Source organism: Pseudonocardia ailaonensis, assembly GCF_039531635.1.
GTDB classification, from domain to species: Bacteria; Actinomycetota; Actinomycetes; order Mycobacteriales; family Pseudonocardiaceae; genus Pseudonocardia; species Pseudonocardia ailaonensis.
Genome location: NZ_BAAAQK010000028.1, coordinates 507086 through 562110, shown reverse-complemented (window position 1 = coordinate 562110; position 55025 = coordinate 507086). Strand labels below are relative to the sequence as shown.

Annotated in this window: 61 protein-coding genes and 3 tRNA genes (1 of these 64 cut by a window edge); 43 read left to right on the top strand and 21 right to left on the bottom strand. The window is 73.0% G+C overall.

Annotated features, from left to right (window positions below):
- Positions 1 to 919, bottom strand: partial view of a peptide MFS transporter gene (locus ABD324_RS35135; RefSeq protein WP_344427476.1) — the 5' portion only. Its footprint begins 551 nt before the window's first position; the window shows 919 of its 1470 coding nt (coding positions 1–919); its start codon is at positions 917 to 919; the stop codon falls past the left edge of the window.
- A 159-nt stretch (positions 920 to 1078) separates the two neighbouring features.
- Here ABD324_RS35135 and atpF point away from each other — a divergent pair, with 159 nt between their 5' ends.
- The 3 genes from atpF (at position 1079) to katG (ending at position 4395) form a co-directional block, all read left to right on the top strand.
- Positions 1079 to 1678, top strand: a complete 600-nt coding sequence (gene atpF / locus ABD324_RS35130; protein WP_344427473.1) for a F0F1 ATP synthase subunit B — start codon at positions 1079 to 1081, stop codon at positions 1676 to 1678.
- A gap of 73 nt (positions 1679 to 1751) precedes the next feature.
- A complete protein-coding gene (locus ABD324_RS35125; protein WP_344427470.1) occupies positions 1752 to 2216 on the top strand; it encodes a Fur family transcriptional regulator in 465 nt (154 codons plus the stop codon).
- Positions 2217 to 2241: 25 nt separating this feature from the next.
- Positions 2242 to 4395: a catalase/peroxidase HPI gene (katG, locus tag ABD324_RS35120; RefSeq protein ID WP_344427586.1), complete on the top strand. Its 2154-nt coding sequence runs from the start codon at positions 2242 to 2244 to the stop codon at positions 4393 to 4395.
- Positions 4396 to 4453: 58 nt separating this feature from the next.
- On the opposite strand, the gene ABD324_RS35115 is transcribed toward katG, so the two are convergent.
- Positions 4454 to 5065, bottom strand: coding sequence for a TetR/AcrR family transcriptional regulator (locus tag ABD324_RS35115; protein WP_344427468.1), 612 nt, complete (start codon positions 5063 to 5065; stop codon positions 4454 to 4456).
- Between the two features lie 112 nt (positions 5066 to 5177).
- Here ABD324_RS35115 and ABD324_RS35110 point away from each other — a divergent pair, with 112 nt between their 5' ends.
- Positions 5178 to 6161, top strand: a complete 984-nt coding sequence (locus ABD324_RS35110) for a hypothetical protein (RefSeq protein WP_344427465.1) — start codon at positions 5178 to 5180, stop codon at positions 6159 to 6161.
- A 119-nt stretch (positions 6162 to 6280) separates the two neighbouring features.
- Here the strand turns inward: ABD324_RS35110 and ABD324_RS35105 are convergent, their stop codons facing one another.
- The gene (locus ABD324_RS35105; RefSeq protein WP_344427463.1) at positions 6281 to 7093 is read right to left on the bottom strand and encodes an alpha/beta fold hydrolase; all 813 of its coding nucleotides are present in this window, start codon (positions 7091 to 7093) and stop codon (positions 6281 to 6283) included.
- Entirely contained in the window at positions 7093 to 7779 is a 687-nt protein-coding gene (locus ABD324_RS35100) for a DUF899 domain-containing protein (RefSeq protein WP_344427461.1), read from the bottom strand. Before ABD324_RS35100 ends, ABD324_RS35105 begins: the two co-directional genes overlap by 1 nt.
- A 231-nt stretch (positions 7780 to 8010) precedes the next feature.
- Between ABD324_RS35100 and ABD324_RS35095 the strand changes: the two genes are divergently transcribed.
- Both ABD324_RS35095 and ABD324_RS35090 read left to right on the top strand, forming a co-directional pair.
- Positions 8011 to 8793: a 2-phosphosulfolactate phosphatase gene (locus ABD324_RS35095; protein WP_344427458.1), complete on the top strand. Its 783-nt coding sequence runs from the start codon at positions 8011 to 8013 to the stop codon at positions 8791 to 8793.
- Between the two features lie 43 nt (positions 8794 to 8836).
- A complete protein-coding gene (locus tag ABD324_RS35090; RefSeq protein ID WP_344427455.1) occupies positions 8837 to 9235 on the top strand; it encodes a TOBE domain-containing protein in 399 nt (132 codons plus the stop codon).
- Positions 9236 to 9272: 37 nt separating this feature from the next.
- Here the strand turns inward: ABD324_RS35090 and ABD324_RS35085 are convergent, their stop codons facing one another.
- Positions 9273 to 10010, bottom strand: coding sequence for a putative protein N(5)-glutamine methyltransferase (locus ABD324_RS35085; RefSeq protein ID WP_344427453.1), 738 nt, complete (start codon positions 10008 to 10010; stop codon positions 9273 to 9275).
- Between the two features lie 94 nt (positions 10011 to 10104).
- Between ABD324_RS35085 and ABD324_RS35080 the strand changes: the two genes are divergently transcribed.
- A complete protein-coding gene (locus ABD324_RS35080) occupies positions 10105 to 10617 on the top strand; it encodes a protein-tyrosine phosphatase family protein (protein WP_344427450.1) in 513 nt (170 codons plus the stop codon).
- A gap of 9 nt (positions 10618 to 10626) precedes the next feature.
- Positions 10627 to 11091 (top strand): ATP-binding protein, encoded by a 465-nt coding sequence (locus ABD324_RS35075; protein ID WP_344427447.1) that lies wholly within the window; start codon positions 10627 to 10629, stop codon positions 11089 to 11091.
- 34 nt (positions 11092 to 11125) lie between these two features.
- Here ABD324_RS35075 and ABD324_RS35070 read toward each other — a convergent pair whose 3' ends face one another.
- The 3 genes from ABD324_RS35070 to ABD324_RS35060 are packed head-to-tail and all read right to left on the bottom strand — an operon-like array spanning position 11126 to position 12689.
- Positions 11126 to 11347, bottom strand: coding sequence for a hypothetical protein (locus tag ABD324_RS35070; RefSeq protein ID WP_344427444.1), 222 nt, complete (start codon positions 11345 to 11347; stop codon positions 11126 to 11128).
- Between the two features lie 45 nt (positions 11348 to 11392).
- Positions 11393 to 11647 carry a hypothetical protein gene (locus ABD324_RS35065; RefSeq protein WP_344427441.1) on the bottom strand — a complete coding sequence of 85 codons (255 nt, stop codon included), beginning with the start codon at positions 11645 to 11647 and terminating at the stop codon, positions 11393 to 11395.
- 28 nt (positions 11648 to 11675) lie between these two features.
- Positions 11676 to 12689: a patatin-like phospholipase family protein gene (locus ABD324_RS35060; protein WP_344427438.1), complete on the bottom strand. Its 1014-nt coding sequence runs from the start codon at positions 12687 to 12689 to the stop codon at positions 11676 to 11678.
- 174 nt (positions 12690 to 12863) lie between these two features.
- Here ABD324_RS35060 and ABD324_RS35055 point away from each other — a divergent pair, with 174 nt between their 5' ends.
- The 3 genes from ABD324_RS35055 to ABD324_RS35045 are packed head-to-tail and all read left to right on the top strand — an operon-like array spanning position 12864 to position 15030.
- Positions 12864 to 13382, top strand: a complete 519-nt coding sequence (locus ABD324_RS35055) for a putative collagen-binding domain-containing protein (protein ID WP_344427435.1) — start codon at positions 12864 to 12866, stop codon at positions 13380 to 13382.
- 20 nt (positions 13383 to 13402) lie between these two features.
- Entirely contained in the window at positions 13403 to 14617 is a 1215-nt protein-coding gene (locus ABD324_RS35050) for a serine hydrolase domain-containing protein (RefSeq protein ID WP_344427432.1), read from the top strand.
- The gene (locus ABD324_RS35045) at positions 14614 to 15030 is read left to right on the top strand and encodes a phage holin family protein (RefSeq protein WP_344427429.1); all 417 of its coding nucleotides are present in this window, start codon (positions 14614 to 14616) and stop codon (positions 15028 to 15030) included. Before ABD324_RS35050 ends, ABD324_RS35045 begins: the two co-directional genes overlap by 4 nt.
- A 51-nt stretch (positions 15031 to 15081) precedes the next feature.
- Here the strand turns inward: ABD324_RS35045 and tenA are convergent, their stop codons facing one another.
- Positions 15082 to 15738 carry a thiaminase II gene (gene tenA, locus ABD324_RS35040; RefSeq protein WP_344427427.1) on the bottom strand — a complete coding sequence of 219 codons (657 nt, stop codon included), beginning with the start codon at positions 15736 to 15738 and terminating at the stop codon, positions 15082 to 15084.
- 207 nt (positions 15739 to 15945) lie between these two features.
- Between tenA and ABD324_RS35035 the strand changes: the two genes are divergently transcribed.
- Positions 15946 to 16167, top strand: coding sequence for a hypothetical protein (locus ABD324_RS35035; protein ID WP_344427426.1), 222 nt, complete (start codon positions 15946 to 15948; stop codon positions 16165 to 16167).
- Between the two features lie 3 nt (positions 16168 to 16170).
- Here ABD324_RS35035 and ABD324_RS35030 read toward each other — a convergent pair whose 3' ends face one another.
- From ABD324_RS35030 to mrf, 6 genes are all read right to left on the bottom strand, one after another.
- Positions 16171 to 16533, bottom strand: coding sequence for a hypothetical protein (locus ABD324_RS35030; protein WP_344427423.1), 363 nt, complete (start codon positions 16531 to 16533; stop codon positions 16171 to 16173).
- Between the two features lie 106 nt (positions 16534 to 16639).
- Complete coding sequence (locus ABD324_RS35025; protein WP_344427420.1) at positions 16640 to 18280, bottom strand: class I adenylate-forming enzyme family protein; 1641 nt, start codon at positions 18278 to 18280, stop codon at positions 16640 to 16642.
- The gene (locus ABD324_RS35020) at positions 18277 to 19542 is read right to left on the bottom strand and encodes a cytochrome P450 (protein ID WP_344427418.1); all 1266 of its coding nucleotides are present in this window, start codon (positions 19540 to 19542) and stop codon (positions 18277 to 18279) included. Before ABD324_RS35020 ends, ABD324_RS35025 begins: the two co-directional genes overlap by 4 nt.
- Before the next feature lie 49 nt (positions 19543 to 19591).
- Positions 19592 to 22858, bottom strand: coding sequence for an AAA family ATPase (locus ABD324_RS35015; protein WP_344427415.1), 3267 nt, complete (start codon positions 22856 to 22858; stop codon positions 19592 to 19594).
- A gap of 73 nt (positions 22859 to 22931) precedes the next feature.
- A complete protein-coding gene (locus tag ABD324_RS35010; protein WP_344427412.1) occupies positions 22932 to 23093 on the bottom strand; it encodes a hypothetical protein in 162 nt (53 codons plus the stop codon).
- Between the two features lie 230 nt (positions 23094 to 23323).
- Entirely contained in the window at positions 23324 to 24568 is a 1245-nt protein-coding gene (mrf, locus tag ABD324_RS35005; protein WP_344427409.1) for a ribosome hibernation factor-recruiting GTPase MRF, read from the bottom strand.
- A 46-nt stretch (positions 24569 to 24614) separates the two neighbouring features.
- Here mrf and rpmG (ABD324_RS35000) point away from each other — a divergent pair, with 46 nt between their 5' ends.
- From rpmG (ABD324_RS35000) to ABD324_RS34965, 8 genes are all read left to right on the top strand, one after another.
- Complete coding sequence (gene rpmG / locus ABD324_RS35000) at positions 24615 to 24785, top strand: 50S ribosomal protein L33 (protein ID WP_344427407.1); 171 nt, start codon at positions 24615 to 24617, stop codon at positions 24783 to 24785.
- Positions 24782 to 25015 carry a 50S ribosomal protein L28 gene (rpmB, locus tag ABD324_RS34995; RefSeq protein ID WP_344427404.1) on the top strand — a complete coding sequence of 78 codons (234 nt, stop codon included), beginning with the start codon at positions 24782 to 24784 and terminating at the stop codon, positions 25013 to 25015. Before rpmG (ABD324_RS35000) ends, rpmB begins: the two co-directional genes overlap by 4 nt.
- A gap of 120 nt (positions 25016 to 25135) precedes the next feature.
- A tRNA-Thr gene (locus ABD324_RS34990) sits at positions 25136 to 25211 on the top strand.
- Positions 25212 to 25242: 31 nt separating this feature from the next.
- A tRNA-Met gene (locus ABD324_RS34985) sits at positions 25243 to 25315 on the top strand.
- Positions 25316 to 25371: 56 nt separating this feature from the next.
- Entirely contained in the window at positions 25372 to 25539 is a 168-nt protein-coding gene (gene rpmG / locus ABD324_RS34980) for a 50S ribosomal protein L33 (RefSeq protein WP_344427401.1), read from the top strand.
- A 5-nt stretch (positions 25540 to 25544) separates the two neighbouring features.
- Positions 25545 to 25982 (top strand): FAS1-like dehydratase domain-containing protein, encoded by a 438-nt coding sequence (locus ABD324_RS34975; RefSeq protein WP_344427398.1) that lies wholly within the window; start codon positions 25545 to 25547, stop codon positions 25980 to 25982.
- The gene (locus tag ABD324_RS34970; RefSeq protein WP_344427395.1) at positions 25979 to 26386 is read left to right on the top strand and encodes a MaoC/PaaZ C-terminal domain-containing protein; all 408 of its coding nucleotides are present in this window, start codon (positions 25979 to 25981) and stop codon (positions 26384 to 26386) included. Before ABD324_RS34975 ends, ABD324_RS34970 begins: the two co-directional genes overlap by 4 nt.
- A gap of 76 nt (positions 26387 to 26462) precedes the next feature.
- Positions 26463 to 26672, top strand: coding sequence for a hypothetical protein (locus ABD324_RS34965; RefSeq protein WP_344427392.1), 210 nt, complete (start codon positions 26463 to 26465; stop codon positions 26670 to 26672).
- A 116-nt stretch (positions 26673 to 26788) separates the two neighbouring features.
- Here the strand turns inward: ABD324_RS34965 and ABD324_RS34960 are convergent, their stop codons facing one another.
- The gene (locus ABD324_RS34960) at positions 26789 to 28021 is read right to left on the bottom strand and encodes a pyridoxal phosphate-dependent aminotransferase (RefSeq protein WP_344427389.1); all 1233 of its coding nucleotides are present in this window, start codon (positions 28019 to 28021) and stop codon (positions 26789 to 26791) included.
- 199 nt (positions 28022 to 28220) lie between these two features.
- On the opposite strand from ABD324_RS34960, the gene ABD324_RS34955 reads away from it, so the two are divergent.
- From ABD324_RS34955 to rplA, 5 genes are all read left to right on the top strand, one after another.
- Positions 28221 to 28296, top strand: a tRNA-Trp gene (locus tag ABD324_RS34955).
- A gap of 74 nt (positions 28297 to 28370) precedes the next feature.
- The gene (gene secE / locus ABD324_RS34950) at positions 28371 to 28727 is read left to right on the top strand and encodes a preprotein translocase subunit SecE (protein ID WP_344427386.1); all 357 of its coding nucleotides are present in this window, start codon (positions 28371 to 28373) and stop codon (positions 28725 to 28727) included.
- 59 nt (positions 28728 to 28786) lie between these two features.
- Positions 28787 to 29737 (top strand): transcription termination/antitermination protein NusG, encoded by a 951-nt coding sequence (gene nusG, locus ABD324_RS34945; RefSeq protein WP_344427383.1) that lies wholly within the window; start codon positions 28787 to 28789, stop codon positions 29735 to 29737.
- 62 nt (positions 29738 to 29799) lie between these two features.
- Positions 29800 to 30231: a 50S ribosomal protein L11 gene (gene rplK / locus ABD324_RS34940; RefSeq protein ID WP_344427381.1), complete on the top strand. Its 432-nt coding sequence runs from the start codon at positions 29800 to 29802 to the stop codon at positions 30229 to 30231.
- A 64-nt stretch (positions 30232 to 30295) separates the two neighbouring features.
- Complete coding sequence (rplA, locus tag ABD324_RS34935) at positions 30296 to 31015, top strand: 50S ribosomal protein L1 (protein WP_344427378.1); 720 nt, start codon at positions 30296 to 30298, stop codon at positions 31013 to 31015.
- 159 nt (positions 31016 to 31174) lie between these two features.
- Here rplA and ABD324_RS34930 read toward each other — a convergent pair whose 3' ends face one another.
- Together ABD324_RS34930 and yczR are read right to left on the bottom strand one after the other, a co-directional pair.
- The gene (locus ABD324_RS34930) at positions 31175 to 32272 is read right to left on the bottom strand and encodes a CaiB/BaiF CoA transferase family protein (protein WP_344427375.1); all 1098 of its coding nucleotides are present in this window, start codon (positions 32270 to 32272) and stop codon (positions 31175 to 31177) included.
- A 54-nt stretch (positions 32273 to 32326) separates the two neighbouring features.
- Positions 32327 to 33796, bottom strand: a complete 1470-nt coding sequence (gene yczR, locus ABD324_RS34925; protein WP_344427372.1) for a MocR-like transcription factor YczR — start codon at positions 33794 to 33796, stop codon at positions 32327 to 32329.
- Positions 33797 to 33855: 59 nt separating this feature from the next.
- Here yczR and ABD324_RS34920 point away from each other — a divergent pair, with 59 nt between their 5' ends.
- Positions 33856 to 34023 (top strand): hypothetical protein, encoded by a 168-nt coding sequence (locus ABD324_RS34920; protein ID WP_344427370.1) that lies wholly within the window; start codon positions 33856 to 33858, stop codon positions 34021 to 34023.
- A gap of 68 nt (positions 34024 to 34091) precedes the next feature.
- Here ABD324_RS34920 and ABD324_RS34915 read toward each other — a convergent pair whose 3' ends face one another.
- The 3 genes from ABD324_RS34915 to ABD324_RS34905 all read right to left on the bottom strand — a co-directional run bounded on the left by ABD324_RS34915 (position 34092) and on the right by ABD324_RS34905 (position 35595).
- Positions 34092 to 34367, bottom strand: coding sequence for a hypothetical protein (locus ABD324_RS34915; RefSeq protein ID WP_344427367.1), 276 nt, complete (start codon positions 34365 to 34367; stop codon positions 34092 to 34094).
- Between the two features lie 86 nt (positions 34368 to 34453).
- Entirely contained in the window at positions 34454 to 34861 is a 408-nt protein-coding gene (locus tag ABD324_RS34910; RefSeq protein WP_344427365.1) for a sterol carrier protein, read from the bottom strand.
- A gap of 92 nt (positions 34862 to 34953) precedes the next feature.
- Positions 34954 to 35595, bottom strand: coding sequence for a response regulator (locus ABD324_RS34905; protein WP_344427362.1), 642 nt, complete (start codon positions 35593 to 35595; stop codon positions 34954 to 34956).
- A gap of 127 nt (positions 35596 to 35722) precedes the next feature.
- On the opposite strand from ABD324_RS34905, the gene ABD324_RS34900 reads away from it, so the two are divergent.
- The 17 genes from ABD324_RS34900 (at position 35723) to rplL (ending at position 54994) form a co-directional block, all read left to right on the top strand.
- On the top strand, positions 35723 to 37012 hold the full coding sequence (locus tag ABD324_RS34900) for a sensor histidine kinase (protein ID WP_344427359.1): 1290 nt from the start codon (positions 35723 to 35725) through the stop codon (positions 37010 to 37012).
- Positions 37013 to 37231: 219 nt separating this feature from the next.
- Positions 37232 to 38338 (top strand): NDMA-dependent alcohol dehydrogenase, encoded by a 1107-nt coding sequence (locus ABD324_RS34895; RefSeq protein WP_344427356.1) that lies wholly within the window; start codon positions 37232 to 37234, stop codon positions 38336 to 38338.
- An 18-nt stretch (positions 38339 to 38356) separates the two neighbouring features.
- Positions 38357 to 39310 carry a R2-like ligand-binding oxidase gene (locus ABD324_RS34890; protein WP_344427354.1) on the top strand — a complete coding sequence of 318 codons (954 nt, stop codon included), beginning with the start codon at positions 38357 to 38359 and terminating at the stop codon, positions 39308 to 39310.
- Positions 39307 to 40221: an oxygenase MpaB family protein gene (locus ABD324_RS34885; protein ID WP_344427352.1), complete on the top strand. Its 915-nt coding sequence runs from the start codon at positions 39307 to 39309 to the stop codon at positions 40219 to 40221. The genes ABD324_RS34890 and ABD324_RS34885 overlap by 4 nt, the downstream gene beginning before the upstream one ends.
- A gap of 260 nt (positions 40222 to 40481) precedes the next feature.
- Positions 40482 to 41711: an ABC transporter ATP-binding protein gene (locus tag ABD324_RS34880; RefSeq protein WP_344427351.1), complete on the top strand. Its 1230-nt coding sequence runs from the start codon at positions 40482 to 40484 to the stop codon at positions 41709 to 41711.
- Positions 41712 to 41854: 143 nt separating this feature from the next.
- On the top strand, positions 41855 to 42646 hold the full coding sequence (locus ABD324_RS34875) for an MlaE family ABC transporter permease (protein WP_344427349.1): 792 nt from the start codon (positions 41855 to 41857) through the stop codon (positions 42644 to 42646).
- Position 42647: 1 nt separating this feature from the next.
- On the top strand, positions 42648 to 43472 hold the full coding sequence (locus ABD324_RS34870) for an MlaE family ABC transporter permease (protein ID WP_344427347.1): 825 nt from the start codon (positions 42648 to 42650) through the stop codon (positions 43470 to 43472).
- Complete coding sequence (locus ABD324_RS34865; RefSeq protein ID WP_344427344.1) at positions 43469 to 44830, top strand: MCE family protein; 1362 nt, start codon at positions 43469 to 43471, stop codon at positions 44828 to 44830. The genes ABD324_RS34870 and ABD324_RS34865 overlap by 4 nt, the downstream gene beginning before the upstream one ends.
- Entirely contained in the window at positions 44827 to 45987 is a 1161-nt protein-coding gene (locus ABD324_RS34860) for an MCE family protein (RefSeq protein WP_344427341.1), read from the top strand. The genes ABD324_RS34865 and ABD324_RS34860 overlap by 4 nt, the downstream gene beginning before the upstream one ends.
- Positions 45987 to 46946 carry an MCE family protein gene (locus tag ABD324_RS34855; protein ID WP_344427339.1) on the top strand — a complete coding sequence of 320 codons (960 nt, stop codon included), beginning with the start codon at positions 45987 to 45989 and terminating at the stop codon, positions 46944 to 46946. Before ABD324_RS34860 ends, ABD324_RS34855 begins: the two co-directional genes overlap by 1 nt.
- Complete coding sequence (locus ABD324_RS34850) at positions 46946 to 48274, top strand: MCE family protein (protein WP_344427336.1); 1329 nt, start codon at positions 46946 to 46948, stop codon at positions 48272 to 48274. The genes ABD324_RS34855 and ABD324_RS34850 overlap by 1 nt, the downstream gene beginning before the upstream one ends.
- The gene (locus tag ABD324_RS34845) at positions 48271 to 49572 is read left to right on the top strand and encodes an MCE family protein (protein WP_344427334.1); all 1302 of its coding nucleotides are present in this window, start codon (positions 48271 to 48273) and stop codon (positions 49570 to 49572) included. The genes ABD324_RS34850 and ABD324_RS34845 overlap by 4 nt, the downstream gene beginning before the upstream one ends.
- A complete protein-coding gene (locus tag ABD324_RS34840; protein WP_344427331.1) occupies positions 49569 to 50816 on the top strand; it encodes an MCE family protein in 1248 nt (415 codons plus the stop codon). Before ABD324_RS34845 ends, ABD324_RS34840 begins: the two co-directional genes overlap by 4 nt.
- 289 nt (positions 50817 to 51105) lie before the next feature.
- Complete coding sequence (locus ABD324_RS34835) at positions 51106 to 51684, top strand: hypothetical protein (RefSeq protein ID WP_344427328.1); 579 nt, start codon at positions 51106 to 51108, stop codon at positions 51682 to 51684.
- Between the two features lie 338 nt (positions 51685 to 52022).
- The gene (locus ABD324_RS34830; RefSeq protein ID WP_344427325.1) at positions 52023 to 53162 is read left to right on the top strand and encodes a hypothetical protein; all 1140 of its coding nucleotides are present in this window, start codon (positions 52023 to 52025) and stop codon (positions 53160 to 53162) included.
- 830 nt (positions 53163 to 53992) lie between these two features.
- Positions 53993 to 54556, top strand: coding sequence for a 50S ribosomal protein L10 (gene rplJ, locus ABD324_RS34825; RefSeq protein WP_344427322.1), 564 nt, complete (start codon positions 53993 to 53995; stop codon positions 54554 to 54556).
- Positions 54557 to 54601: 45 nt separating this feature from the next.
- The gene (rplL, locus tag ABD324_RS34820; RefSeq protein ID WP_344427319.1) at positions 54602 to 54994 is read left to right on the top strand and encodes a 50S ribosomal protein L7/L12; all 393 of its coding nucleotides are present in this window, start codon (positions 54602 to 54604) and stop codon (positions 54992 to 54994) included.
- Positions 54995 to 55025 lie beyond the last annotated feature (31 nt).

The following is a 55025-nucleotide window of genomic DNA, read 5'->3' as shown; positions in this document are numbered from 1 at the left end:
ACTGCTGCTGGTAGAGCGACCAGAAGGCCACGCTGGCGATCCAGAGCGGGATGAAGGCGAGCACCCGGCGGCGCTCCACGGCGTCGACCCCGTCGCTGCTGAGCATGAGGGCGAACACGGCCACCGCGGCGGCCGCGGACACGACGATCACCGCGAGGCTCAGCCGGTCCGCGCTGAGCACGCCGGTCAGCGCCAGCACCACGATCACGACGACGCCGACCGCCGCCAGGACGATCGCCCGGGTCCGGGCGGCGGGGCTCAGCGGGGACGGGACCTCGCTCGCCGCCGCGGGCAGCTTGCGCCGCTGGACCGAGTACTGCACCAGCCCGAGCGCCATGCCGACCGCGGCGAGCCCGAACCCGACGTGGAAGCCGGCCACGTCCGCGAGGATGCCGGTGAGCAGCGGCCCGACCAGCGCACCGAGGTTGATGCCCAGGTAGAACAGGGAGAACCCGGCGTCGCGGCGCTCGTCGTCCGGCGCGTAGAGGCTGCCGACGAGGGTGGTCGCGTTGCCCTTGACCCCGCCGCTGCCCAGCGCGATGAGCACCAGCCCGACACCCACCCCGGTCAGGCCCGGGAGCACGGCGAGGGCGATGTGCCCGGCCATCACGACGATCGCGCTGAAGAACAGGGTCCGCTCGGCGCCCAGCGCCCGGTCCGCGATCCAGGTGGCGACGATCGTCGACAGGTAGACCAGGCCGCCGTACGCGCCGACGATGCCGGCCGCCGTGCCCTGCGGGACGCCCAGCCCGCCCTGCTCGGCGGAGTAGTACAGGTAGATGAGCACGATGCCCTGCATGCCGTAGAAGGAGAAGCGCTCCCACATCTCCACGCCGAACAGCGAGGTGAGCAGGAACGGCTGGCCGAAGAAGCCCTTGTCGGGATCTCGCTGCGTGGCCACGGGAGGTGCATCGGACATGATGGACACTCTGGCACCGCAGGTCGGGCCCCGAACAGGCGACGCGCGGCGGCCCGGCCGGGACCGGCCGACCCGGCCGGAGCAGGACACCGACGAGTGGCCCGCGCGACGTGCGATGATGGCTCCGCAGGTCGGGGTCAGCGGTGACAGGGGAGAGCGATGTCCGGGAACGACGGCAAGAACGCCACGGGTGCGGCCTGGGTGGCAGGTGTCGTCGGTGTCGTGCTCATGGGCTTCGTCCTGTACCTGGCGACCACCTTCAAGATCCCGCTGGGCGGCAGCCTGGTCGAGATGATCGTCGGGCTCGTCTGCTTCGGGCTGCTGTTCTACGTCCTGGCCCGCACCGTCTTCCCCGTCTTCGAGAAGCTCTACGCCGAGCGCGCCGACAAGATCGACGGTGGGCTCGCCCGCGCCGAGGCGCTGCGGGAGCAGGCGGAGGACCTCAAGGCGCAGTACGAGAAGGGCCTGGCCGAGGCCAGGGCCGACGCCGCCACGATCCGCGACGAGGCCCGCGCCGAGGGCGCCGAGGTCCGCGCCGAGCTCCGCGCCGCCGCCGAGGCGGACTCCGCGCAGGTCCGCGCCGCGGCCGCCGAGGAGATCGCCGCGCAGCGCGCCGCCGCGGGCCGGAGCCTGCGCGCCGACCTGGGCGGGCTCTCCGCCGGGATGGCCGAGAAGATCCTGGGCGCCCCGCTCTCGCCGGGTGCCGCGCGCTCCGTCGAGGGCTTCGTCGCCGAGCTGGACGGCTCGCGCGTCAACTGATCACCGGCCGTTCATCGTCTCGAACTGAGACGGATTCTTGACTCGTTCCAGAAAGTAGGCCAGGGTCGGTGCCGTGCCGACCACCACGGACTACGAGCGCATGCTGCGCGGGGCCGCCCTGCGGGTGACGCGTCCCCGGGTCGCCGTGCTGTCCGCGGTCTACGACCACCCGCACGCGGACACCGCGTCGATCATCGGGGCCGTGCGGGAGGGCCTCGGCGAGGTGTCCCATCAGGCCGTCTACGACGTGCTGGGCGCGTTGACGACGGCCGGTCTGGTGCGCCGCATCGAGCCCTCGGGCTCGGTCGCGCGCTACGAGTCCCGCGTGGGCGACAACCACCATCACGTGGTCTGCCGCTCGTGCGGCGCCATCGCCGACGTCGACTGCGCCGTCGGCTCCGCTCCCTGTCTGACCGCCGCGGACGATCACGGCTACGAGATCCACGAGGCCGAGGTCGTCTACTGGGGGGTCTGTCCCGCCTGTGCGGTCTCCTCCACCACCACCGTTGCTGATTCGGAAGGAAGTCCCCGTGTCTGACGACCACACCACCGTCGAAAAGGGAATGAACGAGGCGGAGGCCGGGGGCTGCCCCGTCCACGCCGGACGTCTCGCGCACCCCACCGAGAACGGTGGCAACACCGACTGGTGGCCGAACCAGCTCAACCTGAAGATCCTGCGCAAGCACCCGGCCGAGGCCAACCCGCTCCCGGGCTTCGACTACGCGGCCGCGTTCGCGACCGTCGACCTCGACGAGCTGGCCGCGGACGTCGACGCGGTGCTGACGGACTCCAAGGACTGGTGGCCCGCGGACTTCGGGCACTACGGCCCCTTCATGATCCGGCTCGCCTGGCACAGCGCGGGCACCTACCGCGTGGAGGACGGCCGCGGTGGCGCGGGCGCCGGCATGCAGCGGTTCGCGCCGCTGAACAGCTGGCCGGACAACGGCAACCTGGACAAGGGCCGCCGGCTGCTGTGGCCGGTCAAGAAGAAGTGGGGCCAGAAGGTCTCCTGGGCGGACCTGTTCGTCTTCGTGGGCAACCGCGCGCTGGAGACCATGGGCTTCACCACCTTCGGCTTCGCCGGCGGCCGCGCGGACGTCTACGAGCCGGACGAGGACGTCTACTGGGGCCCGGAGCGCACCTGGCTGGGCGACGAGCGCTACACGGGCGACCGCGAGCTGGAGAAGCCGCTCGGCGCCGTTCAGATGGGCCTGATCTACGTCAACCCGGAGGGCCCCAACGCCAACCCGGACCCGATCGCGTCGGCGCGGGACATCCGCGAGACCTTCGGCCGGATGGCGATGAACGACGAGGAGACCGTCGCCCTCATCGCCGGCGGGCACACCTTCGGCAAGACCCACGGTGCGGCCAACCCGGACATCGACAACAACGTCGGCCCGGAGCCCGAGGGCGCCCCGATCGAGCAGCAGGGTCTCGGCTGGAAGCAGGGCTTCGGCTCGGGCAAGGGCCGCGACACCATCACGTCGGGCCTGGAGGTCACCTGGACCACCACGCCCACGCAGTGGAGCAACAACTTCTTCGAGAACCTGTTCGGCTACGAGTGGGAGCTCACCCAGAGCCCCGCGGGTGCCAACCAGTGGGTCGCGAAGGACGCCGAGGCCGTCATCCCCGGCCCGGAGGCCGGTGACCCGAAGCGTCTGCCGACCATGCTCACCACGGACCTCGCGCTGCGCTTCGACCCGATCTACGAGCGGATCTCGCGCCGCTTCTTCGAGAACCCGGACCAGTTCGCGGACGCGTTCGCCCGCGCCTGGTACAAGCTCACCCACCGCGACATGGGCCCGATCCAGCGCTACATCGGCGCCCAGGTCCCGTCGGAGGAGCTGCTCTGGCAGGACCCGGTGCCGGCCCGCGGGGACTACACCCTCACGGACGCGCAGGTCGCCGAGCTGAAGAAGGCGATCCTCGACTCGGGGCTCACCGTCTCGCAGCTGGTGTCGACGGCGTGGGCCGCGGCCTCGTCGTTCCGGATCAGCGACAAGCGGGGTGGCGCCAACGGCGGCCGCATCCGCCTCGAGCCGCAGCGCGGCTGGGAGGCCAACGACCCCGACGAGCTCGCCCAGGTCGTCCGGGTCCTCGAGGGCGTCCAGTCCTCGTTCTCCGGCACCGTCTCGTTCGCCGACCTCGTCGTCCTCGGCGGCGTCGCGGCGGTCGAGAAGGCGTCCGGCGTCTCCGTCCCGTTCACCCCGGGCCGCACGGACGCCACCCAGGAGAAGACGGACGTCGAGTCCTTCTCCTACCTGGAGCCCACGGTCGACGGCTTCCGCAACTACCGCGGCAAGGGCCACCGCCTGCCCGGCGAGTACCTGCTCGTCGACAAGGCGAACCTGCTCGGCCTGTCGGCGCCGGAGATGACCGTGCTGGTCGGCGGCCTGCGCGTGCTGGGCGCCAACTCGGGCGGCTCGAAGCACGGCGTGCTCACGGACAACGTCGGAACCCTGACGAACGACTTCTTCGTCAACCTGCTCGACCTGGACCTGACCTGGGCCTCCACCGGCGACGAGGACCTCTTCGAGGGTTCGGTCGGCGGCGAGGTCAAGTACACGGGTACCCGTGCGGACCTGGTGTTCGGCTCGAACTCGGAGCTGCGCGCCCTCGCCGAGGTCTACGCCTCGGACGACGCGAAGGACAAGTTCGTCGCGGACTTCGTCGCCGCCTTCGCGAAGGTGATGGACGCGGACCGCTACGACGTCTGACCCTCGTCGGCGGACGGGCCCCGGGAGCGCTGCTCCCGGGGCCCGTCCGTGTTCCGGGTCAGGGAGCACCCAGTGGCTCGGTGAGGTAGCGCCCGATCGCCGGCGCGCAGTACGAGACCAGGGTGTCGAGATCCAGCTCCGCCACGGGCGGTAGCCGCACCACGTGCCGGGCCAGGGCGACGCCGACCAGGTGCGCCCCGATCAGGGCCGCCCGCACCTCGCCGTCGGATCGGCCGAGCAGGGCGGGGACCTCGGCGAACAGGCGCCTGCCGAGCATCGCGCGGAGCCGTTCGGCCGCGGGCTCCGAGGTGACGGCCGAGCGCATCAGGGCGAGGAGCGGGCCCGAGGTGGCCGGGTCCTCCCAGAGTCCGAGATAGGTGCGCGTCAGGCGTTCGCCCAGGCCCTCGGGCTCACCGGCGAGCTCGGCCTTGATCCGCTCGACGAGCTGGTGGGGGACCTCCAGGGTCGCGTCGAACAGGTCGTCCTTGCTGCCGAAGAAGTGCCGGATCAGCGCCGGGTCCACGCCGGCCTCCCCGGCGATGGTCCGCAGCGAGGCCCCCCGGAAGCCGTGGGCGGCGAACTGCCCCCGGGCCGCGGTGAGGATCGCCTCGCGGGTCCCGCTGTCACCGCTCCGGCGACCCGGCCGCCGTGCCTCTCGTGGTGCGCTCACGGGCCGACCGTAGCTTATTTCCACAGTCGTTGACTTCCACAGGTGTGGAGTTTACTGTGGCCGCCATATTCAACACTCGTTGAAAACAGCGTTGAAGACAGCGGAGGTAGTGATGTCCCTGCACCCGTCCCCCACCCCGGTCGAGCTTCCCGAAGCGTCCCCCGCGCACCGCCCGCCCCTCGCGGCGGTCGTGGCGCTGCTGACCGTCGTCATCGGGGCCCTGCTGATCGCGTTCGGCTGGCCCGCGGTCCGCACCTCGCTGCACGACGTCCCGCTCGCCGTGGCCGGTCCGTCCGCGGCCACCGGGCGGGTCGCCGCGGAGCTGGAGCAGCGCCGACCGGGGGCGTTCACGGTCGTCGCGGTGCCGGACACCGCCGCCGCCGAGGCGCTGATCCGGGATCGCGAGGTCTACGGCGCGATCGACCTGAGCGCCGGCGCCCCGCAGGTGATCACCGCGAGTGCGGCGAGCCCGCTGGTGGCCCAGGCCCTGCAGGCGCTCGCGGCCGGCCTCGGCCAGGCCTCGCCGGTCCCGGTCCGCGACCTGGTGCCCCTTCCTCCCGACGACCCCCGGGGCGCGGGCCTCGCCGCGGGTTCCCTCCCGCTGGTGCTGGGCGGTCTGCTCGGTGCGGTGCTGCTCACCCGGCTGGTCCGGGGCACCGGGCGGCGCGTCGCCGGGGCCCTCGCGTTCGCGGTCGTCGGGGGTCTCGCGCTGGTGGCGATCCTCCAGTTCTGGTTCGGCTCGCTCGCCGGCGGCTACTGGGTGAACTCGGCGGCCGTGGCGTTGGCCGTGGCGGCCACCGCGCTCACCCTGCTCGGGCTGGAGGCGCTGCTCGGCGCGGCCGGGCTGGGGATCGGTGCGGTGCTGATCCTGCTGGTCGGCAACCCGCTGGCGGGCACGGCGAGCGCGCCCGAGATGCTGCCCGGCTGGTCCGGCGAGCTCGGCCGCTACCTCCCGCCCGGCGCGTCGACCTCGCTGCTGCGCTCCACGGCGTTCTTCGACGGCGGCGGGGCGCTCGCGCCGCTGCTGGTCCTGCTGGGCTGGCTCCTGCTCGGCCTGGTGCTCTGCCTCGCCGGCCGGGCCCGACGACCTTCCTGAGCAGGGCGATCACGGGCCTCGGCGCGCTCCGCGAGGACATCGTGGAGCGCGCCGAGGCCCGCGGCGAAGGCGATCGACCGGATCAGCGCCGAGAGGCCACGGTTCGTTCGTGCGAGCCGCTACCGGGCATGCCGCTCGACCAGCTCCGCCAGCTCGTCGGGGAACTCGTCCGGCAGGTAGTGCCGGCCGTCGGGGACGATCGCCGAGCGCACGTCCGACCAGCCGTGCCGCTCGCGCAGCAGCGGGGCGAGCGCGGCCATGTACGGGCCGAACACCTGCTCGCCGCCCACGAGCAGCAGCGGGACGTCCACCGGCTCCGTCGCCGAGGCGACGAACCCGGCGAAGGCCGGGATGGCGCGGTACATCTCGAAGGCCGCGTGGAGGCTCGCCGGATCGGCGTAGGCGGCCGCGTACCGCGCGAGCTCCTCCGGCCCGATCGTCGCGTGGTCCACGGTCCCGGTGTCGAAGAAGTACCGGAAGTACTCCTCCTGATGGCCCGCGACCAGCGTCTCGGGCAGTCCCGGGACCATGTGGAACTCGCCGTGCCACAGGGGGACCGTGATCTCCGGTGGGTCCGGCGGCTCCAGGCCGGGCAGGGGCACCTCGACGATCGTCACCGTGCGGACCGGATGGAGCCGGGCCAGCGCGTAGGCCACCATGCCGCCGATGTCGTGGCCGACGACGTGGGCGGGGGCGAGGCCCAGCGCGTCGAGCAGGCCGGCGACGTCGGCGGCCAGGGTGCGCATGTCGTAGCCGTCGGGTGGGGCGTCCGAGCCGCCGACGCCGCGCAGGTCCACCGCGACCACGGTGTACCGCTCGGCGAGGCGCGGCGTCATCCGCCGCCACTGCGAGCAGTCCTGCGGGAAGCCGTGGAGCAGCACGAGCGGCGGGCCGTCGCCCTCCCGGACGTGGTGCAGCCGGGGGCCGTCCATCAGTACTCGTCGTGCAGGCGCCACCAGTGGTACGGCGGGGTCCGTGGCCGTCCGGCAGGCGTGTCCTCCCACTCCTCCTGCCGGCCGAGCGGGGTGAGGTCCAGGATGGACCAGGTCGGCGTGAACGCCTCCGAGCCCCGCGCCGTCACGAAGTAGGTCCGGTAGATCCGGTCGGCGTCGTCGCGCAGGAAGACGTTGAGCCCGAAGTACTCCAGGACGTCGAACTCGGTCCCGAAGCCCTCCGGGTCGACCAGGGTGTACCAGGGCGTGTCCCAGCCCATCCGCGTCCTGACGGCCGCGATCTCCTCCTGGCCCGCCGGCGAGACCAGGGCGAACGTCGTGTCGCGGGCGTTGACGTGCGCGAGGTTCGGCACGTGGTCGGTGAAGAACGAGCAGCCGGGGCAGCCGGAGTGCGGCCAGTTCCCCACGCCGGGCTCGAAGAAGTGCCGGTAGAGCACGAGCTGGCGGCGGCCGTCGAAGAGGTCGAGGAGACCGACCTCCCCGTCCGGCCCGACGAACCGGTGGTCGCCCTCCACGGCGACCATCGGCATCCTCCGGCGTTCCGCGGCCAGCGCGTCGCGGGCGCGGGTCAGCTCCTTCTCCTTGACGAGCAGGGCCTCGCGGGCGGCCTGCCACCGCGCCGCGTCCACCACCTGCGGGAGCGCGCTGTCGGGCAGGGTCTGCATGGCATGTCCCTTCGTCGACGTCGGGTCGCCAGGGTGGACCCGGGTGCCGCCGGAAACTCATCGGTGTGCCGCGCGTCGGCCGGTGACGGTGGCGGTCGTGAGCGCCGCCGTCGACCGCCACCGCCCGCGGCGGGGCTGCCGGCCCTCGCCGACACGGTGGTCCTGCTCGACCACGCCGCCCGTGTTCCGGAACCCGCGGGAGGTCGGGCGCCGGCTGGCTACGCTGCCCGGATGATCTCCGACGTCCACCGCCAGCTCGACGCGGCGATCCGTGTGGACTGGGGACCGGTGGGCGCCGGGGCGATCGTGCCCGGCTGCGCGGTCGCCGCGGTGGTAGACGTCCTGAGCTTCAGCACGGCCCTGTCCGTCGCCGTGGACCGCGGGATCGAGGTGTTCCCGTACCGCTGGCGGGACGGGTCGGCGGCGGCGTTCGCCGCGGAGCGCGACGCCGTGCTGGCCGTCGGTCGCGCACGGAGCCGCAGGTCAACGGCGGGCGGGGTCTCCGGAGATCAGGAGCACCCGCCGGTGTCGCTGTCCCCGGCCAGCATCCGGGGGGCGGCGGGGGTGGAGCGGGTCGTGCTGCCCTCGCCGAACGGGTCGACCATCAGCGCGCAGCTGGCGGAGGCGGGGTGCACGGTGATCGGGGTGGGGCTGCGGAACCGGGCGGCCGCGGTGCGGTGGCTCGGGGCGCAGCGGGGGCGGCGGATCGCGGTGGTCGCGGCGGGGGAGCGGTGGCCGGACGGGTCGTTGCGACCCGCCGTCGAGGATCTCTGGGGCGCCGGGGCGCTGGTGTCGGGGCTGCTCGCGGCCGGATGGACGGGGGTCTCGCCGGAGGCGTCGGCCGCCGCGGCGGCGTTCGACGCGATCACGGATGTCGCTGCGGCACTTCGGGAGTGCGCGAGCGGGCGGGAGCTCGCGGAGATCGACTTCGCGGACGACGTCCGCACCGCGGGGGAGCTCGACGACGGGCGCCTCGTGCCCGTGCTCGAGGGGGAGAGCTTCCGCGGCCGGTGAGCCGTGGTGGCCCGGGTCACCGCCACCCGTAGGATCTCCCGCGATGGCGGAGTACAGGATCTCGGAGGTCGCCGGCCTGCTCGGGGTCAGCGACGACACCGTGCGGCGCTGGATCGACGCGGGCACCCTCCCCGTGCACCTCGACGCGTCGCGGCGCAAGGTGGTCGACGGGGCGTCCCTGGCCGCCTTCACCCGGGAGCACGCCAACGCGGCCCCGGATCCGTCCGATGTGCACACCTCGGCCCGCAACCGGATGGTCGGGCTCGTGACCTCGGTCGTGATGGACACGGTGATGGCGCAGGTCGAGATGCAGTGCGGGCCGCACCGGATCGTCTCGCTCATGAGCTCCGAGGCCGCCAAGGAGCTGAACCTGCAGCCCGGGTCGCTCGCCGTCGCCGTCATCAAGTCGACGAACGTCGTGGTGGAGACCCCTCAGCGCTGAGGGACGACCGACGGATCCCCAGCCGGCAGGAGATCCATCAGACGTCCCTGGTCCCGACGACGGCGGTGCCGTCGAGGTCCTCGTCGCGGACGATCCGGGTGACCAGCCCGTGTGCGGCCATCGCGGCGGCCGTGCCCGCGGCCTGCCGCCGGCTCGTCTCGATCAGCAGGTGCCCGCCCGGGCGCAGCCATCCCGGTGCCAGGGCGGCGATCCGGCGGTGCAGGTCCAGGCCGTCGGCGCCCCCGTCGAGCGCGAGGGCGGGCTCGAACAGCCGGGCCTCCGGCGGCATCAGCGGGATCTCCGTGCTCGGCACGTACGGGGCGTTGGCGATCAGGAGGTCCACGCGTCCGCGCAGGTCGGGAGGTAGGGCGGCGTCGAGATCACCCTCGTGGACGTACCCGCCGCGGGGCTCGAGATTGCGACGGGCGCAGCGCACGGCGGCCGGATCGAGATCCGTGGCGTGGACCTCGGCGTCCGGCAGCGCATCGGCGAGCACCGCGGCGACGGCGGCGGCTCCGCAGCAGAGCTCCACGACCACCGGGCCGGCCCGCAGCAGGGCCTGGTCCACGAGCACACCGGTGCGCACCCGGGGGACGAACACCGGCTCGTCGACGAGGATCCGCGTGCCGTGGAACTCCGCCCAGCCGACCACGTGCTCGAGCGGCGTGCCGGCGACCCGGCGGGCCAGCATCGCGGCCAGCTCCGGCTCCGACCCGGCCGCACCGGCGAGGATCTCGGCCTCCTCCTCGGCGAAGACACACCCGGCGGTGCGCAACGCCGAGACGAGATCGGCTCGTGGACCAGCGGAAACGGGACCCACCCCTTTCGTCCGTGGCCCGGGAAGGCTACTGCCCGTGCAGGATGGGCTGATGACGCAGCTCCACGGTGCCGTCGTGCTGCCGGACGGGACCTCCGTCCGTGGGCGCGGCCGGCGCGATCCGCTCCCAGACGGCCCGCTCCCCGAGTACACGCTCTGCCTGGGCCAGCCCGCCCGCGACGCCGCGCCGGAGTGGTCCGCGGGCTGGATCGTCTGGCCGGACTTCCGGGTGCCGCGGGACCGGGCGCAGGCCGTGGCCGCGATCGTCGACGCCTACGAACGGGCGCGGTCGGGCGTCCGCGTGGAGGTGAGCTGCACGGGTGGGACCGGGCGCACCGGCACCGTGATCGCCTGCATGGCCGTGCTGGCGGGGCACCCCGCCGACGACGCGGTGGCCTGGACCCGTGCGCACTACCGGCCCCGGGCCGTCGAGACGCCCTGGCAGCGGCGCTGGGTGCAGGCGTTCCCGCCGTCCGGGGTGCTCCCGGGGCGCAACGGGCGGCCGCTGGGCGCGGACGGACGGCCGGACGGCGCGGACCCGACCGGACGGGACCGCTCCCGGTAACCACCCGCCGTGTCCGGACGAGGACAGAGTGGCGGGTTCACGAGCGAGGGGGTCGTCACGGACACACGGACCGGAGGGGACGTCGCGGATCCGGAGGGGGAGCGCCGGGCCGCGGCCCGGTACGTCACCGCGTTCGAGGACGCCGCGCTGCTGCCCGGGCTACGGGGCTGGATCCGGGCTCAGCTCGCGGGCCGCGCGGAGACGAGCGTGGTGGACGCCGAGCTGGTGTGCACCGAGCTGGTGACGAACGCGGTGGAACACGCCTCGGGCCCGCGGGCGGTGCGCATCGTGGTCGAGGCCGAGCGGCTCCGCATCGAGGTGGACGACACCACGGCGGGCGGGCCGACCCCGGGGCGTTCCCGGTTCGGCGGGTTCCGCGGGCGCGGGCTCGTCATGGTGGGGCGGCTGGCCCGCTGGGGCGTCCGCGCCCGCGAGGACGGCAAGACCGTGTGGGCGGACCTCGCCCTCGGGTGAGGGCTCGTGAGGCTCAGCGCCACCCCGAGCAGGCTCAGCGCCGCCCGAGCCGGGTGGTGAGCCGGGAGCGCGCGGCGAACAGGTGCCGCGCCACCTCGGCGGTGATCCGGTCCGCGTCCGCCGAGCAGCGCCCCGCCCGCTCGTGGTCGGGCAGCCCGCTGTAGGTGGCGGTGAGGCTCTCCAGGGCGTCGAGCAGGTCACCGATGGCGGTCGCACGGGCGTCGGCGGCCTGTGCGGTCGTCATGTCGATCGTCATGTGTTCATGATGGCCGCCGCAGATGTCGCCCAGGGTGCCCGGACGCTACGAACCCGTGTCCGGGCGGGAGATCCCGACGATGACGGCCGGGCCCGAGCCCGGGTTGTGCACGGCGCGCAGGTTCAGCCCGGTGAACCACAGCACCGTGCCCTCCGCGAAGCGGCGGTTGCCGCCGGCGTGGCAGCGCAGCTCGATCTCGCCCTCCTCGACGATCACGAGCACGCCGCGCCACTCGTCCTCGACGTGCGGGCGCGACTCGCCCGGCCCGATCTCGATCCGGCGACGGCCGAAGCGGGACATGCCGCCACCCCCAGCCGTCTCGTGTCGTTCAGGCGTCCGTCCTCCTGTACGACCCGGGGGGCGCCCGGAACTCATCGCCGGGGTCGAAACCGGGATCGATCCGGCGGACGGTGGCCACCGCGGCGTCGTGACCCAGGCGGGAGGCCTGCTCGACGCGCGGGACGTCCGTGGTGAGGCCGCGGATCCCCGCCGAGCGCTGCGGGGTGATCGCGAGCAGGTGCCGGCCGCCGCGGTCGGGATGGGCGGCGTCGGAGAGCAGGGCGAGGCTGGCCGCGTGCCGGCGCACGTCCTGGGTCATCGTGCCCAGCCCCGGCGCGACCAGGTCGATCCCGCGGGCCCACCAGGGAGCGCGGTCCGTCGGGTCCGAGCGGCTCAGCTCCTCGACGGTGCGGGTGAGCAGCACCAGGACGTGGGTGGCGCCCTCGCGCAGCGCCCGCGCGACGGGCAGCGGGTCGCCGATCGAGCCGTCGATCCAGCGCCGCCCGCCGAGGCGCACCGGGGGGCCGGTGAGCAGCGGGATCGCCGCCGTCGCGCGCATGGCCGCGCGCCAGCCCGCCGCGTCCGGGAGGCCGGTGAGCACGTGCGGGGTGAGGTCGTCCGGGTCCGTCACCAGCACGCGCAGCGGGGCGGGGGAGTCGCGCAGCGCGTCCCAGTCCGTGGGTTTGGTGTGCACGAGGATCTCGTCGATCAGATGGTCCAGGGACACCATGGGGCGGCGGGTGCGCAGCCGCCGCGGGTCGATGAACTCGGGGCGGGCCATGTCGTCCGGGAAGATCCGGGAGGCGTCGTAGCCGTGCCCGAGCAGGAGCGCGGTGGCGACGAAGGCCCCGGCCGAGGAGCCGTAGGCGAGATCGAAGCCCTTCGCCAGGCCCGCCTGCTCCAGCGCCCAGACCATCCCGCCCGCGTACGCGCCGCGCATCCCGCCGCCGCCCACGACCAGGGCGATCCGGTGGTCGTCCGCGCGCCTGCCGGGGACGGATCCCTCGTCGCGGCGGCGGACGAGGGCGCGCAGGACCTCGTCGTCACCCTGCAGGTCCGGCATGGATCCATGATGAGCCTCGAACGCGGGCCGCGGACGTGGCGCGTGCCACCCTCGGTTGGCCCTCCCGCCCGGCCGGGTGACATCGCCCGACCCCAACCGGTGAATCCCCCGCCCCACGTTTGACCTGCGGTGATCACCGTTCGTAGCGTTCGGGACGAACGTGAGGAGGCGATCGTGCGCGGACGAGTGGTGGCCTGGCGGGTGACCGTCGCGGCGGTTCTCGGGCTCCCGGTGCTCGCCGGCCCGGCGCAGGCGGCCCCGGCGGTGGTGGCCCAGGCGTCGTTCGCCCAGGCGTCGTTCGCCCGCGATGGAGTGCCCGATCCCGCGGCGGTGATCCGCAACCTGGCGGCGCTGCTGGCGTCCCGCCCCACCCCGCGACTGGAGACGCTGGCCGTGGTGGGGGAGGGAGCATCGGCCGTCCGGGCCGTCGACGGGGCGTTCCTGCTGGTCTACAGCAGCGGCGGGCACCCGTTCGCGCTGGACACGACCACCGTGCGCGGCGCGCGTGCCCACGGCTGGTGGTTCGACCCGGTCGGCGGCACCGCACTGGACCTCGGCACCGTCGAGAAGGCCCCGGCGGCCCGGTTCTTCCCGCCGGACACCGGCGGCGCACCGCGCGACCGGATCCTGGTCGTCGACGACGCGGACGCGGGATTCCCCGTCCCGGGCACGTCCACCCCGCCGCGGCCCTGATCGGCGATAGGGTCGCGAACGTGAGCGCACTGAAGATCGAGGCGGACCCCGCCGAGGTCGGGCTGGACGCCGAGCGGCTGGGCCGGATCGACCGGCACTTCGCCCGGTACGTCGACGAGGGCAAGCTCGCCGGCTGGTCGGTGGCGGTCGCGCGCCGCGGCAGGGTCGCCCATCTCGCGCACCACGGGCTGCGCGACATCGAGGCCGCGCTGCCGGTCGAGGACGACACGATCTGGCGCATCTACTCGATGACCAAGCCGGTCACCTCCGTGGCCGCACTGATGCTGTGGGAGGAGGGCGCGCTCGAGCTCACGGACCCGGTGGCGAAGTACATCCCGGCGTTCGCGGACACGCGCGTCTACCGGAGCGGCTCCGCGGTCAACCCCGGCACGGTCGCCGCGGTCGAGCCGATGCGCGTCTGGCACCTGCTCACCCACACCTCCGGGCTCACCTACGGCTTCCACCACGCCCACTCGGTCGACGAGATGTACCGCGGCAAGGGCCACGAGTTCGGCCCGCCCCGCGGGCAGGACCTCGCCACCGCCTGCGACACGTGGGCGGGCCTGCCGCTGCTGTTCCAGCCCGGCACCGAGTGGAACTACGGCGTGTCGACGGACGTCCTGGGCCGGGTCGTCGAGGTCGCCTCCGGGATGTCGCTCGCGGAGTTCTTCGCGGCGCGGATCCTCGGGCCGCTCGGCATGACCGACACCGGCTTCCACGTCACGGACACGGACCGGCTGGCCACGCTCTACGGACCCGGCCTGCGCCGCAACCGGGCGCTCGGCGACGCGATCACCGAGGAACCGACCTACCTGTCCGGTGGCGGCGGGCTCGCGTCGACCCTGCACGACTACCACCGCTTCGCCCAGATGCTCGCCCGCGGCGGCGAGCTCGACGGGGTCCGCCTGCTCGGCCCCCGCACGCTGGCCTACGCCACCCGCAACCACCTGCCCGCGGGCGCCGATCTCGAGACGTTCGGCCGCCCGCTGTTCTCCGAGTCGGTGTTCGCCGGCGTCGGGTTCGGGCTGGGCTTCTCCGTGGCCGTCGACCCGGTCCCCGGCAGGCAGCTGCACGGCCAGGGCGAGTACGGCTGGGGCGGTCTCGCCAGCACCACCTTCCACGTCGATCCCGTCGAGGAGCTCACCGTCGTGTTCATGACCCAGCTCGTGCCGTCGAGCACGTACCCGATCCGATCCCAGCTGCGCGTGCTCGTCTCGAGCGCGGTGACCGCGTGAGCGCCCCGGGCCGCGAGGGCAACTGGGTGGTCGCCTTCCTGATCCGGGTCGTGGTGGTGGCGGTCGCGCTCGCCGTCGCCTCCTGGATCGTGAGCGGCATCCACCTCACCGGCGCCACCACCGGCTCCAAGGTGGGCACGCTCATCGTGGTCGCGGTGATCTTCGGCGTGGTCAACGCCGTGATCAAGCCGGTGATCAAGGTACTGAGCTGCCCGCTCTACATCCTGACCCTGGGCCTGTTCGGCCTGGTGGTCAACGCGCTGCTGTTCTGGCTGGTCGGCACCTTCTCCAGCCGGGTCGGCCTGCCCTTCGAGGTCGACGGCTTCTGGGCGGGCTTCTGGGGCGCCATCGTCGTCGCGGTCGTGGGCTTCGTCCTGCACCTGATCATCCCGGACCGCCTCGACCGCCGCTGACCCCGTGAGTGGCGATAGTCGCCGGGGCGACCATCGCCACTCACGACGGGGTCAGACGGGCCAGGTCTCCTCGCGGTGGCCGGCGTCCCAGAACATCCACTCGTAGCGGGACGACGTGGTGAAGTGCGCCCGCATCCGCGCGAGCTCGTGGTCGGAGACGGGGAGGCGGTTCACCGCGGCGAGGACGGCGTCGACCGTCTCGCGGAACTCGTCGCCACCGTAGGTACCGATCCAGCGGGCGTAGAGCGGGTCGGGGGAGCCGGCGGCGAGCAGGTGCTCGCCCACCCGCGCGTAGATCCAGTAGCAGGGCAGCACGGCGGCGACGGCCTCGGCGTAGGACCCGCCGTAGGCCGTGGCCAGCAGGTACGAGACGTACTGCTGCGTCGCGGGCGCGATCGGCAGGGCGGCGGCCTCGTCGGCGCCGAGGTCGAGCGACCCCAGCAGCTCCGCGTGCAGCTCCTGCTCGGCGGCGATCGCCTGGCCCGCGTGGGCTGCGAACATCGCGAGCGCGTGCTCGTCCGGGGCCTTCGCGGCGCAGAGGGCGAGCGCGCGGGCGTATCCGCGCAGGTAGTGGGCGTCCTGCACGACGTAGTGGCGGAACTTCTCCCGCGCGAGGGTCCCGTCCGTCAGGCCGGTGACGAAGGGGTGGTCGAGGATCGCCGCGTAGATCGGCTCGATGTCGGACCAGAGCGTCTCGGTCGTACTCACGGACCCGATCGTGCCCTGCGGGGCCCGGACGAGTGCGCCCGGTAGTGGATCTACGACGGGTTGTGCGCGTTGCGTGAGAGCCTCGTCACTCTTCGGGTACAGTGTGACGACCTGGCAAATCGGCTAGGTCACCATGAAGGACCACGGATGGCGACTCAGCGCTGAGGGCGCGCCGGCCATGCACGTTTCCTCACGGAGGTGAGTGGAATGAGTCCCGTTCCCATGGACCATCACGAGAAGATGCGGCTGCGCGCGGCCGCCTTCCGGGCCACCCGGCTCTACCCCGGGCCCGTCGGTGAGGTGCTCTCCCGTGAGCTGCTCACCTGGGAGGAGTTCGGGTACCGGCTCGGCGGCGGCCAGCTCGTCATGCGGCTGGTCGACCACGTGCTGAAGACACCCCTGAACCACCAGGGCGAAGCCGCGGCCTGAGGGCTACGGCCCCTGCAGCGTGTGGACGGTGGCATCCGCCGGCGGCGGCGTGCCGTCCGTCGCGGCGATCGCGGCGCCCCCGAGAACGAGCATCGCCGCGAGCGTCGTCAGGCTGCCGGCGCGCGCGACGATCGTGAACGCGGCCGAGGCGGCGCCGTGCACCGCCGGAGGCACCTGTCGGCGTGGTGCCGCAGGCACCTGTCCGCGCTGTGCCGTCCGGCGCTCGCGGGTCGTCTCCGGGCGCAGCGCGTGCGCCGGGGCCGCTCGGTGGGCACCCTCGCGCGGACGCGGGATCGCGACCGGCGGGGTCTCCCGCCGGGGGGCCGGCAGGGACCGCTGGGCGGGGATCGCGTGCAGCACCGTCACGTCTCGGTGATCGGGTCGTCACGGTGCGCCGTTAGCGGTTGCGAGCGCCCTCACCCGATCGGTGTCGTCAACAGTGACGACGTCCGCAGGTAGGGCACTCGACCGTTCAGCGCAGCAGTTCCCTCAGACTCCGCTTCAACACCTTGCCCGCGGCGGACACCGGGATCTCCTCGACGAGCCGGATCTCCCGGATCCGCTTGTAGGGCAGGACCTGCTCGTTCACGGCCGCGCGGATGACCTCCGCGTCGTCGGCCGAGCGGCCGGGGGCGACCACGAAGGCCACCGCCAGCTCCCCGACCTCCGGGTCCGGCCGGCCCACCACGGCGGCGCCGACGACCCCCGGCTGACGGAAGAGCAGCTCCTCCAGCTCCCGGGGGTACACGTTGTAGCCCTTGTAGAGCAGCATGTCCTTCTGCCGGTCCACGATCCGCAGATAGCCGTCCTCGTCGAGGACACCGACGTCGCCGGTGTGCAGCCAGCCGCCCCGCAGGGTCGCGGCCGTCTCGTCCGGGCGGTCCTTGTAGCCGACCATCACCTGCGGGCCCCGGATCACCACCTCGCCCGCGGAGCCCTGCGGCACCGGGATCCCCTCGCCGTCGACCACCCGGACCTCGGTGTCCGCGACGGGCAGCCCGACCGTGCCGGGCTTGCGCACCGCGGAGGCCGCTGCGGGGTTCTGCGTGGCGCCCATGGTGACCTCGGTGAGGCCGTAGCCCTCGATGATCACGATCTCCGGGCCGAACCGGCGGCGCAGCGCCTCGATCAGCTCGACGGCCAGTGGCGCGGCCCCCGAGGTCAGCGTGCGCACGGAGCTCAGGTCGCGCGTCGCGAGGTCCGGATGGCGCAGCAGCGCGGCGTAGAGCGGCGGCGCACCACCCATCGTCGTGACCCGGAAGCGTTCGGCGTCGGCGAGGTAGGCCGCCGGGTCGAAGCGTTCGTGCAGGACGCTCGTGGTCCCCGACAGCAGCGGCACGTTCAGCCCGCCGACCGTGCCCATGGCGTGGAACCAGGGCGTCACGTTCACCGCAGCGCCCGTGCCGTAGCGCACCGGGAACTCCTCCGGCGGGCCCTGCTCGCCGAGGACCAGCCCGCCCTCGGCGTCGAGCTCCGGTCGGGCGCCGGCGCTGTTGCACGCGTACTGCAGCACGTTGACCACGACGTTGCGGTGCGGCAGCTGCACGCCCTTCGACCGGCCCGTCGTGCCGCCGGTGTAGGCGAGGTGGGCGAGGTCCCGGTGCAGGTCGATCTCGACGACGGGAGCGGCGGTCGGGGAGCCGGCGTGGAACTCCTCGAAGTCCCCGGCGCCCGCGACGTCGAGCCGGGCGGCGGGATCGAGGGCCTGCTCCTTGTTGGTGACGAGCGCGAGCCGGACCCCGGTCTGCGCGCGGACCGCGGCGAAGGCCGGGAACGCGGCCTCCCAGCTGACGACGGCCACGGCGCCGGAGTCGGCGAGCTGCGCGGCCAGGTCCGCCGGCGGCAGCAGCGGGTTCGCCGGCGTGAAGGTGGCCCCGGCCAGCAGGATGCCGTAGTAGGCGATCGCGTACTGCGGGCAGTTCGGCAGGTGGATCGCGACGACGTCGCCGCGGCCGATCCCGTTCTCGCGCAGGGCGTTCGCGAAGGCTCCGGCCCGCTCGTACAACCGCGTGTAGCTGAGCTCGCGGCCGTAGAAGTGCAGCGCGGTGCGCTCCCCGTAGCGGCGGGCGGATCCGGCGAGGACGGCGCCGACCGGGACCTCGGGATAGATCACCGGGAACCTCCGGGGGTGAAGGAGACGGGCAGGTGCTTGATCCCGTTGATGAACATCGACCGCAGGCGCTCCGGCTCGCCGTCCACGTGGACGTCCGGGATCCGCGTGAGCAGCTCGCGGAACATCACCGAGATCTCCCGGCGGGCGAGGTGCGCGCCGAGGCAGAAGTGCGGGCCGGGCCCGCCGAACCCGACGTGCGGGTTGGGGGAGCGGCGGACGTCGAAGGCATCCGGATCGGCGAAGTGGGCGGGATCGCGGTTGGCGGCCCAGTAGAAGAGCAGCACCTTGGCGCCCGCGGCCAGCTCCGTGCCGCCGAGCACCGCGTCCCGGGCGAGGGTGCGGCGCATGAAGATCACCGGGCTCGCGAGCCGGACGATCTCGTCCACCGCGGTCGGGGTCACGCCGTCGAGGTCCGCGAGCCACGCCGCCCGCTGCTCCGGGAAGTCCGTCAGGTAGGTCAGGCCCCAGCTGATCGCGTTGCGCGTGGTCTCGTTGCCGGCGACGACCAGCAGGATGAAGAAGCTCGCGAGCTCGTCGGGGGTGAGGCGCTCGCCGTCGACCTCGGCGTTGACCAGCGCGGACGTCACGTCGTCCGTCGGGTCGGCCGCCCGCGCGGCGCCGAGCTCCTTCATCAGGCCGGCCAGCTCGCCCCCCGCCGTGAGCAGCGCGGTGAGGACGTCCGTGCCCTCGGGGACGTACTCCGGGTCCTGCGCCCCGAGCACCACGTTGGTGCGGTCGAAGACGAACCCGTGCTGGCTCTCCGGGATCCCCATCAGGTCGCAGACGACCTTCAGCGGCAGCCGCGCCGCGATCTCGGTGACGGCGTCGCAGCCCCCGCGCTCGACCACGTCGTCGACGATCCGGGTGGCGGCCGCCTGCACACCCTCGACCAGCCCCGCGAGCCGGCGCGGGGTGAACCCGCGGGAGACGATCCGGCGCATCCGGGCGTGCCGCGGATCATCCATGTTGATCATCGAGCCGAAGAACTCGCGGAGCGCCTCGGGCTGATCGGCGATCGAGGTCGAGCCGCTGCCGGAGGTGAACAGCTGCGGGTTCCGGCTGGCCTCGACGACGTCGTCCAGCCGGGTCAGAGCATGGAAACCGGGGCCCGGTGGGGCCCAGGGGACCGTGGGCTCGGGGAAGAACGGGATCGGGTCCTCGCGGCGCAGCCGGGCGAAACCCGCGGTGCGCTCGGCGATCGGAGCGCCCCAGAAGCCGCTGAGATCGGCCAGGTCCGGGGGCGAAACGGATGACTCGGACACGGGCACCGTCCCTCCTGCCGATCGGCGGTGACCGGCAGTCCCACCATAGTTACCTGGCGGTAGATCGGTACGGGACGAGCCCGCGCTCGTAGCCGACGGCGACGGCCTCGGTGCGGCTGCCGGCGGCCAGCTTCGCCATGACCCGGGTGAGGTGCACGCTCACCGTCTTCTCACTGATGAACAGCTCCTCGCCGACCTGGCGGTTCGTGCGGCCCTCGGCGACCAGGCCCAGGACCGCGTGCTCGCGCGGGGTGAGCGGACCGTGGCCGGCCTCCTCGCCCTGGACGGGCGCGGCGCGGGCGCGGACCTCGGCGGCCAGGGCGGCCAGCGGCGCTGCACCGAGCCGCTCGGCGATCTCCAGGGCACGGTCGAGCTCGGCGACCGCCTCGTCCCGGGTGTGGGCGGCCCGGGCGCGGGTGGGACCGGTGGCCGCCGCACCGTCGCGCCGCTCGGCCGCCCCGGTCTCGGTGCGGTCGGGGTCGGGGTCGGGCCGGTCGCGTCGACCGGTCTCGGTGCGGCGCTGCAGGCCGGCGAGCAGCGCCTCGGCCCGCCGGACCCGGCCCTCTGCCTCGCGGTAGGGCTCGAAGTCGCCGAAGGCCTCGACCACGCCGGCCCACGCGCCGGGATCGTCCGCGCCGCGGACCCGGTTCGCCTCCGCCCGGGCTCGCGCGAGCCAGGCCAGGCCCTCCACCCCGAGGGTGCCGGAGCGGGGGATGCCCTGGCGCGCCGCGTCCTCCGCGATCTCCAGCAACGGTTCCGGATCGGCGCCGGCGGGCAGCGCGCCGAGGCCCAGCGCCGCGATCATGATCGACGCGATGTGGTGGGGCAGCATCCGGCGCAGCCGGGCCAGGGCCTCCTCTGCGCGCCGCAGCGCCTCCGCCGGATCGCCGCGGCGCAGCGCGGACTCGGTGCCGGAGGCGCCCAGCAGCAGGACCACCTGGTCGTCGTCCGGGTCGGCGGCCGACAGCTCCGCCCACCGCCGCTCCGCCTCCGCGAGACCGCCGCGGGCCACGGTGACCAGCAGCCCGGCCGCCGCCAGCCGCCCGGCCACGACGGGCGCGACCATGGCGCCGCCGAGCCGCGCGGTGCGCTCGGCCGCCTCCCAGTCCCCGGCGACGAACTCGGCGATGAGCTGCGCGACCCGCAGGTTCATCCCGTAGTTGCTCCAGGTCGTCCCGGTCTCGGTGGCGCGCCGCCCGCCCAGGGCGAACTCCGCGACCGCGGCGGCGGGGGCGCCCTCCTCCAGGTGCGACATGCCCCGGTTGAAGAAGATCCGCAGCTCCACACCGATGTTGCCGGAGCGCCGGGCCAGCGGCAGCGCCTCGGACAGCAGCGCGCGACTGTGCGCCCCGCGGCCGGCGAACTCCTCCTCGACGGCGAGGGTGATCAGGGCGTCCGCCTCGGCGGCGGCCGCGTCCAGCAGCACGTCGGCCGGCTCCTCCGGGATGCCGGGATGGGCGCGGGGCGGTGGGTGGCCGGCCCCGATCGCCGCGGCCGCCGCCCGGCTGATCCGCAGGGCGGCCACGCCGTGCCGGTGCATCGCGCGGACCTCGTCCGTGCGCCACAGGGCGCGGGCCAGGATGGAATGGGCCCAGGCGAGCTCGACGGTGCCGGGAGCGCTCCCGTCCGGGGCCCGTCCGTCCGGCCCGGGTCCGCCCGCCGGGTCGTCGGCGCTCCGCCCGGTCCCCGCCCTGGCGCCGCCGCCCGGGCCGTCGTCCGGGCCGTCGCCCGAGCCGTCGCCCGAGCCGGAGTCCGCGTCTGAGTCCCCGCCGTCGTCCGCGCCGTCGGGTGAGCCGCCGAGCAGCCGGACCGCCTCGCGGGCCACGACGGCGGCCTCCCCGCCGGTGTCCGCCCGGTCGAGCAGCCGGATCGCGTGCCGGATCCGGACCTCGCCCGCCCGCAGCGGGTCCCCGGCGCGGTCCGCGAGCTCCAGGGCGCGCTCGCTCAGCGCGATGCCGCGCTCCGGATCGCCGGTCGCGCTCGCCGGCCAGGAGGCCAGCAGGGTCAGGGTGATCTCGTCCGTCCCCGTGAGCTCCTCCGCGCCGGGCACGGCGGGCCACAGCTCCAGCGCCCGCTCCGCGTGCCGCAGCACCTCCGCCGGCGCGCCGTAGCGGTCGGCCTCGAACGCCGCCCGCACCGAGGCGTCGAGCCCTCGGGGCAGGTCGTGAGCGGCGAGGGCGTGGTGGGCGAGCGCGGCGGCGCGGGACCGCCCGCCGCGCGTGGCGCCCTGCGCGACCTCGGAGAGGAGGTCCGCGTAGCGCAGGTGGAGCCGGCTGCGCTCGCCCGGCAGCAGGTCCTGGTAGACGGCCTCGCGCAGCAGCGCGTGCCGGAACGCCAGGTCGCCGGTGGGCTCGATGACCAGCACCTGATGGGCCACGGCCTCGTGCACGGCGGCCTCGTACTCCGCGGTCCCGAGCCCGCTCACCGCGGCGAGGGTGCCGTCCGGGACGGTGCTGCCGGCCACCGACGCCACCCGCAGCACCTGCCGGGCCGGCTCGGGCAGCCGCTCGAACCGGGCCAGCAGCACGTCCGCCAGCGCCTCGGGCAGCCCGCCGCCGCCGCGCGCAGCGGACACCAGCTCCTCGGCGAAGAACGCGTTGCCCTCGCTGCGCGCGGCGAGCCGCCGGACCTCGCCCTCGCCCAGCGCCAGCTCGGCGGCCAGCGCGGACACCAGCTCGCGGGCCTCGGCGGGCGGGAGCGGCGCGAGGTCGATCCGCTCGACCGCGGGCAACCGGACCAGCTCGGCGAGCACCGGGCGCAGCGGATGCCGCCGGTGCAGGTCGTCGCTCCGGTACGTGGCGAGCACCAGCAGCCGCTGCGCGCCGAGCCGGGACAGGAGGAACACCAGCAGGTCCCGCGTCGAGCGGTCCGCCCAGTGCAGGTCCTCCAGCACGAGCAGCACCGGCCGCTCGGCGGCGACCGCACCCAGCGCGGACAGCAGCGCCTCGAAGACCTGCAGCTGCCCGAGCTCCCGTTCGCGGCGCTCGGGCTCGGGCGCCGCGGTGGTGAGCCGCACGAGCCCCGGGAAGCGCTCGGCGAGCTCCGGGCGGGCGCCGAGCAGCCCGCTCACCACCTCGGTGAACGGGAGGTACGGCAGCGCCGAGTCGGCCGTGTCGATGCACCGCCCGACGAGGACGAGCACCTCCTCACCGGCCTGTGCGGTGAGCTCGCGGACCAGCCGCGACTTGCCGACGCCCGCGTCCCCGGCGAGCAGGACGCCGCCGGCCCGACCGCCCCCGGCCCGCTCCAGGGCACGGTCGAGCGCGGCCCGCTCGGCCCCCCGGCCGACGAGCGCGATCCGCCCCCCAGGTCTCACGGGCGTCATGCTCGCACGCACCCCCGACAGTTCCGCGGCTTTTCCCGGAACCGCAGGTCACCGACCGGACACCCTAGGGCGCGTACGCACCCACCGGCCGAGGGTGGCGTGGGGCGCGTACGCGGCGGGCGGGCCGGGTGGCGCGGGCGAGGCGCGCGAGGCGGGCGTTCGCGGCCTCGGCCTCCAGGGTGTGGCGGCGTTCGGTGACCATGAGCTGCACGAAGTCGGTGTCCATGACGCTGACGGTCCGCCTGAGGCCCGGCCCCTCACATCGGAGGTTCACGCACCCTCGGCCCACCACCGGGGTGGGTGCCTGAGGCATCGGCAGGCCGCTCTCGTACGCCGGGACGAGACGCCGGGGGACCAGGCGCTACTTCCCGTCGAGGATGACCGGCACCAGGCTTCCACCGCGCCCGCCGCGACCGGGTGTTGCTGCGCGACATCCGCCTCGTCGGGACGGCCGGCTCAGGACTCCTCCGCCCGGGTGCGCCCGGACTCGGGCACGGCGGGTTCGCCGCACGGGTCGGTGTGCCGGAGCCCGAACGGGTCCGGCAGCGCCCGCCAGGTCGCCTCGCCCGCGGCGAGCTCGGCGTCGGTCAGCAGGGCGGCGCGCAGGCCCGCGTCGACCGCGTCGAGGCCGTCGGCGTCGAGCGCGTGGGTGAGCACGACGACGTCCTGCGCCCGGTCGCCGAACCGGGGGTGCCAGCCCAGGGCGGCCAGCGCGCGCCGCTCGGCGGGCACCCGCTCCCAGGCCTCGGCGTCGCGGCCCGCCAGCCACTCGCCGGCCCCGCCGATCCGGAGGGCCTGCCCCGCGGACTCCAGCCACAGGACGTCGTCCGGCCTGGTGGCGAGCCACACCCGCCCGCGGACCCGCACCACGCCGTCGAGCAGCAGGTCGAACGCCTCGTGCAGCCGGTCGGGATGGAAGGGACGCCGCGCCGAGAACACCAGCAGCCGGGCGCCGCACTCGGGCGCGAGCGGCGGCGCGCCCCGCAGCAGGGGGCCGTGCACCTGGTCGGGGGTGCCCCGGCGGGCCTGCGGATGGGCGCGGCGGAGCAGGACCAGGTCGTCGTCGACCTCGGCGAGCCGGGTGCGGACGGCGGTGGGTGCGAGCCGGGCGAGGACGGCGTCGGTCCGGGCGTGGGCCCACGCGTCGGCGGTCCCCGTGTGCATCAGCAGGTCCGCGAACTCCGCGTGGGCGACCGCGACCTGGGCCAGCGTCCGCTCGTCGTCGGGGAGCCCGGCCAGTCCTCGCCCGGCGAGGTCCGCGTCGCCGGTGGCGTCGTCGAGCCAGGTCCCGGCGTCGACCGCCGTGACGACCCCGCGCAGGTCGACGAGCTCGGCGAGCACCATCCCGGCCACCGGCACGTGCCGCAGGGCCCAGCAGACCTGCTCGGGCTCGAGCGCGGGATCGAGGTGCAGCACCACCCGGCGGGTCCGGCCGGCGAGCGAGAGCAGCGTGGGCAGCAGGTCCTCGCGCAGCGTGCAGGACACGCAGCCGTGCGCGAGCCCGATCTCGGTCCACGTGTCGGTGTCCCGGTCGCGGACCCGGCGGCGGACCAGGCCGCGGGCGACGTCGGTCAGGTCGTGGTGGACGACCACGGCGTCCGGGTCGGCGGCGCGGATCCGCGCGATCACCCGCTCGACGCCGGGGCGGTCCAGCCCGGTCACCAGCAGGAGCTCGGTCGTGGGAAGAGGTGGGGGCGGCATGCTGTTACTGTAAACGAAAATCATTGTCGTTAGAAGGAGGGGTGGCATGGCCACCAAGTCCGCCGCCGTCCGGCCCGTGGTGAGGCTGCGCTCCACCGCGGGGACGGGCACGACCTACGTGACCCGCAAGAACCGCCGCAACGACCCCGACCGGCTGGTGCTGCGCAAGTACGACCCGGCCGTCCGCCGGCACGTCGAGTTCCGGGAAGAGCGGTGAGATGTCAGCTGACCGGGCGTGAGCCCTCGTTCGGGAAGCGGGTGTCGCACTCGCACGTCCGCACCTCGCGGCGCTGGGACCCGAACGTGCAGGTCCGCCGCTACTGGCTGCCGTCGGAGGGGCGGCACGTGCGGCTGCGGCTCTCGGCGAAGGGGATCCGGACCGTCGACCGGATCGGGGTCGAGGCCGCGGTGGCCAGGGTCCGCACGCAGGGAGGGACGGTCGGGTGAGGCTTCGCGGGCGGTGGGACCTGCGGGGATGCGACAAGCACCCCCCGGTTTCACCGCCCGCTGCGACCGTTGTGTAGAGTTCTCCACGGCTCGCAGGGAGGTCGACTGCTGGCCCGTGCCGCCCCCTTAGCTCAGTCGGCAGAGCGTCTCCATGGTAAGGAGAAGGTCTACGGTTCGATTCCGTAAGGGGGCTCCAGCGAGGTGGGACGAGTAACTCGCCTCGTCGGGGCGGTGTAGCTCAGTCGGTAGAGCAAACGACTCATAATCGTTGTGTCGCCGGTTCAAGTCCGGCCATCGCTACCCTTCACCCGTAGTAGCGCCACACCCAGTAGTAGGAACAGCAGGAGGCACCCGCGATGGGCAAGGCCACGGACGTCCGTCCGAAGATCACGCTCGCCTGCGAGGAGTGCAAGCACCGGAACTACATCACCAAGAAGAACCGGCGCAACGACCCCGACCGGCTGGACCTCAAGAAGTTCTGCCCGAACTGCGGCACCCACCGGGCCCACCGCGAGACCCGCTGACCCAGGTGCCCGACGAGTCCTTCGTCGGTCGTGCTCTCCCGGTCGCCGGCCCGTACGTGGTCGGCAGGGAGAAGATCCGCGAGTTCGCCACCGCACTCGGTGACACCTCGCCGCTGAGTCACGATCTCGACGCCGCGCGCGCCGCCGGTCATCCCGACCTGGTGGCGCCGCCGTCTTTCACGACCACGTTCACCATGCCGCTGATCGAGGCCTTCCTGAAGGACCCGGCGTTCGGCTGGGACTACACGCGGATGGTCCACGGCGACCAGCGCATCGTGTTCGTGCGCCCGATCCGCGGTGGGGACGAGCTGTTCACCACGCTGCACGTCGACGAGCTCACCACCCGCGCCGGGAGCCACATGCTCACGATCCGCTGCGAGGTCGCCGACGGTGCGGGCGCGCCCGTCGCCACCACGCGGTCGCTGCTGGTGTCGCCCGCGTGACCGCCGCGAAGGGTGACGCCCTGCCGTCCTTCACCGTGCACCTGACCAGGGCGGACCTGGTCCGCTACGCCGGTGCCTCCGGCGACCTCAACCCGATCCACTGGAGCGACCGGATCGCCACCGGCGCCGGGCTGCCCGGGGTGATCGCCCACGGGATGCTGACCCTGGGCGTCGCCGGCCGGATCGTCACGGACTGGGTGGGCGACGCCTCCCGGATCCGCAGCTTCGGGGCCCGCTTCACCCGCCCCGTCCCCGTCCCGGACGACGACGAGGGCGCCGAGGTGGAGATCACCGCCGTCGTCTCGGACGTCACGGACGGGATCGCCAAGGTGGACTTCAAGGCCGTGTTCGACGGGAAGTCCGTCCTCGGACGGGCCGTCGCCGAGGTCGTTCTCCCCGACTAGGTGTGTCGTGTTGCCGTGATCGACCCGATGGGTCGATGCTGCACCCCGATCAGTCACCCACCGAGGGGAGCACGACGTGAAGTTCGGCAAGCTCGTGGACAAGGCCTGGGAAGACAAGACGGCCGCGGAGATCCTGGCGGCGCCGCCGTCGGCGCTCGAGGGCCTCACCGAGAAGCACGACGAGCAGCTGGCCGCGTTCGGCATCAAGTCCGTCGGCGACCTGGCCAAGTGGAAGTACGCCAAGCGTGCCGCGGCCCTCGCGGACCTGGCCGACACCGACAAGTAGTCCCACGCGAAAGGGCGGGCGACCAGCAGGTCGCCCGCCCTTCGTGCGTTCCGGGGCTACTTCGCCTCGGCTCCGATGGTCGGCTACGCGGGCTTCGCCTCCGCTCCGAGGGTCGGCTACGCGGGCTTCGCCTCCGCCAGCAGCTCGCCCATGCGCGTGACGCCGGTCTTCAGGTCGTCGTCGCTCAGGGCGTAGGAGAGCCGGAAGTAGCCGGGGGTGCCGAAGGCCTCACCGGGCACGACCGCGACCTCGGCCTCCTCGAGCACGACCGCGGCCAGGTCGAGGCTGCTCTCGATCTTCCGGCCGCGGATCTCCTTGCCCAGCAGCCCGCGCACGTCCGGGTACGCGTAGAACGCGCCCTTCGGCGTGGGGCACTCGACGCCCGGGATCGCCGACAGCAGCTCGACGATCGTGCGCCGGCGCCGGTCGAAGGCCAGCTTCATCTCGTCCACGGCGTCGAGCGAACCGCTCAGGGCCTCGACGGCCGCGCGCTGGGACACGTTCGCCACGTTCGACGACAGGTGGCTCTGCAGGTTCGTGGCCGCCTTGATGACGTCCGCGGGCCCGACCATCCAGCCCACCCGCCAGCCGGTCATCGCGTAGGTCTTGGCCACGCCGTTGAGCACCACGCAGGTGTCCGCCAGGGCGGGGACCGCGACCGGCATCGACACGGCCTCGGCGCCGTCGTAGGTCAGGTGCTCGTAGATCTCGTCCGTGACGACCCAGACGCCGTTCTCCAGCGCCCAGGTGCCGACGGCCTCGGTGAGCTCACGGGAGGCGACCGCTCCGGTCGGGTTCGACGGCGAGCACCACAGCAGCACCTTGGTCTTCTCGGTGCGCGCGGCCTCGAGCTGCTCCACGGTCGGCATGTAGTCCTGCTCGGGGCCGGTCACCACGACCTTCGAGACCCCGCCCGCGAGGGCGATGGCCTCGGGGTAGGTGGTCCAGTACGGCGCCGGGAGGATGACCTCGTCGCCCGGGTCCAGCAGGGTGGCGAAGGTCTGGTAGACGGCCTGCTTGCCGCCGTTGGTCACCAGGACCTGGTTGGCGGCGATCTCGTACCCGCTGTCGCGCTTCGTCTTCGCCACGATCGCGGCCTTGAGCTCGGGGAGCCCGCCCGCGGGGGAGTAGCGGTGGTTCTTCGCGTCCGATGCCGCGGCCCGGGCGGCCTCGACGATCGCCGGGGGCGTGGGGAAGTCCGGCTCGCCGGCGCCGAAGCCGATCACCGGGCGGCCCTCGGCCTTGAGCGCCTTCGCCTTGGCATCGACGGCCAGCGTGGCGGACTCGGCGATCCCGCCGATCCGGGCGGAGATCCTGGGCTTCTGCTTCGGCGATCCAGATGCGGACATGGCCCCATCCTCGCGCACGTCACGTACCCTCGCGCGAGCGGGTTTCCACCCCTCGTCGCGGTGGTGGCACCGGGCCCGGAGGGTCCCGAGGGGCGCGCGTGCAGGCCCGGTCCGGGGGTGCCGTACACTCGATCCGCCGGGCGCACCGGATCTTCCGGTGTGCCAGCTCCGTGGTCGTGCGAACGGCGCGGAGCAGCGTAGGGGTGTAGCTCAACTGGCAGAGCAGCGGTCTCCAAAACCGCAGGTTGCAGGTTCAAGTCCTGTCACCCCTGCCATCTGGACCGACAGCGGGAAACCGACAGCGGGAAGCGGACGAGGCGGGCGGTTGCCCGCCGCGGGAGGACGTGGCGTGAGCGAGGATCGCGAGGCCGAGGGGAGCGGGCAGGAACGCCCGCGCACCGCCGCGGACCGTCGTGGCCGGCGTACGTCGCCGTCGTCCACCGGAGCCGGGGCGGTGACGACCGGCAAGGGTCGGGCCACCCCGTCGCGGGGTGACGCAGCGCCGCACAAGGCGTCGGTGTTCAGCCGGCTCCTGCGGTTCCTCCGCGAGGTCGTGGCCGAGCTGCGCAAGGTCATCTGGCCCACGCGCAAGCAGCTCGTCACGTACACGATCGTCGTGCTGGTCTTCGTGACCTTCATGGTCGCGTTCGTCTCGCTCCTGGACTGGGTGTTCGGGCTCGGCATCAACGCCGTGTTCGGCTCGTGACCGGGCCCGACGACACCCGACCGGACGCGCACGACGCAGACGAAGGAAGCGAGAAGCAGGTGACCTCCCCAGAAAGCCGGCCGGCCGAGGACGAGACGACGGTGCAGGACGCCGACGTCGAGGCGGCGTACGGCGCGGAGGTGGCGTCCGACACGTACACCGACGACGCCGACACCGAGACGCCCGGCGCGGCCGCCGAGACCCTCTCGTCCGCGGAGTCCACGGACGACGAGGACGACCAGGACGCCGAGGCGGGCGACGAGATCGCCGCCGAGGCGGACGAGGACGCGACCGACGAGGCGCTCGCCGCCGACGGGTCCGGCTCCGCGGACGAGGACCCCGCCGACGACTCCGACGACGAGGCCGCCGAGCCCGTCGCGGAGGAGGACGTCGACCCGATCGCCGAGATGACCGAGGCGCTGCGCCGCGCCCCCGGCGACTGGTACGTCGTGCACTCGTACGCCGGCTACGAGAACAAGGTCAAGACCAACCTCGAGACCCGCGTGCAGACCCTCGACGTGGAGGACTTCATCTTCCAGGTCGAGGTGCCCACCGAAGAGGTCACCGAGATCAAGAACGGCCAGCGCAAGCAGGTGCAGCGCAAGGTGCTGCCCGGCTACATCCTGGTCCGCATGGAGCTCAACGACCAGTCGTGGGGCGCCGTCCGCAACACCCCCGGTGTCACCGGGTTCGTCGGGGCGACGTCGCGGCCCTCGCCGCTGACCCTCAACGAGGTGCTGAAGTTCCTGCTCCCCAAGCAGGAGGCACCGAAGGAGAAGGCCGCCGCGGCGGCCGGCGGGGGCTCGTCCTCGTCGTCGTCCGGCGGTCCCACCGTCGAGGTCGACTTCGAGGTCGGCGAGTCGGTCACCGTCATGGACGGCCCGTTCGCCACGCTCCCGGCCACGATCAACGAGGTCAACGTCGACGCGCAGAAGCTGAAGGTGCTGGTCAGCATCTTCGGCCGGGAGACGCCCGTCGAGCTGGCCTTCAGTCAGGTCTCCAAGATCTGACGACCCGCACTTCCCGGGCGGGGCAGGTCCGTCCCGGGTGAGTCGATCAACGAGGACAAGAAATGCCACCCAAGAAGCGGAAGCTCTCCGCGATCATCAAGCTCCAGATCAAGGCCGGAGCGGCCACGCCGGCGCCGCCGGTCGGCCCCGCGCTCGGTCAGCACGGCGTCAACATCATGGAGTTCTGCAAGGCGTACAACGCCGCCACCGAGGCCCAGCGCGGTGACGTGGTGCCGGTCGAGATCTCCGTGTACGAGGACCGCTCGTTCACCTTCGAGCTCAAGACCCCGCCCGCCGCGCGGCTGCTGCTCAAGGCGGCCGGTGTGGAGAAGGGCTCCGGCGAGCCGCACACCAAGAAGGTCGCCACGGTGACCTGGGACCAGGTGCGGGAGATCGCGCAGACCAAGCTGCGCGACCTCAACGCCAACGACATCGACGCCGCCGCGAAGATCATCGCCGGGACCGCCCGGTCGATGGGCATCACGGTCAAGTAACCCGGTACGCGTGGGAGAGCCGGGCGCGGCTCGCACCACGGACTGACCCGAAGAGGACAGAAGAATGGCAAAGCGCAGCAAGATCTACGAGCAGGCCGCGGCCAAGATCGACCGCGACAACCTGTACTCGCCCCTCGAGGCCGCCACGCTGGCCAAGGAGACCTCGAGCACCAAGATGGACGCGACCGTCGAGGTCGCCATGCGGCTGGGTGTCGACCCCCGCAAGGCGGACCAGATGGTCCGCGGGACCGTGAACCTGCCCCACGGGACCGGTAAGACCGCCCGGGTCATCGTCTTCGCCGTCGGTGACAAGGCCACCGAGGCCGAGGCCGCGGGTGCCGACGTCGTCGGTGCCGAGGACCTGATCGAGCGGATCCAGGGCGGCTGGCTGGACTTCGACGCCGCCATCGCCACCCCGGACCAGATGGCCAAGGTCGGCCGGATCGCGCGCATCCTGGGCCCGCGTGGCCTGATGCCGAACCCGAAGACCGGCACCGTCACCCCGGACGTGACCCGCGCCGTCGCCGACATCAAGGGCGGCAAGATCAACTTCCGGGTCGACAAGCAGGCCAACCTGCACCTCGTCATCGGCAAGGCCTCGTTCGACACCGAGAAGCTGGTGGAGAACTACGGCGCCGCGCTCGACGAGATCCTGCGGGCCAAGCCGTCGGCCGCCAAGGGCCGCTACATCAAGAAGATCACCGTCTCGACGACGTCGGGCCCGGGCATCCCGGTCGACCCGAACCGCACCCGCAACCTGCTGGTGGACGAGCCGGCGGTCTGATCCGCCCCCGCGTCACGACGAACCCCTCCCGGGCATCCCGGGAGGGGTTCCGTCATTCTCGCCCCGAAAACCCGCGAGTCGGCACTTTCGGGAGCCCGAAACACACATCTGCGACGCCCGCGGACGCTCCACCGTCGGTGCCGGCGGAACCCTGCGAGGTCAGGACCAGTCGGCGAGGACCTGGTCGACGGGCTCGACCGGGCTCGGTGCCCCGAGCAGCTGTGTGCCGGTGCGGGAGAAGCGTGGGGCGGGGGCGGCCTGGGTCAGCCCGTCGCGCTCCACGATGGTCTGCCGCTCGGCCAGGTGCGGGTGCTCGGCCGCCTCGGCGAAGGTCAGCACCGGTGTGACGCAGGCGTCCGTGCCGTCGAAGACCGCCACCCACTCGTCGCGGGTGCGGCTCGCGAAGATCTCGATGAACCGGGCCTTGGTCTGCGGCCAGGCGGCCTGGTCCATCTGCGGGGGCAGGTCGGCGGGGTCGATCTCCAGGCCCTTCAGCAGGGCCGCGTAGAACTGCCGCTCGATCGCGCCGACCGCCACGAACCGCCCGTCCGCGCAGGTGTAGGTGTCGTAGAAGGGCGCGTGCCCGTCGAGCAGGTTGGTGGCCGGCTCGTCGCGCCAGAGCTTCTGCCCCAGCATCGACCAGATCATCTGCACGAGGATGCTCGTGCCGTCGACCATCGCCGCGTCGACCACCTGGCCCTCGCCCGAGCCGCGCGACTCGAACAGTGCGGCGAGCACACCGATGACCAGCAGCATCGAGCCGCCGCCGAAGTCCCCGACCAGGTTCAGCGGGGGCACCGGGCGCTCCCCGCCGCCGCGGCCGATCGCATGCAGGGCGCCGGTCAGCGAGATGTAGTTGATGTCGTGGCCGACCTGCGAGGCCATCGGGCCCTGCTGCCCCCAGCCGGTCATCCGGCCGTAGATCAGCCGCGGGTTGCGGGCCAGGCACTCGTCCGGCCCCACGCCGAGCCGTTCGGTGACGCCGGGGCGGTAGCCCTCCAGCAGCACGTCCGCCTTCTCGGCGAGCCGCAACACGGTCTCGCGGCCCTCGGCGCTCTTCAGGTCGGCGGCGATGCGGCGGCGGCCCCGCAGTGTCGGATCGACGTCGGGGTCCCCGAGCTGCAGCCCTCCGGGCCGGTCGATCCGGACGACCTCGGCGCCCAGGTCGGCCAGGATCATCGCCGCGTGCGGGCCGGGCCCGATGCCGGCCAGCTCCACGACGCGCACGCCGGCGAGCGGTCCGCTGCGTTCACCCACTACAGGTCCTCCTCGATGATCGATCGTTCGATACTGTACGGGCGCGGCCCCGCGTCAGGCGACGGCGACGTGATCCGCGCCTCCCTGCTCCCCGCCGATCTCCGGGTGGGTGCCGAGACCGTGCCAGGCCGCCGCCAGCCGCTCCAGCGCGGTCGCGACCTGCTCCGGGCGCAGCGTGTAGGGCACCCGAAGGTACCGCTCGAAGGCGCCGTCGACGCCGAAGCGCGGACCGGCGGCGAGCAGCACGTCGTGCCGGCGGGCGGCCCCGGCGAGCCGACTGGACACGGGTTCGCCCAGATCCACCCACAGGCTCAGCCCGCCCGTCGGGTCGTTGGGCCGCCACTGCGGGAAGGTCCGCGCCAGCCGCTCCTTCAGGTCCGCCCGCGCCAGCCGCATCGAGGCCTGCCGCTGGGCGGCGATCGTCTCGATGTCGTCGACGAGCCGGGCCGTGACGAGCTGGTCGAGCACCGCGCCGCCCAGGTCGATCGACGGGCGAAGCGCCGCGAGCCGGTGCACGAGCGCGGCGGAGCTGCGGATCCAGCCGATCCGCAGGCCGCCCCAGAACACCTTGCTGGCCGAGCCGATCGTGATCACCAGCGGCGAGTCGGGAGCGTGCACGGCGACCGGCACCGGGGCCGGGACGTCGAGGCTCAGCTCGGTGAGCGTCTCGTCGACGATCAGCGGCGTGCGGGTCCGCCGCGCGAGCTCGACGACCCCGGCCCGCGTCGCCGGGTCCATGACCGCGCCGGTGGGGTTGTGGAAGTCCGGGACCAGGTAGGACAGCGACGGCGCCGCGTCGCGCACCGCCGTCGTCAGTAGCTCGAGGTCCCAGCCCTCCGCCGTCAGGGGCACCGGGACCGGCCGGGCGCCCCGGCCCCGGATGGCGTCGAGCGCGTTGGGGTAGGTCGGGTGCTCGACGAGCACGCGATCACCCGGATCGGCCAGCAGGGTCAGGACCAGCGCGATCGCGTGCTGGGCGCCCGAGGTCACGAGGATCTGCTCGGGTGAGGTCGGCAGCCCGCGCTCGGTGAAGCGGCGGGCGAGGGCCTCGCGCAGCACGGGCAGCCCGGCGAGCGTGTAGCCGTGGCCCGCGAGGTGTCCGTCGAGATCGCCGACGGCGGCCGCGGCGGCGCAGCGGATCGCGTCCGTGGGGGCGGGGAGCGCGGCGTGCGCGAGATCGGTGAGCCCGCCGCCGACCAGTGGGGAGAACGGCGTGTCGGCGACGTGGGGATCCGCGGTGCCCGGCACCCGCGTCCAGCTGCCCGAACCGCGGCGGCTCTCCAGGTAGGCGCCCTCGCGCAGCTGCTCGTAGGCGGCCGCGACGGTCGTCCGGCTGACGTCGAGCGCGGCGGCCAGCTCGCGCTCGGCCGGCACCCGGGTGCCGAGGGGGAGCCGGCCGTCGAGGACGAGGAGCCGGATCCGTTCGGTGAGCGCCTCGGCGAGGCCGCGCTGGTCCGGCGGGCGCCACGATCCGAGGAGCCGGGCGAAGCTGGCGCCGCCGATCCGTCGGGTGACGGGGGCCATCAGGCCACCTCCGTGAAATTGGCTATGGAGAAGGAGGCCAATCTTGCCAGAATTGAGGTATGACAGCCACGATCCTCCTCGCCGTCCTGATCCTCATCGCGCTGCTGGCGCCGCGCTACGGCGCCGACAGCCGCTCCTACACCGCGAAGCCGCGCTACACCGCCACCCCCTGGGGCGACGTGAAGCGCCTGAGGTCCGCGGTCAGGAAACGCGTTATGGAGCCATAACGCCCGTTCAGGGGCCCCTGGAGCGCGTTATGGAACCATAACGCGCCTTCGGGAGCCTCTGGGGCGCGTTATGGAGCCATAGTGCCGTCGTACTGCCAGTGGTCCTGGGAGAGGACGGTCTCGACTCGTTCCGCCTCGTCCCGGATCTCGGCGCGGTAGTGGTAGCGGCCCGGCTGCCAGCCGTCGCGCGGCGCGACCTCCTCGAGATGCGCCACCGCCCAGCGGTGCCACTCGTCGGTGTCGCGGGGCGCGGGATCCGGGGCGTCGCACACCACGGTGGTGAAGTCGTGCAGCCGGCCTCGCAGCGGCGTCCACATCCGGACCTCGAGCGCGATCGTGTCCACGGCGCACCTCCTCCGGACGGAGTATCGCCGCACACGTCCGATCGGGCGTGCCTACTCACCCCATCAGGCTTGGCCGGGCCTCTCGGTCACGCGGCGAGCAGGTCGGTGCGGCCCTTCTCCTCGAGCATGCCCCGGTACGGCCCGAACAGGCCCTTGGCCAGCGGCAGCACCTTGAGCAGCTTCGCCACCGGCCCCTTCGCGCGGACCTGTCCCTTGGCCAGGGCCACCGGGAGCACGACCTTGCCCAGCCAGAACCGGTTGCCGGTGTCCGCCGACATGAACAGCTCGACGTTGGGTGCCGGTCCGTTGCCCGCGCCCTCGAAGATCTCCGAGTTCGGCATGTCGACGGTCAGCACCGCGTCCGGCTCGGTGTAGGTGATCCGCAGGACCACACCCGAGGGCTTCAGCTTCTCGACCAGCTCGGCGTCCTCCATGCCCAGCCGGAAGACGCCACCCAGGTACTCGTACACCTCGGCCTCGTTCTGGAACGCCACGTCGCAGCTCCTTCTCCTCGGGTGGGGAGCAGTCTGGCCCGTCCGGGCCACCGCGGCGATTCCCCGGACGGGCCACGGGTGACCCCCGAGGGTCAGGTCAGCGGGTTCTCGTCGAGGAGCCCGCAGCGGCCGGCGAGGGCAGCGGCCTCGATCCGGTTCCCGACGCCCAGCCGGTGCAGCAGCGAGGCGATCATCCGTTTCGCCGTGCGCTCGCTGACCAGCAGCGGCTTCGAGATCTCGCTGGTCTCCAGGCCCTTGGCCAGCAACAACCAGAGTTCGACGTCCCGGGGCGAGAGCCGGTCGACGAGACCGTCCGCGGTGCGGGCCGGCCGGTTCGCCGCCGTCAGCAGGGCGTCGAGCAGCTCGCCGCGCACCACCCGCACGCCCGCCATCAGCGAGAGCAGCGGCGCCACCAGTACTTCGGGATCGGCGGACTTGCCGAGGTAGCCGTCGGCACCGGCGCGCAGCGCGGCCGCCGCGAGCTCGAGGTCCTCGGTGCCGGACAGGGCGAGGATCTTCGTCGCGGGGTAGGCGGCCCGGATCCGCCGGATCGTCTCCACCCCGCCGAGCGGCGGCAGCGCGAGATCGACGACGGCGATGTCCGCCCGGTTCTTCCCGACGAGCGCGACCGCCTCCTCGCCGGCCGTCGCGGACCCCGCGACCCGGAACGAGTCCCCGGCCCGGGACTCCAGCAACAGGGCCAGGCCTTGGGCGAACAAGGCGTGATCGTCCACGATGACGACGGTGTGAGGCCCTTCCGACACGGAGCGCAGCCTAGGCGGTGATCGTCGCGGGTGGAGGGGGGCGCTCGCCGGGCGGACGTTTCCTCCACTCCCGGTGATCGTGGCTACGCTGCCGCGCGTGGATCCGGTGTACGGGCCGTGGACGCGGCGCTCGGACTCGGCCGAGGAGCGCGCGGCCGTGGTGATCCGTGCGGCGGTGGTCGCCGCCGTCGGGCTCGCCCTGCTCATCGGCCCGGAGCTGGCCCGCGGCCGGCCCGCCGTGGTGTGGGCGATCGTCGCGGGGACCGCGCTGTACGCCGCCGTCCTGGTGATCACGGAATGGGCGGAGTGGACGCTGCCCGTCCGGCCCGCCGTGCTCACCGTGGTCGACGGAGTGCTGATCGTCGTCGCCTGTGGACTCACCGGCGGCGCGGACTCGATCATGGTCGCGGTCCTGCCGCTGGTGGCGATCGCGATGTCGCTGCGCAGCGGGGCGGTCCTCGGCAGGCTCGGGGCGCTCGGGCTGGGCATCGGGTACACCGTCGCCGCGCTGCTCGGGTCCGATCCGGACGTCCCGGTGTCGCAGCGCCTGCTCTCCGGCGCCTGGTGGAGCGGGTTCCTCGTGGCCGCCGCGGTCCTGGTCGGGGTGCTGGTGCGGATGCTCGAACGTCAGCTCCAGGCCGCCGCGGACTCCCGGGCTCGCGCCGCCGCCGAGCACGAGACGCTGCTGCTCGAGCGCCGGCTCCGGGCCCGGCTCGTCGCGGCGCAGCAGGCCCGGCTCGACGGGGTCCGGGTCGTCCTGCACGAGTTCCGGACGCCCGTCGCCTCGCTCACCGCCCTGACCCGCGACCTCGCCGCGGGCCGGCTCTCCCCGGAGGCGTCCGGGACCGCGACCCGGCTGCTCGCCGAACACGCCGTGCACCTGCGGGACATGTTGGAGGGCCTCGCCGACCTCGCCGTCCGGGACGGCAGCCCGCTCGGCGTCGTCACCGATCGCCGGGTGGTGCTCGCCGAGCTGGCCGAGGCGGTCCTCGACGCCGCCGCGGTCTCCCCGGGCCGCCGCCGGATCACGGTCACCCCACCGGACGCCGCCGTGCTCTGCGATCCCCAGCGCCTGCGCCGCGTGCTCACCAACCTCGCCGAGAACGCCGCGCGGCACAGCGGTGACGAACCCGTCGAGCTCGCGCTGTCCCACACCGACGGCGTCCTCACCGCCGAGGTCCGCGACCGCGGCCCCGGCCTGCCCCCGGGCCAGGAGGGCCTGGTGACGGCGAAGGGCGTGGCCCTGGGGGAGCGCCGTGGCACCGCAGGCCTCGGCCTGTGGATCGTGGAGGCACTGGTCGGCGCCATGAACGGCGAGCTGACCCTCGCGGCCCGCGAGGAAGGCGGCCTCACCGCCCACCTCACCCTCCCCCTCGGCCCCGCCTAAAACCCGCGAGTCGGCACTTTCCGTAGGCCGAAACACACGCTGACGACGTCGTGAGCGTGACATTCGGCCTCCCGAAAGTGCCGACTCGCGCGACCGACTGTGCCGACTCGCGCGACCGACAGTGCCGACTCGCGGGGTGGTCGTGTGGCACGCGGGGGACACGCCCGGTCCGGGTGGTCCGGTGTGCGGGCCGCGTGACGTGGGTCATGATTCGCTGCCATGAGGACCCGAGCAGCGGTGCTGTGGGAGCAGGGCGGCAAGTGGGAGGTCGAGGAGGTCGAGCTCGATCCCCCCGGCCCCGGGGAGGTGCTGGTCGAGCTGGCCGCCTCCGGGCTCTGCCACTCCGACGAGCACCTCGTCACCGGCGACCTGCCCGTCGCCTACCCCATGGTCGGCGGGCACGAGGGCGCCGGCCGGGTGCTGCAGACGGGGCCCGGCGTCGCCGAGGTCGCGGTCGGCGATCCGGTCGTCATGACGTTCCTGCCCAGCTGCGGGCGGTGTTCCTACTGCGTGCGCGGCATGACCTCCCTCTGCGACGACGGCGCCGGCGCCACGCTCGGCCCGCAGCTCGACGGGACCTACCGGGTGCACGCGCGCGGCGAGGACGTCGGGCAGATGTGCCTGCTCGGGACCTTCGCGCAGCACACCGTGGTCCCGGTGAAGTCCGTGGTGAAAATCGACGAGGGCTTCCCGCTCGATCTCGCCGCGCTCGTCGGGTGCGGCGTGACCACCGGCTTCGGCTCCGCGGTCCGCACGGCCGACCTCCGGGCCGGGGACACCGCCGTCGTGATCGGGATCGGGGGGATCGGGGCCAACGCCGTGCAGGGCGCGAAGCTGGCCGGCTGCCGGTACGTGATCGCCGTGGATCCCGTGGAGTTCAAGCGGGAGAAGGCCCTGGAGCTGGGTGCCACGCACGTCGCGGCCAGCATCGACGACGCCTGGTCGGTCGTCTCCGAGCTCACCCGCGGGCAGCTCGCCGAGGCCGCGATCCTCACCACCGGCGTGGCCGAGGGCGACGACCTGCAGCCGGCGCTGCAGCTCGTGGGCAAGCGGGGCCGGGTGGTCGTCACGGCCCTGGGCAAGGCCGAGCAGGAGACGGCGAGCCTGTCCCTGCTGGAGCTGACGCTCTACGAGAAGCAGATCCGCGGCGCCCTGTTCGGCAGCTCCAACGGCCAGCACGACGTGCCCCGGATCCTCGAGATGCACAACCTCGGGCAGATCAAGCTCCGGGAGCTGATCACCAAGGAGTACACCCTCGACCAGGTGAACGAGGGTTACGAGGACATGCGGGCCGGGCGGAACATCCGCGGCCTGATCCGTTTCTGAAGGGCAAGGGGGCCCGGAGTGATCGAGCACGGAAAGCGCCAGGGATTCGCGAGTCTCAGCGCGGGCGGCGTGAAGCAGGACTCCTTCCCGATGCGGCTGTTCGTCAAGGGCAACGCGAAGCACTGGAACCCCGCGGCGATCGACTTCCGCCAGGACGCCGCGGACTTCGCCGCCATGACCGACGACGAGCGCTGGTGGACCTGCGCGCTCGCCGCCCAGTTCCTCGCCGGCGAGGAGTCGGTGACCCAGGACCTGCAGCCCTTCGTGGCCGCGATGGCCGCCGAGGGCCGCTTCGCGGACGAGATGTACCTGACCCAGTTCGTGTACGAGGAGGCCAAGCACACCCAGGCCTTCCGGCTCTGGTTCGACGCCGTCGGGATGACCGGCGACCTGCACGAGTTCATCGAGTTCAACGACGCCTACATGGAGATCTTCACCAAGGCGCTCCCGGACTCGCTGTACGCGCTCGCCCACGACCCGAGCCCGCTCAACCAGATCCGCGCCTCGGTGACCTACAACCACATCGTCGAGGGCACCCTGGCCCTGACCGGCTACTTCGCCTGGCAGAAGGTGTGCACGAGCCGCGGGATCCTGCCCGGCATGCAGCAGGTGATCAAGCACATCGGCGACGACGAGCGCCGCCACATGGCCTGGGGCACCTTCACCTGCCGCCGCCACGTCGCCGCCGACGACGCGATGTTCGACGCCGTGGACGAGCGGATGCAGGAGCTCCTCGTGCCGGCGATGGGAGTGGTGACGGCGACGTTCGAGAAGTACGAAGGACAGGAGCCCCCGTTCGGCGTCGACATCTCGGAGATGGCCGAGTACGCGATGGACAAGCTGGGCCGCAGGCTCGGCGCGATCGAGTCCGCCCGCGGCGCCGACCTCGCCGTGATCGACGTCGACGCCTCGCCGGAGGCACTCGAGGAGCGTTTCCACGCCGAGGACGAGAAGGAGCTGGCAGTCGCGTGACGAGCTCCCGGTATGCGCGGCTCCAGGAGATCGAGGCCCTGGACCCGGAGACCGACTTCCTCGAGATCTACCAGCTCATGTCCTGGTACGAGTTCCCCTGGGACATCAACCAGGCCCTGTCCTTCGCCCTGTTCCGTACCTACGCGGTGCCGACGATCGGCAGGCTCCTGGCCGAGACCGGCGAGTTCACCGAGCGCGTGCAGAAGCGCTACGACGACACCGGGCTGATCCTCGAGGCCGTCCTCGAGCACGGCTTCTCCGGCACCGGGCTCGACGGCGTGCGCCGGATGAACCAGATGCACGGCAGCTACCCCATCTCGAACGACGACATGCGGTACACGCTGTGCACGTTCGTCGCGAGCCCGATCCGCTGGATGGACGCCTACGGCTGGCGTCCCTTCTCCGAGACCGAGAAGGTCGCGAGCGCGAACTACTACCGCGTCCTCGGCCGGCACATGGGCATCACGGACATCCCCGCGACCTGGCAGGAGTTCTGCGAGGTCCACGACGCCTACGAGCACGCGCACTTCGCGTTCGACGAGGGCGGCCGCGCGGTCGCGGACTCCACGCTGGACCTCCTCTGCACGTTCCCGCCGAACGACAAGGCCCCGAAGGCGTTGATCAACGCCTTCTCGCGGTCCCTGATGGACGCCCACCTGCGCGAGGCCTTCCGCTACGCGACCCCGCCCCGCTGGTTCGTGGCGCTGTCCCGCGCGGCGCTGAAGGCCCGTGGCCGGGTCGTGAAGGCGATGCGCGTGCGCACCGCGCCGAAGTACGCGAGGGACCTCCCGCAGATCCGGAGCTACCCGGCCGGCTTCGTCGTGAAGGAGCTCGGGACCTTTCCCCGCGGCTGCCCGGTCGCGTACTCCGATCGGGTGATATCGGAGCCCGTCACTCCATCCGGAACCTGAGAGGCCGGTTGTACCGGTATGGGGCCGGTCGGAGTAGCGCACTCGGACACCGAGATCTGTTGCGCGCGCACACGCTCACGATGGGCTGACCTGGAATCACGCACCGTCGCGGGCGCTCTCAGCAACCCGGCCGAGCTGTGGCGCCACCCCGAATACCGCCGAGTAACCGGTCCGGCGTCGCGTCGTTGGACGGAACAGGACCACTACGCGCTCCGCCGGGACGCGGCGCGCGAGGTGCCCGAGGAGCCAAAGGAGGCGGCGTGCCCGGTGTGGAGGTGAAGGTCGACGGACTGACCAAGTCCTTCGGCCGCGCGAACATCTGGTCGGACGTCACGCTGACGCTCCCGCCGGGTGAGGTCAGCGTGCTCCTCGGCCCCTCCGGCACGGGCAAGTCGGTGTTCCTGAAGTCGCTGATCGGGCTGCTCAAGCCGGAGAAGGGCTCCATCGTCATCCACGACACCGACCTCGTGCGGTGCAAGGAGTCGAAGCTCTACGAGATCCGCAAGCTCTTCGGGGTCCTCTTCCAGGACGGCGCGCTCTTCGGCTCGATGAACCTCTACGACAACATCGCCTTCCCGCTGCGCGAGCACACGCGCAAGCCCGAGTCCGAGATCCGCGACATCGTCGCCGAGAAGATGGACATGGTCGGGCTCAAGGGCGACGAGTCGAAGCTGCCCGGCGAGATCTCCGGCGGCATGCGCAAGCGGGCCGGGCTGGCCCGGGCGCTGGTGCTCGATCCCGAGATCATCCTGTTCGACGAGCCGGACTCCGGCCTCGACCCGGTGCGCACGGCCTACCTGAACCAGCTGATCATCGACCTGAACGCCCAGACGGACGCGACGTTCCTGATCGTCACGCACGACATCAACACGGCGCAGACCGTCCCGGACAACATCGGGATGCTCTACCGCAAGCACCTGGCCATGTTCGGCCCGCGCGAGGTGCTCCTGACCAGCGACGACCCGGTCGTCGCCCAGTTCCTCAACGGCCGCCGGCAGGGCCCCATCGGGATGTCCGAGGAGAAGGACACCGCCCAGGCCCGGCGCGAGATGGCGGAGCTGGACGGGTCGGGGGAGCTCGAGGGGCTGCCCCCGATGAAGCCCCAGCTCGAGGCGACGGCGGGCCTCCCGGAGCGCAAGGCGGTCGGCCGCCGGCAGCGCCGGGTCGAGGACATGATGCACACCCTCCCGCCCGCCGCGCAGGAGGCGATCCGCCGTTCCCAGGCCGAGGCGGCCCCCCGGGGCCGGGCACAGGCGACCGGCGCCTCCCCGTACGGCCGGCCCCCCGCCGGCGCAGCCCCGACCGCCCCGGCCTCCCCGAACGCCCCGGCCTCCCCGAACGCCCCGGGCTCCACTAACGCCCCGGCACCTGCGTCCGGCACCGCCCCCGACGACGCCCCGACCCAGAGCATCCCCCGGGTCACCGACGGCCCCGGGCCCCGCCCGCCGTCCGGCCCGACCGCCGGCCCCGGCCGGCACCGCTTCCCCTAGCCCCGACGCACCGACCCCGACGACCCGACCACCGCGCCCCGTCGCCGATCTCCCCAGGACCGGCGAACCTGCTCCCCACCCCGACCCCCGTGAGTGGCGATAGTCGCCGGAGCGACTATCGCCACTCACGACAGAGGTTTGTGATGTCCGCTCCCCAGGCCGGCCCCAGCCCCGTCACCCGAGCCCTGACCCCGGTCGGGAAGATGTTCGGGCTGGGTGTCGACATCGTCCGCCAGACCTTCCGGCGCCCGTTCCAGCTGTCCGAGTACATCGAGCAGACCTGGTTCGTCACGAAGGTCTCGGCGCTGCCCACGGCGCTGTTCACCATCCCGTTCGGGGCCACGATCGCCCTGCTGCTGGCGTCGCTGACCCAGCAGTTCGGCGCGCAGAGCCAGACGGGTGCGGGCTCGGTGCTCGCGATCGTGCAGCAGGCGGCGCCGATCGTCACCGCCCTGCTCATCTCGGGTGCGGGCGGCAGCGCGGTCTGTGCGGATCTCGGGGCGCGCACCATCCGCGAGGAGATCGCGGCGATGGAGGTGCTCGGCATCTCGCCGATCCAGCGTCTGGTGGTGCCGCGGGTGCTCGCGATGGCGACCACCGCGGTGGTGCTGAACGGGTTGGCGACGGTGGTCGGCGTGTCCGGCGGCTACTTCTTCAACGTGATCATCCAGGGTGGGACGCCCGGGGCGTACGTCGCGAGCTTCAGCTCGATCGCGCAGGTCAGCGACATCCTGGTGAGCGAGATCAAGGCTGCGCTCTTCGGTTTCACGGCCGGTGTCGTGGCGGCCTACCGCGGGCTCAACCCGCCCCCCGGGGCGAAGGGCGTGGGCGACGCGGTGAACCAGTCCGTCGTCATCTCGTTCGTGCTGGTCTTCTTCATCAACCTCGTGCTCACGGCCCTGTACCTCGAGCTCGTCCCGCCGAAGGGCATCTGACATGAGCATGCGGACCCTGGCGCGACGACCGGTCGCGCAGCTCGAGGAGCTCGGCGAGCAGCTCTCGCTCTACGCCCGCGCGATCGCCTGGATCCCGCGCACCCTGCGTCGCTACCCGAAGGAGATCGCCCGGCTGCTGGCCGAGGTCAGCTTCGGCTCCGGTGCCCTGATCGTCATCCTCGGGACCGCCGGCGTGATGGCCGCGCTGTCGCTGTTCGTCGGCTCGCTGGTCGGCCTGCAGGGCTTCCGCGCGCTCGACTCGCTCGGCGTCGAGGCCCTGACCGGCTTCATCACCGCCTACTTCACCACCCGCGACATCGCGCCGCTCGTCGCCGCGTCCGCGCTGACCGCGACCCTGGGTGCCGGCTTCACCGCCCAGCTCGGTGCCATGCGGATCTCCGAGGAGGTCGACGCGCTGGAGGTCATGGCCGTGCCGTCCGTCCCCTTCCTGGTGACGACGCGGGTGCTGGCCGGGATCGTCGCCGTCATCCCGATGTACACGATCGGCCTGCTGGCGAGCTTCGCCGCGGCCCGCATCAACGTCACGGTGATCAACGGGCTCCCGGGCGGCACGTACGACCACTACTTCGATCTCTTCCTGCCGGTCAGCGACATCCTGGCCAGCTATCTGAAAGTGATCATCTTCGCGACGGTGGTCATCCTGATCCACTGCCACTACGGCTACCACGCTCGCGGGGGACCGGCCGGCGTCGGTGTGGCGGTGGGCCGGGCGGTGCGGCTGTCCATCGTGAGCACCGCGATCCTCGACTTCTTCCTGACGCTGGTCCTCTTCGGGACGGACACGAGCGTGCGGGTGGCCGGATGACGAGCGCGCGCAAGGCGAGCCTGGGCGTGGTGTTCGTCCTGGTCATCGCGCTGCTGCTGGGCCTGGCGGTGGCCCAGTACGCGGGCGCGTTCCGCTCCGGCGTCCCCGTGACGCTGAAGGTGGACCGGATCGGCCTGCAGCTGTCGGACAAGGCGGACGTCAAGATCCGCGGCCTGATCGTCGGCTCCGTGAAGCAGGTCAGCACGACGGGTGACGGCGCGACCATCGAGCTCTCCCTCGACCCGGACAAGGTCGGCATGATCCCGGCCGACGTCACGGCCCGGCTGCTGCCCAAGACGCTGTTCGGCGAGAAGTACGTGTCGCTGGTGCCGCCCGCGCAGCCCGGCACCGTGAAGCTGGCGTCGAACGACACCATCACCGAGGACCGCAGCGTCGCCGGTATCGAGGTCGAGCGGGTGCTCGACGATCTCCTGCCGCTCCTGCAGGCCGTGAAGCCGCAGGACCTCGCGATGACGCTCGGCTCGCTGTCGCAGGGCCTGCAGGGCCGCGGCGACCAGCTCGGCCGCACCCTCGAGCAGCTGAACACGCTGACCGGCGGCCTGAAGCCGGCGATCCCGGACCTGCAGGCCGACATCACGCAGCTCGCGGACTTCTCCGAGAACCTGTCGAACTCCGCGCCCGACCTGCTCTCGGCCCTCGACGACCTGACGACGACCAGCCGCACCATCGTCGACCAGGCCCAGGACCTCCGCGACGTCTACGGCACCCTCACCGGCGCGTCGGACGACCTGCGGGCCTTCCTCGACGCCAACAAGCAGAACCTGATCGGGCTGGCCGCATCCTCGCGCCCCACGCTGGAGACCGCGGCCCGGTACGCGCCCGAGTTCCCCTGCTTCTTCACGCAGGCCACGGGCCTGATCCCGTACCTGGACCAGGTGTTCGGCAAGGGCACGAACGAGCCGGGCGTGCACATCACGCTGGAGATCGTCACCAACAAGGGCAAGTACGTGCCCGGCGACGAGCCGGAGTTCCGCGACGACCGCGGCCCGCGCTGCTACCCGCTGATCAACCCGGGCCCGCAGTACCCGCCGGACGGCCCGTTCAAGGACGGCTCGACGGCCACCCCCGCGCCGATCGGCACCCCGCAGGGCAACCCGCAGTCGTTCGGCGTGGACACCTACGGCAGCTACCGCGGCCAGCAGACCTGGACGCCGACGGCGCGCGGTTCCGTGAAGCCGGCGGCTTTCCAGTCGACCGACATGGGCATCACGAACTCGCCGGGGGAGCAGCAGCAGATCGCCGAGCTCGTCACCGCGCGCACCGGCGAGCCCGCTCCCCAGTGGGGCTCGATGCTCGTCGGGCCCCTCTACCGCGGGGCGGAGGTGAAGTTCGTATGAGGCAGCTCCCGGTCGGCCCGCTCGTCAAGTTCCTGGTGTTCGCGCTGGTCACCGCCATGGCGACGACCGTCCTCGGCCTGACGATCGCGAACAGTCAGGGCGGCGACAAGGTCGAGTACTCCGCCCGCTTCACCGACGCGAACGGCCTGCTCAAGGGCGACGACGTCCGGATCGCCGGGGTCGTCGTCGGCTCCGTCGACAAGATCGAGATCGTGGACCGGCGCCAGGCGCTCGTGACCTTCGCGGTCGACTCGAACCTGCAGGTCCCGCAGTCGGCCACCGCCGCGATCCTCTACAAGAACCTCATCGGCCAGCGCTTCCTCTCGCTCGGCCAGGGCACCGGAGGAGGGGGCCGGCTCCCCGAGGGCGGCACCCTGCCCGTCGCCCAGACGACGCCCCCGCTGAACCTGACGACCCTGTTCAACGGTTTCCAACCACTGTTCACCGGGCTCGACCCGCAGCAGGTGAACAAGCTGTCGCAGGAGATCGTCTCGACCCTGCAGGGCGAGGGCGGCACGGTGGACCAGCTGCTCGCCAGCACGGCCTCGCTCACCGGCACCATCGCCGACCGCGACCAGGTCATCGGCCAGGTGATCGACAACCTCAACTCGGTGCTGCAGACGGTGAACCAGCACGACGACAACCTCAACCAGCTCATCACCTCGCTCCAGCAGCTCGTGAGCGGGCTGGCGCAGGACCGCAAGCCGATCGGGCAGGCCATCGCCTCCATCGGGGACCTGACGCAGACGACGGGGAGCCTGGTCCAGCAGGGCCGCCCGGACCTGCAGGCGGACATCAAGTCCCTCGGCGACCTCGCCGGGCAGCTCGACCAGGCCGGCCCGACCCTGGACACCCTGCTGAGCTTCGCGCCGTACAAGCTGAACAAGATCAGCCGGGCGGCGAGCTACGGCAGCTGGTTCCAGTTCTACCTCTGCGGGCTGTCGGGCTCGGTGGGCGTGGGGAACCTGGTCCCGGCGCAGACGATCCCGCTGGTCAAGTTCGACGCCCCGCGCTGCGGCCCGGACCCCGACGGCGTGCAGGGACAGCCGTCGCCGCTGCTGCCGGGCATCCCGCCGGCGCTGAAGGCGGTCACGAACGCCCCGGCCGGCGCCCCGGCGCTCCCGATCTTCGCGCCCCTGACGGGAGGGAACCGCTGATGCTCCGCCGTCCCGTCCTGCTCGCCACCGTCGGCCTGGTGCTCATCGCCGTGGTCGCCGTCGTCGCGTTCCAGGCGCCGTCGATCTTCGGCGGAGCGACCTACCGCGCCGAGTTCTCCGAGGCCGCAGGCCTGCAGAGCGACGACCGGGTGACCGTGGCCGGCGTGGAGGTCGGCCGGGTGACGTCCGTGAAGCTGGCCGGAGACCACGTGGAGGTCGCGTTCCGGGTGAGCGACGCCTGGCTCGGCGACCGCACCTCGGCCTCCATCGAGATCGCGACCCTGCTCGGCTCGAAGTACCTGGCCCTGGACCCGCAGGGCGACCAGGAACTCAAGGCCTCCGACCCGATCCCGCGGGACCGCACGGTGTCGCCGTTCGACGTCGTCGAGGCCTTCAACGGGCTCACCGGCACGATCGACCAGATCGACACGAAGCAGCTCGCGACCAGCCTGAACACGCTGTCGGACACCTTCTCCGACACTCCGGACGACGTCCGCGGCACCCTCGACGGCCTCTCCCGGCTGTCCACCACGATCTCCAGCCGGGACGACCAGATCCGCAGCCTGCTCGCCGGCACGCGGCAGCTCTCGACGATCCTCGCGGACCGCCGCGGCGACTTCGACACGCTCCTCTCCGACGGCAACCTGCTGCTGCAGGAGCTGCAGGACCGCAAGACGGCGATCGACAACCTGCTCTCGGGCACCCGGCTGCTGTCCCAGCAGCTCTCCGGCCTGGTCGCGGACAACCGGGAGCAGCTCGCCCCGACGCTCGCCACGCTCGACCGGGTCACCGCGCTCCTGCAGCGCCACCAGGACGACATCGAGAGCACGCTGAAGAACGAGGCCGTCTTCGTGCGGCTGTTCTCCAACTCGGTCGGCAACGGCCGCTGGTTCGACAACTACATCTGCGGCCTGCTGCCCACGCCGAGCATCGGCCCGCTGAACCCGGGAGGCTGCTGATGGGTTCGCGGAGGACTCGCTCGTCGGGGTCCGACCATCAGGGCTGGGCTCAGGACAGGAAGCACCTGCAGGTCGTCGCGCTGGTGGCGATCGTCGCGGTGCTGCTCGCCAGCGGCATCTGGCTGGTCGGCAAGGGCGGCGGGCGCACGCTCACCGCCTACTTCACCAACACCTCGGCGCTGTTCGAGGACAACGACGTCCGCGTGCTCGGCGTCCCTGTCGGGACGATTTCCTCGATCACGCCGGAGGGCTCGCGGGTCCGGGTGGACATGCGGATCACGGACCCGGACGTGCACCTGGCGCCGGACGCCAAGGCCGCCGTCGTCTCCCCGAGCCTGGTCACCGGCCGGTACGTGCAGCTCTTCCCGACCGTCGCCGAAGGTGCCCCGGAGATGGCCACGGGCGCGACCATCCCGCTCGAGCGCACGGCCGTCCCGCTCGGCGTCGACGACCTGGCCAAGGCCGCCACCGACCTCTCCACCGCACTCGGCCCGAACGGCGCCAACTCCCAGGGCGCGGTCTCCCGGGCCCTCGACGTCGGCGCGCAGAACCTCGACGGCAACGGCCAGCAGCTGGGCGACACGATCCGCAACCTCGGCGACCTGTCCGGGACGCTCGCCGGCTCGTCCGACGACCTCTTCGGCACCGTCACCGAGCTGCAGAAGTTCACGAAGACGATTGCCGACGACGACGCGAAGGTCCGCGAGTTCAACGGCCGGGTCGCCGACGTGACCGGCTTCCTTGCCGACGAGCGCGGCCAGCTCGGCGGGGCGCTGACCGACCTGGCGCAGGCCCTGGCCGACGTCGACACCTTCGTCCGGGAGAACCGCGACGGGATCCATTCCAACGTCGACCGGCTCGCGGACGTCACCCAGACGCTGGTGAACCAGCAGGACGCCCTGCGCGAGATCCTCGACGCGGCGCCGGTGGGCATCAGCAACCTGGCCAACACCTACAACGGCAGCTCCGGCACCCTCGACACCCGCGCGAACTTCAACGAGCTCTCGCAGCCGCCGATCTACCTGGTCTGCGACCTTCTCAAGACGGGCGCGCCGGACGCGCTCAAGCAGATCGCGAGCACCTGCAACACGCTCCCGCCGCTGTCCGCGTTGCCGAGCCCGGCCCAGCTGATCAGCTCGCTGCAGCAGGGCAAGACCCCGCCGGTCGCGGGCCTGGCGCTCCCGACCATCCCGGGGGCGCCCTCCACACCGCTCACCGTCCCGAACCCGGTGGCGCCGGCGCCCGCCCCGACCAGCGCTCCCGCCCCCGCCCCGCAGCAGGACTCCGGCGGCGGGCTGCTCTCGAAGATCTTCGGAGGTGGCTCGTGAGGCGCGCCCGACTGGCTGCCGCCCTGGTGACGGCGACCTTCCTGCTGGGCGGCTGCGGTGTCTTCTCCGGCGGCCTGCGCGGCGTCGACCTGCCCGGTGGCGCCGACCTGGGATCGGACCCCTACGACATCACCATCGAGTTCCCGGACGTCGTGGATCTCGTGCCGCAGTCCCTGGTCAAGGTGGCGGACGTCAGCGTCGGCACGGTCTGCTCCATCGACGTCGACCCGACGACCTGGAACGCCCGCGTCACGGTCGCGGTGAACCGGGACGTGCGGCTGCCCGCCAACACCGAGGCCCGGGTGCGCACCACGAGCCTGCTGGGGGAGAAGTTCGTCGACCTCGCCGCTCCGGCCCAAGGAGGGACCGGCACCCTCGCGAACGGCGCCACCATCCCGATCTCGCGGGCCGGGCGCGCGGTGGAGGTCGAGGAGGTCTTCGGTGCGCTGTCCATGCTGCTCAACGGCGGCGGCGTGGCCCAGATCAAGACCATCTCCACCGAGCTCAACAAGGCCCTCGACGGCCGCGAGCCGCAGGTCCGCTCGCTGCTCGACAACCTGAACACCCTGGTCGGGGCCCTGGACGACAAGAAGGGCGAGATCACCCGCGCCCTCGACGCCATCAACCGCCTCTCCGCCACGCTGAACGACCGGCGGCCCCAGATCGCGAACGCGCTGGACAACCTCGGGCCCGGCCTCGCGGAGCTGGAGAGCCAGCGCGGCCAGCTCGTCGACATGCTGCGGTCGCTCGACCGGCTCTCCGGCACCGCGACGGACACGGTGAACCGCAGCCGCGACGACGTCCTCGCCGACCTCAAGGCCTTGCAGCCGACGCTGTCGAAGCTCGCCGAGTCCGGGCAGGACCTGCCGGACTCGCTGCAGCTCCTCGGCAGCTTCCCGTTCACGGACGCGGCCACGGACGCCTTCGCCGGCGACTACGCGAACCTCTACGTGAAGGCCGACCTCGACCTCAAGAACGTCTTCGACAACGCGCTGCGCAGCCAGCAGGGGATCATCAGCCCGGACCTGGTCAAGGGCCTGCCGCCCACCGCGCAGCTGCTCGCCCCGCTGCTCGGCGGCAACGCGAACGCCCCGCAGATCCCGCTGCTCGGCCCGGTCCCGACGACCCTGGGCAACGGCACGGCCAACCCGCCGTCGCAGGACCCGCCGACCGCCACCCCGGTCCCACCGCCCGCCACGGACGGCAGCGGCCGGCCCATCAGCCCCACCCCGCCCGACGGCAGCCAGCCGCAGGGTGGCGGCGGCCTGCTCGGCGGGCTCCTCGGAGGTGGCAGGTGATCACCAGGACCATCCGGCTGCAGCTCCTGGCGCTGCTCGTGGTGACCGTGCTCGGGGTGGGCTACACCGGCTTCCGGTACGCCAACCTCGGCACGGTCTTCGGCGCCACCACCTACCCGGTGACGATGCAGCTCGCCGACTCCGGCGGCATCTTCACCGGCGCGGACGTGACCTACCGCGGCGTGAGCGTCGGGCGGGTCGGACCGCTGACGCTCACGAAGGACGGCGTCGACGTCCGGCTGGACATCGACAAGAGCGCACCGGTCATCCCGTCGGACCTCACCGCCGCCGTCCGGAACCTGTCGGCGATCGGCGAGCAGTACGTCGACCTGCAGCCGGCGAGCGCGACCGGGCCGGACCTGGCCGCGGGCTCGGTCATCCCGGTGTCCCGGGTGAGCACGCCGGTGCAGGTGGACCAGGTGGTGACGAGCCTCGACGGCTTCGTCCGCTCGGTGCCGCTGGACAGCCTGCGGACGGTCGTCGACGAGCTCGGCAAGGGCTTCGCGAACTCCGCGCTGCCCTTGCAGAAGCTGCTCGACACCACGGACGAGTTCTCGAAGGCGGCCACGGACGCCCTGCCGCAGACCACGGCGCTGCTCGCCGACGGGCGCACCGTGCTGACCACGCAGAACCAGGTGGCCGGACAGTTCGCGGACTTCAGCTCGAGCCTGCGGCTGCTCGCGGAGCAGCTCAAGAGCTCGGACCCGGACCTGCGCGCGGTGATCGCCAACGCGCCGGGCGCGGCGACCCAGATCCAGGGCCTGCTGCGGGAGAGCGGCAGCGGACTGTCGACGACGGTGGCGAACCTGCTCACCGTCTCCCGGATCGCCGAGCCGCGGCAGTCCAACCTGGAGCAGCTGCTCGTGACCTACCCGGGTGTGCTCGCCAGCGCGTACACCGCGGTGCCCAACGACGGGACCGCGCACCTCGGGCTGGCGCTCAACGTCTTCGATCCCTTCCCGTGCGTCGCCGGCTACGAGGGCACGCCGCACCGGGCCGGGAACGAGTTCGCCGAGACGCCGGTGAACTCGCAGGCCTACTGCGCGGAGCCGAAGGGCAGCCCCACGGACGTCCGCGGCGCGCAGAACGCCCCCGCGGCCCCGAACTCGACCACCCCGCGGGCGACGCCGGGCGCGACGGGCAACCCGTCCGCGCGCATGGTCCTGCCCTCCGGATCCGACGACCCGGCGGCCGGCGCCCCGCGCCTGCTCCCGCTCGGCACCCCCGCAGGGATCCTCGCGTGACCCCCGCCGCCCCTCTCACCCGTCGCCGGCCGACCGCTCCTGGTGGCCGACGCCGGCCCACCGCTCCTCGTGGTCGCTGCCGGCCCACCGCTCCTCGTGCCCGGCGCCGTCCCGTCGCGCGCCCGGCGCCCGCCCGCCCCGAGAGGAACCTCGCCCGCGTTCGCGGCGCCTCGCCGGCGGCTCACGTTCATCTCGACGCGTCGACCCGCCCGCCGACGGCCCGCACACCGATGCCACCCCCGCACCCGACCCCGATGGCCGCGCCCCCACGGCCGGAAGGAGTGGTCCGATGACCACCACCCTGGAGAGCCCGGACAGAACCCCCGAGGCCGACGATCCGGCGCCGTCCCGCCGCCGGATCGGCGGGCCGCGCACCCTGCAGATCGCCGCGGCCGCCGCCCTGGTGCTGGCGATCGTCGCCGGTGTCCTGTGGCTGACCACGCTGCTGTCCGGCTCCCGGAAGCTGGCCGAGGAACGCGACGACGTGCTCGTCGCCGCCCGGCAGTCCGCGATCAGCCTGAACACCCTGGACTGGCACGACGTCGACGGCGGCCTCGACCGTTGGGAGTCCGTGTCGACCGGCTCCGTGCTCGACGAGTTCCGCACCAACCGCGCCCAGTACGCGCAGTTCGTGGCGCAGGCGAAGCGGACCACCGCGGCCACCGTGTCCGACGCGGCGGTGAGCGAGCTCAACGACCAGTCCGGCGTCGCCCGGGTGCTGGTCGGGGTGGACGTGCAGGTCACCCCGGACGGCCAGCAGCCCATCCCGACCCGGCAGCGCCTCCAGCTGGAGATGACGCGCGCCGACGGCACCTGGAAGGTCAGCAAGCTCGCGCCCGTCCGGGACCCCGGTACCGCCGGCAGCTGACTCCCTTCCCCGCCACGACCGCACGCCCCCAGGAGGTCACCATGGCACCGCAGAAGCCCGGGTCCCCGAACCCGGTGTCGCAGAAGCCCCCCACTCCCACCCGCCGCCGCTCCACCGGCATCCGCCGCCCCGGTGCCGCCGGCACCCGCCCCGAGAGCGGCCGCGACACCCGCCCCGAGACCGACCCCACCCCCCGCGAGTCGGCACTTCCGGGAGCGCGAGTCGGCACGCGGGCGGAGCCCGTCATTGGCGGATCTCGTAGTCCGAAACACACATCCCGGTCGACGGGGACCGGCGACTCCGCCACTGCCGGGACGGACACAGCTGCGAACGGCGCCGTGGGAATCGGCAGGACCGCCGCGGCGCGGATCGGCAGCACCGCCCGCGAGGAGCCGACCGACACGGCGGCGGTTTCGGCCACCGGGTCCGGCACCGCCGCCCCGGCCGACGCCGGCACCGCAGCGCCCGGCACCGCAGCGCCCGGCACCGCAGCCCCCGGCACGACGGCCACCGACCCGGCCATCCGCGGGACCTCGGCGCGCCCCGCCGCCGACGCCGGAACGGTCGCCGACCCGGTCGCCCCCGCCGACACGACGGCGATCGACACGACGGCGATCGACACGACGGCGATCGACACGACGGCGGGCGACACGACGGCGGGCGACACGACGGCGGGCGACACGACGGCGGGCGACACGACGGCGGGCGACACGACGGCGATCGACACGACGGCGGGCGACACGGCGGCGATCGACACGACGGACGCCCGTGAGACGGAGGCGGCTTCCGCGGGCAGCTCCGGCACGCCCGGCGTCACTGACGCCCCTGGGGGCTCGACCCCCACCGGCTCCCGCTCCCGCCGCCCCCGGCGCCGGGCCGCGAGGGCGGCAGCCGATGCGGTGGAATCGGGGGCGATCCCCGAGCGCGCCCCCCGGGGCCGCCTCCGCCTCCCCGAGCCCCCGAGGACCAGGCGCGGCACCATGATCCTCGCGGGCGCGACCGTCGTGCTGCTCGCGCTGGCGGTGCTCGGCGGCGTCGGCTGGTGGAGCATGCGACACACCCCGGCGGCACGGAACACCGCGTTGACGGACGTCGCGACCACCGCGCAGGTCTCCCAGCAGCTCGGCGACGCCGTGAAGACGGTCTACTCCTACGACTTCACCCGCCTCGACCAGAACGAGGCCGCGGCCCGCAAGGTGATCACGCCGGCGTTCGGGCAGCAGTTCGACCAGCTCTTCGGCGAGGTCCGCACGCTCGCGCCCCAGCAGCAGGCGGTCGTCTCCGCGACGATCTCCCAGTCCGCGGTCGAGTCGATCACCGGCGACCGGGCCGTCCTCCTGGTCTTCTTGGACCAGCAGGCCACCCGCGCCGCCGCCGCGGACCAGCAGGGCACCCAGCTCGCCGCCGCCGGCCGCCTCACCGTGACCGGCCAGCTCGTCGACGGCTCCTGGAAGATCGCCGACGTCACCGTCGCGTAGCCGGGGGAGCGGCACCGTCGCGTAGCGCGCGGAGCGACGAATCGAGCGCCGTCCCACAGCGCATGATCGTTCCGTGGGCGACCGTGGTGCTGCCGACCCAGCTGACCTGTCGCTCCCGGATCGATCACCTCGCGGAGATCACCCCGGGCGTGACCGGAGGGCGGTGTGGCGCACTCTGTGGCCCCGCCCGGAAGGATCAGGGGTGATCGTTCCGGCGGGGACGGTGCTGCTGCTCGGCCCACAGCGCCGTCACTCTCGGAACGATCACTCCGTCAAGATCGGTGCGAGGGTCACCGGACCCCGGTGGGCGACGCGCAGAGGTCCCGCTCGGATGGATCTTCCCGGTGATCCTTCCGGGAGGGACAGCGTTGCTACTCCGCTGACCGTGGTGTCGCGCTCGCACCGATCATCGCGCGGTGATCGGTCTGGGAGTGGCGGTGTGGAGGGGACGCGCGCGCCGTCGTCACACTCGGATCGATCATGGGGGAGCGCCGGCCGGGGCACGGGGGCATGGGGGCATGGGGGCATGGGGGCATGGGGGCATGGGGGCATGGGGGCATGGTCACCGGAGTAGCGCGGGGCCCGCGCACCCCGGCGGCGGGGGCGCCGCCGGGGTGCGTATGCTGGTCCACGGTTCCACCGAAGACCGCAGGTCTGTCCGCCCGCAAGGGAGGACATGAAGGTTCCGGCTCGCCGGGCGGCCCGCGCAGGAGGACGAGGTCGTAGCAGCGCGCTCGCGCGCCACCACGCCCCGTGCCTGCGCACGGGGCGTTCGTCGTCTCCGGACCGGATGTCGGTGAGTCCACCCGACACCCGAGAGGAGGCATCACATGGCACGACCCGACAAGGTCGAGGCGGTCGACGAGATCGCCGACCGGTTCCGGGGCGCGTCCGCCTCGGTGGTCACGGAGTACAGCGGCCTCAGCGTGGCGCAGCTCAAGGAGCTCCGCCGTTCCCTGGGGGACAACGCCACCTTCCGCGTCGCCAAGAACACCCTGGTGAAGCGGGCGGCCGCGGATGCCGGCGTCGACGGCCTGGACGAGCTCCTGGCCGGCCCGACGGCGATCGCGTTCGTCACCGGCGAGGCGGTCGACGCCGCCAAGGCGCTGAAGAAGTTCGCCAAGGACAACAAGGGCCTGGTGATCAAGGGCGGCTACATGGACGGCCGTGCTCTCACGAGCACGGAGGTCGAGAAGCTCGCCGATCTCGAGTCCCGCGAGGTCCTGCTGGCGAAGCTCGCCGGCGCCATGAAGGGCAACCTGGCGAAGGCCGCCGGCCTGTTCCAGGCCCCGGCGTCGCAGGTCGCGCGTCTCGCGCAGGCCCTGGCCGACAAGCTGGCCGCCGAGGGCGCTGCTGCGCCCGCCGAGGGCGACTCCGCGCCCGCCGAGAGCTGATCGCAGCTCCGCACCCCCCTCCCTTACCCGAAAGGAACCGCCATCATGGCGAAGCTCACCGCTGACGAGCTGCTCGACGCGTTCAAGGAGCTCACCCTCATCGAGCTCTCCGACTTCGTGAAGAAGTTCGAGGAGACCTTCGAGGTCACCGCGGCCGCCCCGGTCGCCATCGCCGCCGCCGGCCCCGCCGCCGGTGGTGCCCCGGCCGAGGCCGAGGCCGAGAAGGACGAGTTCAACGTCGTCCTCGACGCCGCCGGCGACAAGAAGATCCAGGTCATCAAGGTCGTCCGCGAGCTCGTCTCGGGCCTGGGCCTCAAGGAGGCCAAGGACCTCGTCGAGGCGGCGCCCAAGGCCGTCCTCGAGGGCGTCAACAAGGAGGCGGCCGACGCCGCCAAGGCGAAGCTCGAGGAGGCTGGCGCCAAGGTCAGCCTGAGCTGATCCGGCGCTGCGGCTCCCGCAGCAGTGCGAA

Excerpts from the sequence above, each read along its gene's own strand:
- ABD324_RS35110 (WP_344427465.1), top strand. The coding sequence starts at position 5,178 with ATGTCCCTGCACCCGTCCCCCACCCCGGTCGAGCTTCCCGAAGCGTCC.
- rplA (WP_344427378.1), top strand. The coding sequence starts at position 30,296 with ATGGCAAAGCGCAGCAAGATCTACGAGCAGGCCGCGGCCAAGATCGAC.
- katG (WP_344427586.1), top strand. The coding sequence starts at position 2,242 with ATGAACGAGGCGGAGGCCGGGGGCTGCCCCGTCCACGCCGGACGTCTC.
- ABD324_RS35105 (WP_344427463.1), bottom strand. The coding sequence starts at position 7,093 with ATGGACGGCCCCCGGCTGCACCACGTCCGGGAGGGCGACGGCCCGCCG.
- ABD324_RS34875 (WP_344427349.1), top strand. The coding sequence starts at position 41,855 with ATGTCCGCTCCCCAGGCCGGCCCCAGCCCCGTCACCCGAGCCCTGACC.
- ABD324_RS34860 (WP_344427341.1), top strand. The coding sequence starts at position 44,827 with ATGAGGCAGCTCCCGGTCGGCCCGCTCGTCAAGTTCCTGGTGTTCGCG.
- yczR (WP_344427372.1), bottom strand. The coding sequence starts at position 33,796 with ATGGCCCCCGTCACCCGACGGATCGGCGGCGCCAGCTTCGCCCGGCTC.
- ABD324_RS34870 (WP_344427347.1), top strand. The coding sequence starts at position 42,648 with ATGAGCATGCGGACCCTGGCGCGACGACCGGTCGCGCAGCTCGAGGAG.
- ABD324_RS35080 (WP_344427450.1), top strand. The coding sequence starts at position 10,105 with ATGACGCAGCTCCACGGTGCCGTCGTGCTGCCGGACGGGACCTCCGTC.
- ABD324_RS35010 (WP_344427412.1), bottom strand. The coding sequence starts at position 23,093 with ATGGACACCGACTTCGTGCAGCTCATGGTCACCGAACGCCGCCACACC.
- atpF (WP_344427473.1), top strand. The coding sequence starts at position 1,079 with ATGTCCGGGAACGACGGCAAGAACGCCACGGGTGCGGCCTGGGTGGCA.
- ABD324_RS35065 (WP_344427441.1), bottom strand. The coding sequence starts at position 11,647 with ATGTCCCGCTTCGGCCGTCGCCGGATCGAGATCGGGCCGGGCGAGTCG.
- rplJ (WP_344427322.1), top strand. The coding sequence starts at position 53,993 with ATGGCACGACCCGACAAGGTCGAGGCGGTCGACGAGATCGCCGACCGG.
- ABD324_RS35100 (WP_344427461.1), bottom strand. The coding sequence starts at position 7,779 with ATGCAGACCCTGCCCGACAGCGCGCTCCCGCAGGTGGTGGACGCGGCG.
- rpmG (WP_344427407.1), top strand. The coding sequence starts at position 24,615 with ATGGCCACCAAGTCCGCCGCCGTCCGGCCCGTGGTGAGGCTGCGCTCC.
- ABD324_RS35070 (WP_344427444.1), bottom strand. The coding sequence starts at position 11,347 with ATGACGATCGACATGACGACCGCACAGGCCGCCGACGCCCGTGCGACC.
- ABD324_RS34850 (WP_344427336.1), top strand. The coding sequence starts at position 46,946 with ATGGGTTCGCGGAGGACTCGCTCGTCGGGGTCCGACCATCAGGGCTGG.
- rplK (WP_344427381.1), top strand. The coding sequence starts at position 29,800 with ATGCCACCCAAGAAGCGGAAGCTCTCCGCGATCATCAAGCTCCAGATC.
- rpmG (WP_344427401.1), top strand. The coding sequence starts at position 25,372 with ATGGGCAAGGCCACGGACGTCCGTCCGAAGATCACGCTCGCCTGCGAG.
- ABD324_RS34855 (WP_344427339.1), top strand. The coding sequence starts at position 45,987 with ATGCTCCGCCGTCCCGTCCTGCTCGCCACCGTCGGCCTGGTGCTCATC.
- ABD324_RS34960 (WP_344427389.1), bottom strand. The coding sequence starts at position 28,021 with ATGTCCGCATCTGGATCGCCGAAGCAGAAGCCCAGGATCTCCGCCCGG.
- ABD324_RS35095 (WP_344427458.1), top strand. The coding sequence starts at position 8,011 with ATGATCTCCGACGTCCACCGCCAGCTCGACGCGGCGATCCGTGTGGAC.
- ABD324_RS35090 (WP_344427455.1), top strand. The coding sequence starts at position 8,837 with ATGGCGGAGTACAGGATCTCGGAGGTCGCCGGCCTGCTCGGGGTCAGC.
- mrf (WP_344427409.1), bottom strand. The coding sequence starts at position 24,568 with ATGCCGCCCCCACCTCTTCCCACGACCGAGCTCCTGCTGGTGACCGGG.
- ABD324_RS35060 (WP_344427438.1), bottom strand. The coding sequence starts at position 12,689 with ATGCCGGACCTGCAGGGTGACGACGAGGTCCTGCGCGCCCTCGTCCGC.
- ABD324_RS35035 (WP_344427426.1), top strand. The coding sequence starts at position 15,946 with ATGAGTCCCGTTCCCATGGACCATCACGAGAAGATGCGGCTGCGCGCG.
- ABD324_RS34895 (WP_344427356.1), top strand. The coding sequence starts at position 37,232 with ATGAGGACCCGAGCAGCGGTGCTGTGGGAGCAGGGCGGCAAGTGGGAG.
- ABD324_RS34865 (WP_344427344.1), top strand. The coding sequence starts at position 43,469 with ATGACGAGCGCGCGCAAGGCGAGCCTGGGCGTGGTGTTCGTCCTGGTC.
- ABD324_RS34835 (WP_344427328.1), top strand. The coding sequence starts at position 51,106 with ATGACCACCACCCTGGAGAGCCCGGACAGAACCCCCGAGGCCGACGAT.
- rplL (WP_344427319.1), top strand. The coding sequence starts at position 54,602 with ATGGCGAAGCTCACCGCTGACGAGCTGCTCGACGCGTTCAAGGAGCTC.
- ABD324_RS34920 (WP_344427370.1), top strand. The coding sequence starts at position 33,856 with ATGACAGCCACGATCCTCCTCGCCGTCCTGATCCTCATCGCGCTGCTG.